Source organism: Isoptericola sp. NPDC019693 (assembly GCF_044389085.1).
Lineage (GTDB): Bacteria > Actinomycetota > Actinomycetes > Actinomycetales > Cellulomonadaceae > Isoptericola.
In genome coordinates this window covers 251,537-307,896 of sequence record NZ_JBIRXP010000003.1, presented here as the reverse complement: position 1 = coordinate 307,896, position 56,360 = coordinate 251,537, and the positions used below count along the sequence as shown (strand labels likewise).

55 protein-coding genes and 1 tRNA gene (2 of these 56 running past the window's edge) are annotated in these 56,360 nt (G+C 72.8%); 15 read left to right on the top strand and 41 right to left on the bottom strand.

Annotated elements, in window-relative coordinates; genetic code table 11:
- The 32 genes from rplE to ACH436_RS10350 form a co-directional block, all read right to left on the bottom strand.
- A protein-coding gene (gene rplE / locus ACH436_RS10505; RefSeq protein WP_380244186.1) for a 50S ribosomal protein L5 crosses the window boundary here: on the bottom strand, window positions 1-84 show its start. It extends 489 nt beyond the left edge of the window; 84 of the gene's 573 nt are visible here — the first part of the coding sequence; it begins with the start codon at window positions 82-84; the stop codon falls past the left edge of the window.
- Window positions 84-425, bottom strand: a complete 342-nt coding sequence (rplX, locus tag ACH436_RS10500) for a 50S ribosomal protein L24 (protein ID WP_429764760.1) — start codon at window positions 423-425, stop codon at window positions 84-86. The genes rplE and rplX overlap by 1 nt, the downstream gene beginning before the upstream one ends.
- A 2-nt stretch (window positions 426-427) precedes the next feature.
- Window positions 428-796: a 50S ribosomal protein L14 gene (rplN, locus tag ACH436_RS10495; RefSeq protein ID WP_079572436.1), complete on the bottom strand. Its 369-nt coding sequence runs from the start codon at window positions 794-796 to the stop codon at window positions 428-430.
- Between the two features lie 145 nt (window positions 797-941).
- On the bottom strand, window positions 942-1,232 hold the full coding sequence (gene rpsQ / locus ACH436_RS10490; RefSeq protein ID WP_429764762.1) for a 30S ribosomal protein S17: 291 nt from the start codon (window positions 1,230-1,232) through the stop codon (window positions 942-944).
- Between the two features lie 7 nt (window positions 1,233-1,239).
- Window positions 1,240-1,479 (bottom strand): 50S ribosomal protein L29, encoded by a 240-nt coding sequence (gene rpmC, locus ACH436_RS10485; protein WP_079572432.1) that lies wholly within the window; start codon window positions 1,477-1,479, stop codon window positions 1,240-1,242.
- Window positions 1,479-1,898, bottom strand: a complete 420-nt coding sequence (rplP, locus tag ACH436_RS10480) for a 50S ribosomal protein L16 (RefSeq protein WP_429727849.1) — start codon at window positions 1,896-1,898, stop codon at window positions 1,479-1,481. The genes rpmC and rplP overlap by 1 nt, the downstream gene beginning before the upstream one ends.
- Window positions 1,899-1,901: 3 nt before the next feature.
- Window positions 1,902-2,735 (bottom strand): 30S ribosomal protein S3, encoded by an 834-nt coding sequence (gene rpsC, locus ACH436_RS10475; protein ID WP_429727848.1) that lies wholly within the window; start codon window positions 2,733-2,735, stop codon window positions 1,902-1,904.
- Entirely contained in the window at window positions 2,735-3,103 is a 369-nt protein-coding gene (rplV, locus tag ACH436_RS10470) for a 50S ribosomal protein L22 (protein ID WP_079572426.1), read from the bottom strand. Before rplV ends, rpsC begins: the two co-directional genes overlap by 1 nt.
- A 58-nt stretch (window positions 3,104-3,161) precedes the next feature.
- Window positions 3,162-3,443, bottom strand: a complete 282-nt coding sequence (gene rpsS, locus ACH436_RS10465; RefSeq protein WP_021479878.1) for a 30S ribosomal protein S19 — start codon at window positions 3,441-3,443, stop codon at window positions 3,162-3,164.
- Between the two features lie 15 nt (window positions 3,444-3,458).
- The gene (rplB, locus tag ACH436_RS10460) at window positions 3,459-4,295 is read right to left on the bottom strand and encodes a 50S ribosomal protein L2 (protein WP_430560132.1); all 837 of its coding nucleotides are present in this window, start codon (window positions 4,293-4,295) and stop codon (window positions 3,459-3,461) included.
- A gap of 29 nt (window positions 4,296-4,324) precedes the next feature.
- Window positions 4,325-4,627 (bottom strand): 50S ribosomal protein L23, encoded by a 303-nt coding sequence (rplW, locus tag ACH436_RS10455; RefSeq protein ID WP_079572420.1) that lies wholly within the window; start codon window positions 4,625-4,627, stop codon window positions 4,325-4,327.
- Entirely contained in the window at window positions 4,624-5,322 is a 699-nt protein-coding gene (gene rplD / locus ACH436_RS10450; RefSeq protein WP_430560131.1) for a 50S ribosomal protein L4, read from the bottom strand. Before rplD ends, rplW begins: the two co-directional genes overlap by 4 nt.
- A gap of 5 nt (window positions 5,323-5,327) precedes the next feature.
- A complete protein-coding gene (gene rplC, locus ACH436_RS10445; protein ID WP_430560130.1) occupies window positions 5,328-5,981 on the bottom strand; it encodes a 50S ribosomal protein L3 in 654 nt (217 codons plus the stop codon).
- A gap of 13 nt (window positions 5,982-5,994) precedes the next feature.
- Window positions 5,995-6,303 (bottom strand): 30S ribosomal protein S10, encoded by a 309-nt coding sequence (gene rpsJ, locus ACH436_RS10440; protein WP_013837837.1) that lies wholly within the window; start codon window positions 6,301-6,303, stop codon window positions 5,995-5,997.
- A 492-nt stretch (window positions 6,304-6,795) separates the two neighbouring features.
- Window positions 6,796-7,992, bottom strand: coding sequence for an elongation factor Tu (gene tuf / locus ACH436_RS10435; RefSeq protein ID WP_430560129.1), 1,197 nt, complete (start codon window positions 7,990-7,992; stop codon window positions 6,796-6,798).
- A 129-nt stretch (window positions 7,993-8,121) separates the two neighbouring features.
- Complete coding sequence (gene fusA / locus ACH436_RS10430) at window positions 8,122-10,224, bottom strand: elongation factor G (protein WP_430560128.1); 2,103 nt, start codon at window positions 10,222-10,224, stop codon at window positions 8,122-8,124.
- A 112-nt stretch (window positions 10,225-10,336) separates the two neighbouring features.
- Window positions 10,337-10,807, bottom strand: coding sequence for a 30S ribosomal protein S7 (rpsG, locus tag ACH436_RS10425; protein ID WP_429764774.1), 471 nt, complete (start codon window positions 10,805-10,807; stop codon window positions 10,337-10,339).
- Window positions 10,807-11,181 carry a 30S ribosomal protein S12 gene (gene rpsL, locus ACH436_RS10420; RefSeq protein ID WP_416342463.1) on the bottom strand — a complete coding sequence of 125 codons (375 nt, stop codon included), beginning with the start codon at window positions 11,179-11,181 and terminating at the stop codon, window positions 10,807-10,809. The genes rpsG and rpsL overlap by 1 nt, the downstream gene beginning before the upstream one ends.
- A gap of 457 nt (window positions 11,182-11,638) precedes the next feature.
- Window positions 11,639-15,520: a DNA-directed RNA polymerase subunit beta' gene (locus ACH436_RS10415; protein WP_430560127.1), complete on the bottom strand. Its 3,882-nt coding sequence runs from the start codon at window positions 15,518-15,520 to the stop codon at window positions 11,639-11,641.
- Window positions 15,521-15,576: 56 nt separating this feature from the next.
- Complete coding sequence (gene rpoB, locus ACH436_RS10410; protein ID WP_430560126.1) at window positions 15,577-19,089, bottom strand: DNA-directed RNA polymerase subunit beta; 3,513 nt, start codon at window positions 19,087-19,089, stop codon at window positions 15,577-15,579.
- Between the two features lie 555 nt (window positions 19,090-19,644).
- Window positions 19,645-20,037: a 50S ribosomal protein L7/L12 gene (gene rplL / locus ACH436_RS10405; protein WP_430560125.1), complete on the bottom strand. Its 393-nt coding sequence runs from the start codon at window positions 20,035-20,037 to the stop codon at window positions 19,645-19,647.
- Window positions 20,038-20,120: 83 nt separating this feature from the next.
- A complete protein-coding gene (rplJ, locus tag ACH436_RS10400; RefSeq protein WP_430560124.1) occupies window positions 20,121-20,651 on the bottom strand; it encodes a 50S ribosomal protein L10 in 531 nt (176 codons plus the stop codon).
- A gap of 283 nt (window positions 20,652-20,934) precedes the next feature.
- On the bottom strand, window positions 20,935-21,057 hold the full coding sequence (locus tag ACH436_RS10395) for a hypothetical protein (protein ID WP_430560123.1): 123 nt from the start codon (window positions 21,055-21,057) through the stop codon (window positions 20,935-20,937).
- Window positions 21,058-21,159: 102 nt separating this feature from the next.
- Window positions 21,160-23,838 carry a CHAT domain-containing protein gene (locus ACH436_RS10390; RefSeq protein WP_430560122.1) on the bottom strand — a complete coding sequence of 893 codons (2,679 nt, stop codon included), beginning with the start codon at window positions 23,836-23,838 and terminating at the stop codon, window positions 21,160-21,162.
- Window positions 23,729-25,687, bottom strand: a complete 1,959-nt coding sequence (locus ACH436_RS10385) for a S8 family serine peptidase (protein WP_430560121.1) — start codon at window positions 25,685-25,687, stop codon at window positions 23,729-23,731. Before ACH436_RS10385 ends, ACH436_RS10390 begins: the two co-directional genes overlap by 110 nt.
- A 76-nt stretch (window positions 25,688-25,763) precedes the next feature.
- Window positions 25,764-26,285 carry a hypothetical protein gene (locus tag ACH436_RS10380; protein WP_430560120.1) on the bottom strand — a complete coding sequence of 174 codons (522 nt, stop codon included), beginning with the start codon at window positions 26,283-26,285 and terminating at the stop codon, window positions 25,764-25,766.
- Window positions 26,282-26,917, bottom strand: coding sequence for an RNA polymerase sigma factor (locus ACH436_RS10375; RefSeq protein WP_430560119.1), 636 nt, complete (start codon window positions 26,915-26,917; stop codon window positions 26,282-26,284). Before ACH436_RS10375 ends, ACH436_RS10380 begins: the two co-directional genes overlap by 4 nt.
- A gap of 324 nt (window positions 26,918-27,241) precedes the next feature.
- Window positions 27,242-27,952: a 50S ribosomal protein L1 gene (gene rplA / locus ACH436_RS10370; RefSeq protein WP_430560118.1), complete on the bottom strand. Its 711-nt coding sequence runs from the start codon at window positions 27,950-27,952 to the stop codon at window positions 27,242-27,244.
- Window positions 27,953-28,083: 131 nt separating this feature from the next.
- The gene (gene rplK, locus ACH436_RS10365; RefSeq protein ID WP_429727829.1) at window positions 28,084-28,515 is read right to left on the bottom strand and encodes a 50S ribosomal protein L11; all 432 of its coding nucleotides are present in this window, start codon (window positions 28,513-28,515) and stop codon (window positions 28,084-28,086) included.
- A gap of 103 nt (window positions 28,516-28,618) precedes the next feature.
- Window positions 28,619-29,452: a transcription termination/antitermination protein NusG gene (gene nusG, locus ACH436_RS10360; RefSeq protein ID WP_430560117.1), complete on the bottom strand. Its 834-nt coding sequence runs from the start codon at window positions 29,450-29,452 to the stop codon at window positions 28,619-28,621.
- A gap of 62 nt (window positions 29,453-29,514) precedes the next feature.
- A complete protein-coding gene (gene secE, locus ACH436_RS10355; RefSeq protein WP_430560116.1) occupies window positions 29,515-29,775 on the bottom strand; it encodes a preprotein translocase subunit SecE in 261 nt (86 codons plus the stop codon).
- A gap of 130 nt (window positions 29,776-29,905) precedes the next feature.
- A tRNA-Trp gene (locus ACH436_RS10350) sits at window positions 29,906-29,981 on the bottom strand.
- Window positions 29,982-30,191: 210 nt separating this feature from the next.
- On the opposite strand from ACH436_RS10350, the gene ACH436_RS10345 reads away from it, so the two are divergent.
- Genes ACH436_RS10345 through ACH436_RS10310 form a run of 8 tightly spaced genes read left to right on the top strand, consistent with a single transcriptional unit; the run spans window position 30,192 to window position 37,705 of the window.
- Window positions 30,192-31,154 (top strand): ABC transporter ATP-binding protein, encoded by a 963-nt coding sequence (locus ACH436_RS10345; RefSeq protein WP_430560115.1) that lies wholly within the window; start codon window positions 30,192-30,194, stop codon window positions 31,152-31,154.
- Window positions 31,151-32,014 (top strand): ABC transporter permease, encoded by an 864-nt coding sequence (locus ACH436_RS10340; RefSeq protein WP_430560114.1) that lies wholly within the window; start codon window positions 31,151-31,153, stop codon window positions 32,012-32,014. Before ACH436_RS10345 ends, ACH436_RS10340 begins: the two co-directional genes overlap by 4 nt.
- A complete protein-coding gene (locus ACH436_RS10335; RefSeq protein WP_430560113.1) occupies window positions 32,001-33,290 on the top strand; it encodes a sensor histidine kinase in 1,290 nt (429 codons plus the stop codon). Before ACH436_RS10340 ends, ACH436_RS10335 begins: the two co-directional genes overlap by 14 nt.
- The gene (locus ACH436_RS10330) at window positions 33,287-33,931 is read left to right on the top strand and encodes a response regulator (RefSeq protein ID WP_430560112.1); all 645 of its coding nucleotides are present in this window, start codon (window positions 33,287-33,289) and stop codon (window positions 33,929-33,931) included. The genes ACH436_RS10335 and ACH436_RS10330 overlap by 4 nt, the downstream gene beginning before the upstream one ends.
- A 37-nt stretch (window positions 33,932-33,968) precedes the next feature.
- Entirely contained in the window at window positions 33,969-35,072 is a 1,104-nt protein-coding gene (locus ACH436_RS10325) for an adenosine deaminase (RefSeq protein WP_430560111.1), read from the top strand.
- A gap of 7 nt (window positions 35,073-35,079) precedes the next feature.
- The gene (locus tag ACH436_RS10320; protein ID WP_430560110.1) at window positions 35,080-35,460 is read left to right on the top strand and encodes a hypothetical protein; all 381 of its coding nucleotides are present in this window, start codon (window positions 35,080-35,082) and stop codon (window positions 35,458-35,460) included.
- Window positions 35,460-37,052 (top strand): sensor histidine kinase, encoded by a 1,593-nt coding sequence (locus ACH436_RS10315; protein ID WP_430560109.1) that lies wholly within the window; start codon window positions 35,460-35,462, stop codon window positions 37,050-37,052. The genes ACH436_RS10320 and ACH436_RS10315 overlap by 1 nt, the downstream gene beginning before the upstream one ends.
- Window positions 37,049-37,705, top strand: a complete 657-nt coding sequence (locus ACH436_RS10310) for a response regulator transcription factor (protein WP_430560108.1) — start codon at window positions 37,049-37,051, stop codon at window positions 37,703-37,705. Before ACH436_RS10315 ends, ACH436_RS10310 begins: the two co-directional genes overlap by 4 nt.
- A gap of 130 nt (window positions 37,706-37,835) precedes the next feature.
- Here ACH436_RS10310 and ACH436_RS10305 read toward each other — a convergent pair whose 3' ends face one another.
- From ACH436_RS10305 to ACH436_RS10295, 3 genes are all read right to left on the bottom strand, one after another.
- Window positions 37,836-38,267: a hypothetical protein gene (locus ACH436_RS10305; protein ID WP_430560107.1), complete on the bottom strand. Its 432-nt coding sequence runs from the start codon at window positions 38,265-38,267 to the stop codon at window positions 37,836-37,838.
- 107 nt (window positions 38,268-38,374) lie between these two features.
- Window positions 38,375-39,718: a phosphotransferase family protein gene (locus ACH436_RS10300; protein WP_430560106.1), complete on the bottom strand. Its 1,344-nt coding sequence runs from the start codon at window positions 39,716-39,718 to the stop codon at window positions 38,375-38,377.
- A gap of 144 nt (window positions 39,719-39,862) precedes the next feature.
- Window positions 39,863-40,756 carry a LysR family transcriptional regulator gene (locus ACH436_RS10295; protein ID WP_430560105.1) on the bottom strand — a complete coding sequence of 298 codons (894 nt, stop codon included), beginning with the start codon at window positions 40,754-40,756 and terminating at the stop codon, window positions 39,863-39,865.
- A gap of 70 nt (window positions 40,757-40,826) precedes the next feature.
- On the opposite strand from ACH436_RS10295, the gene ACH436_RS10290 reads away from it, so the two are divergent.
- The 5 genes from ACH436_RS10290 (at window position 40,827) to ACH436_RS10270 (ending at window position 45,672) form a co-directional block, all read left to right on the top strand.
- The gene (locus tag ACH436_RS10290) at window positions 40,827-41,879 is read left to right on the top strand and encodes a DMT family transporter (protein ID WP_430560104.1); all 1,053 of its coding nucleotides are present in this window, start codon (window positions 40,827-40,829) and stop codon (window positions 41,877-41,879) included.
- A gap of 10 nt (window positions 41,880-41,889) precedes the next feature.
- Window positions 41,890-43,215: a sensor histidine kinase gene (locus ACH436_RS10285; RefSeq protein WP_430560103.1), complete on the top strand. Its 1,326-nt coding sequence runs from the start codon at window positions 41,890-41,892 to the stop codon at window positions 43,213-43,215.
- Entirely contained in the window at window positions 43,212-43,877 is a 666-nt protein-coding gene (locus tag ACH436_RS10280) for a response regulator (protein WP_430560102.1), read from the top strand. The genes ACH436_RS10285 and ACH436_RS10280 overlap by 4 nt, the downstream gene beginning before the upstream one ends.
- Before the next feature lie 204 nt (window positions 43,878-44,081).
- Window positions 44,082-44,378 (top strand): SHOCT domain-containing protein, encoded by a 297-nt coding sequence (locus ACH436_RS10275; protein WP_430560101.1) that lies wholly within the window; start codon window positions 44,082-44,084, stop codon window positions 44,376-44,378.
- Between the two features lie 268 nt (window positions 44,379-44,646).
- Window positions 44,647-45,672 carry a L,D-transpeptidase family protein gene (locus ACH436_RS10270; RefSeq protein WP_430560100.1) on the top strand — a complete coding sequence of 342 codons (1,026 nt, stop codon included), beginning with the start codon at window positions 44,647-44,649 and terminating at the stop codon, window positions 45,670-45,672.
- Window positions 45,673-45,754: 82 nt separating this feature from the next.
- On the opposite strand, the gene ACH436_RS10265 is transcribed toward ACH436_RS10270, so the two are convergent.
- The gene (locus tag ACH436_RS10265) at window positions 45,755-46,999 is read right to left on the bottom strand and encodes a UDP-N-acetylmuramate dehydrogenase (RefSeq protein WP_430560099.1); all 1,245 of its coding nucleotides are present in this window, start codon (window positions 46,997-46,999) and stop codon (window positions 45,755-45,757) included.
- Entirely contained in the window at window positions 46,996-48,285 is a 1,290-nt protein-coding gene (locus ACH436_RS10260; protein WP_430560098.1) for an MFS transporter, read from the bottom strand. The genes ACH436_RS10265 and ACH436_RS10260 overlap by 4 nt, the downstream gene beginning before the upstream one ends.
- A 101-nt stretch (window positions 48,286-48,386) precedes the next feature.
- Between ACH436_RS10260 and ACH436_RS10255 the strand changes: the two genes are divergently transcribed.
- Window positions 48,387-49,523: a LacI family DNA-binding transcriptional regulator gene (locus tag ACH436_RS10255; RefSeq protein ID WP_430560097.1), complete on the top strand. Its 1,137-nt coding sequence runs from the start codon at window positions 48,387-48,389 to the stop codon at window positions 49,521-49,523.
- A 132-nt stretch (window positions 49,524-49,655) separates the two neighbouring features.
- Window positions 49,656-50,090, top strand: a complete 435-nt coding sequence (locus ACH436_RS10250) for a hypothetical protein (protein ID WP_430560096.1) — start codon at window positions 49,656-49,658, stop codon at window positions 50,088-50,090.
- Between the two features lie 33 nt (window positions 50,091-50,123).
- Here the strand turns inward: ACH436_RS10250 and ACH436_RS10245 are convergent, their stop codons facing one another.
- The 4 genes in view from ACH436_RS10245 to ACH436_RS10230 are tightly spaced (each overlapping or abutting the next) and all read right to left on the bottom strand, a layout consistent with a single transcriptional unit that may run on beyond the window.
- A complete protein-coding gene (locus ACH436_RS10245) occupies window positions 50,124-50,810 on the bottom strand; it encodes a GNAT family N-acetyltransferase (RefSeq protein ID WP_430560095.1) in 687 nt (228 codons plus the stop codon).
- Window positions 50,807-53,020, bottom strand: coding sequence for a penicillin acylase family protein (locus tag ACH436_RS10240; RefSeq protein WP_430560094.1), 2,214 nt, complete (start codon window positions 53,018-53,020; stop codon window positions 50,807-50,809). Before ACH436_RS10240 ends, ACH436_RS10245 begins: the two co-directional genes overlap by 4 nt.
- On the bottom strand, window positions 53,017-55,503 hold the full coding sequence (locus ACH436_RS10235) for a GNAT family N-acetyltransferase (protein WP_430560093.1): 2,487 nt from the start codon (window positions 55,501-55,503) through the stop codon (window positions 53,017-53,019). The genes ACH436_RS10240 and ACH436_RS10235 overlap by 4 nt, the downstream gene beginning before the upstream one ends.
- Window positions 55,500-56,360: the 3' portion of a lysine N(6)-hydroxylase/L-ornithine N(5)-oxygenase family protein gene (locus ACH436_RS10230; protein ID WP_430560092.1), read on the bottom strand. 534 nt of this gene lie beyond the right edge of the window; only the last 861 of its 1,395 coding nucleotides appear in the window; its start codon lies off the right edge, out of view — the gene reads right to left on this strand; its stop codon occupies window positions 55,500-55,502. The genes ACH436_RS10235 and ACH436_RS10230 overlap by 4 nt, the downstream gene beginning before the upstream one ends.

The following is a 56,360-nucleotide window of genomic DNA, read 5'->3' as shown; positions in this document are numbered from 1 at the left end:
CTCGCGCAGCGCCGCGATGATGTCCTCGCGGTACTTCTGCTTGAGGCGCGGGGTGGCCGGGGCCTCGAGAGTGGTCTCGGTCATCAGATGTCCTTCCCGGAACGCTTGGCGACGCGCACGCGGACGGTGCGGGTACGGCCGTCGCGCTCGACCTGCTCGGTACGGAACCCGACGCGCGTGCCCTTCTTGGTCTCCGGGTCGACGACCATCACGTTCGAGACGTGGATCGGCGCCTCGACGGTCTCGATGCCACCCGTGCGGGTGCCGCGAGCCGTCTGGCCGGCCTTGACGTGCTTGGTGACGCGCTGCACGCCCTCGACCACGATGCGGTCGGAGTCCTTGAGGACCTCGAGCACGCGGCCCGTCTTGCCCTTGTCGCGACCGGCGATGACGATCACCTGGTCGCCCTTCTTGATCTTCGCCATGGTCAGAGCACCTCCGGCGCCAGCGAGATGATCTTCATGAACCGCTTGTCGCGCAGCTCGCGCCCGACCGGGCCGAAGATGCGGGTGCCACGGGGCTCACCGTCGTTCTTGAGGATCACGGCGGCGTTCTCGTCGAACTTGATGTAGGAACCGTCGGGACGACGGCGCTCCTTGGCGGTCCGGACGATGACGGCCTTGACCACGTCGCCCTTCTTCACGTTGCCGCCGGGGATCGCGTCCTTGACGGTGGCGACGATCGTGTCGCCGATACCGGCGTAGCGACGGCCGGATCCACCGAGAACACGGATGCAGAGGATCTCCTTGGCACCCGTGTTGTCGGCGACCCGAAGTCGCGACTCCTGCTGGATCATCGATTGATCTCCTGTCGTCGAGCCGGTTCTCGTCCCAGGCTGTCCCGGGCGAGCCTTGCCGAACGGATAGTTGCTGTGGTGGCCGGGGCGGGCCGCATACGTGTGTCACGGCCTGCCCCGGCCGAAGGTCAGAAGACCTTCTGGATCACTTGGCCTTCTCGAGGATCTCCGTCAGGCGCCACCGCTTGGTCGCGGACAGCGGACGGGTCTCCATGATCTCGACCAGGTCGCCGATACCGGCGGAGTTCTGCTCGTCGTGCGCCTTCACCTTGGTGGTGGTGCGCAGGACCTTGCCGTACAGAGGGTGCTTCTTGCGGTCCTCGACCTCGACGACGATGGTCTTCTCCATCTTGTCGCTGACGACGTAGCCACGACGGACCTTGCGCGTGCTGCGCTCGGTCGTCTCAGCGGCCACCGCGTTGGTGTTCTCGCTCATCGATGCCTCACTCACTCACGCTCGGGGCCGTGCGGATACCGAGCTCGCGCTCGTGCAGGACCGTGTAGATCCGCGCGATGTCGCGCTTGACGGCCTTGATCCGACCGTGGGACTCCAGCTGGCCGGTGGCCGACTGGAAACGGAGGTTGAAGAGCTCCTCCTTGGCCTTCTTCAGCTCGGCGACCAGCTTCTCGTCGTCGAACCCGTCGAGGTCAGCGGGGGCCATGCCCTTGGTTCCGACTGCCATCAGTTCGCACCACCCTCGCGCACCACGAAACGGCACTTCATCGGGAGCTTGTGGATCGCGCGGCGCATGGCCTCACGGGCCAGCTCCTCGTCGACACCGGCCAGCTCGAAGACGATGCGGCCGGGCTTGACGTTGGCGACCCACCACTCGGGCGAGCCCTTGCCGGAACCCATGCGGGTCTCGGCGGGCTTCTTGGTCAGGGGACGGTCCGGGTAGATGTTGATCCAGACCTTGCCGCCACGCTTGATGTGGCGGGTCATCGCGATACGAGCAGCCTCGATCTGACGGTTGGTGACGTAGGCGGGCTCGAGGGCCTGGATGCCGTAGTCGCCGAACGCGATCGTGGTGCCACCCTTGGCCGCGCCGGAGCGCTTCGGGTGGTGCTGCTTGCGGTGCTTGAGCCTGCGGGGGATCAGCATGACTCAGGCCTCCGTTCCGGACTCGGGGGCCGCAGCCTGCTCCGGCGCCGGGGCCGCGTCGGACGCGGGGGCGCTCTCGGCGGCCGGCTGGGCCTGACGCTCGGGGCGACGACCGCCACCGCGGCGCTCCCCACGCTCGCCACCACGGCCACGACCCTGACGGGGCGCGGCAGCGGCCTGCTGCGCGGCGAACTCCTTCTCGGTGATGTCGCCCTTGTAGATCCACACCTTCACGCCGATGCGGCCGAAGGTGGTGCGGGCCTCGAAGAAGCCGTAGTCGATGTTCGCGCGCAGCGTGTGCAGCGGCACACGACCCTCGCGGTAGAACTCCGACCGGCTCATCTCGGCGCCGCCGAGACGGCCCGAGACCTGCACGCGGATGCCCTTGGCGCCGGCGCGCTGCGCGGACTGGATGCCCTTGCGCATGGCGCGGCGGAACGAGACGCGGCTCGCGAGCTGCTCGGCGATGCCCTGCGCGACCAGCTGCGCGTCGATCTCCGCGTTCTTGACCTCGAGGATGTTGAGCTGGACCTGCTTGCCCGTGAGCTTCTCGAGCTCGCCGCGGATGCGGTCGGCCTCGGCACCCCGGCGACCGATGACGATGCCCGGACGCGCCGTGTGGATGTCCACGCGGACGCGGTCGCGGGTGCGCTCGACCTCGACCTTGGAGATGCCGGCCCGCTCGAGACCGGTGCTCATGAGCTTGCGGATCGCCACGTCCTCGCGGACGTAGTCGCGGTACCGCTGACCAGGCTTGGTGCTGTCGGCGAACCAGCGCGACCGGTGGTCGGTGGTGATGCCGAGGCGGTACCCGTGCGGGTGAACCTTCTGCCCCACTATCGGGCCCCTTCCTTCTGCTCACGCGGTGCGACGACCACGGTGATGTGGCTGGTGCGCTTGAGGATCTGGCTCGCACGCCCCTGCGCCCGCGGACGGAACCGCTTGAGCGTCGGCCCCTCGTCGACGAACGCCGCCGAGACGAAGAGCTCCGTCTCGTCGAAGCGCTCGCTGGCGCGGTCGGCCTTCACCCGGGCGTTCGCGACGGCGCTCTCCACAACCTTGCGGATGGGCTCGCTCGCTGCCTGCGGCGCGAACTTCAGCACCGCGACGGCCTCGGCGGCCTGCTTGCCACGGATGAGGTCCACGACGCGCCGGGCCTTCTGGGGCGTGACACGGACGAACCGCGCCTGCGCCTTGGCTTCCATTGCTGTCCTGCTTCCTTTTCTCAGACCGTCGGGGCCTGTCGTCCGGCTGACCCGGGGGTCAGCGGCGACGGCCCTTCTTGTCGTCCTTCACGTGGCCGCGGAAGGTTCGCGTGGGAGCGAACTCGCCGAGCTTGTGGCCGACCATCGACTCGGTGACGAAGACCGGGGTGTGCTTCCGGCCGTCGTGCACGGCGAAGGTGTGACCGAGGAAGTCGGGCGTGATGACCGACCGGCGGGACCAGGTCTTGATGACGTTCTTGGTCCCCTTCTCGTTCTGAGCGTCCACCTTCTTCTGCAGGTGGTCGTCGACGAAGGGGCCCTTCTTCAGGCTACGAGGCATCTGTCAGGCTCCTTATCAGCGCTTCTTGCCGGTGCGGCGACGGCGGACGATCAGCTTGTCGCTCGGCTTGTTCGGGCGGCGGGTCCGGCCCTCGGGCTGGCCCCACGGGCTGACCGGGTGGCGACCACCGGAGGTCTTGCCCTCACCACCACCGTGCGGGTGGTCGACCGGGTTCATGACCACGCCACGGACGGTCGGGCGAACGCCCTTCCACCGCTTGCGGCCGGCCTTGCCCCAGTTGATGTTCGACTGCTCGGCGTTGCCCACCTCGCCGACCGTGGCGCGGCAGCGCAGGTCGACGTTGCGGATCTCGCCGGACGGCATGCGCAGCTGCGCGTACGGGCCGTCCTTCGCGACGAGCTGCACGGAGGCACCCGCGGAGCGGGCGATCTTCGCGCCGCCACCGGGGCGGAGCTCGACGGCGTGGATGACCGTACCGGTCGGGATGTTGCGCAGCGGCAGGTTGTTGCCGGGCTTGATGTCGGCGCCGGCACCGGCCTCGACGACGTCGCCCTGCGACAGCTTGTTCGGCGCGACGATGTAGCGCTTCGTGCCGTCCGCGTAGTGCAGGAGCGCGATCCGAGCCGTGCGGTTCGGGTCGTACTCGATGTGCGCGACCTTGGCGGGCACGCCGTCCTTGTCGTGGCGACGGAAGTCGATCACACGGTAGGCACGCTTGTGGCCACCGCCCTTGTGACGGGTCGTGATGCGACCGGAGTTGTTGCGCCCACCCGTCTTGGACAGCGGACGGACCAGAGACTTCTCCGGCTCGGAGCGCGTGATCTCGACGAAGTCGGCGACGCTGGAGCCGCGGCGGCCGGGCGTCGTCGGCTTGTACTTACGGATTCCCATGGGTTAGTCCTCGATCTGCTCTCTGCGCCTCAGGAAGCCGGACCGCCGAAGATGTCGATCGTGCCCTCACGGAGGGTCACGATCGCGCGCTTCGTGTCCTTGCGCTTGCCCAGGCCGAAGCGCGTGCGACGCGCCTTGCCCTTGCGGTTGATCGTGTTGACCGAGTCGACCTTGACACCGAAGACCTGCTCGACCGCGATCTTGATCTCGGTCTTGTTGGCCCGCGGGTCCACGACGAAGGTGTACTTGCCCTCGTCGAGGAGGTTGTAGGACTTCTCGGAGACGACCGGCGCGATCAGGATGTCGCGCGGGTCCTTCGTCACGGCGGTCACTTCGTGGCCTCCTCGGTCTCGGCCGCCTCGGACTCCGTGGCGACGGCCTTCACGCTCTTGCCCGTGGCCGGGCCGGCGAGGAACGCGGCGAGCGCGCCCTCGGTGAAGACGACGTCGTCGGAGACGAGCACGTCGTAGGTGTTGAGCTGGTCCGCGGTCAGCAGGTGGACCTGCTCGACGTTGCGGAGCGACAGGATCGTCAGCTCGTCCGAGCGCTCCGTGACCACGAGGACGTGCTCGCGCCCGGTGAGCGCGGCGATCGTCTTGACGGCGGTCCGCGTCGAGGGCGCACCCTCGAGGCCGAAGCCGGCGACCACGTGGACGCGGCCGGCGCGAGCCCGGTCGGAGAGGGCGCCACGCAGGGCGGCGGCCTTCATCTTCTTCGGGGTCCGCTGGTCGTACTTGCGCGGCTGCGGGCCGTGGACGGTGCCACCGCCGGCGAACTGCGGGGCGCGGGTCGAACCCTGACGGGCGCGGCCGGTGCCCTTCTGCTTGTACGGCTTCCTGCCACCACCGCGGACCTCGCCGCGGGTCTTGGTGGCGTGCGTCCCCTGGCGGGCGGCGGCGCGCTGCGCCACGACCACCTGGTGGATCAGCGGGACGTTGGTGGCGACGTCGAACACCTCAGCGGGGAGCTCGGCCGTGCCGGCCTTCTTGCCCTGGGCGTCGAGCACGTCGACGGTCTGGTTGGCCATGGAGGTCACGCACCCTTCGCGGCGGTACGCACGACGACGACGCCACCCTTGGGGCCGGGAACCGCGCCCTTGACGAGCAGCAGACCCTTCTCGGCGTCGACCGCGTGGACGGTCAGGTTCTGGACGGTCATGCGGGCGTGGCCCATGCGACCGGCCATCCGCAGGCCCTTGAACACGCGCGACGGCGTCGAGGCGCCGCCGATCGAGCCGGCCTTGCGGTGGTTGCGGTGGGCACCGTGAGAGGCGCCGACGCCGGAGAAGCCGTGGCGCTTCATGACACCGGCGGTGCCCTTGCCCTTGGTGGTGCCGACGACGTCGACCACGGCACCGGCCTCGAAGGCCTCGGCGGTGATCTCCTGGCCGAGCGTGAACTCGGCGGCGTCCTCGGTGCGGACCTCGGCGACGTGACGGCGCGGCGTGACGCCGGCCTTCTCGAAGTGGCCCTTGAGCGGCTTGGTGACCTTGCGCGGGTCGATCTGGCCGGCGGCGAGCTGCACGGCCGCGTAGCCGTCGGCGTCCGCGGAGCGGACCTGCGTCACGACGTTGGTCGGGACGGCCACGACGGTGACGGGGACCAGACGACCGGCGTCGTCCCACAGCTGCGTCATGCCGAGCTTGGTGCCGAGCACCGCGGTCACGTTCTTCTGCTGGTTGGTCATATCTATCCCAGCCTCAGAGCTTGATCTCGATGTTCACGTCGGCAGGCAGGTCGATCCGCATGAGCGAGTCGACGGCCTTCGGCGTGGGATCGATGATGTCGATGAGCCGCTTGTGCGTGCGCATCTCGAAGTGCTCGCGGCTGTCCTTGTACTTGTGAGGCGACCGGATGACGGTGAAGACGTTCTTCTCCGTCGGCAGCGGCACCGGACCCACGACCGTCGCACCAGCGCGCGTCACCGTGTCGACGATCTTGCGCGCCGAGCTGTCGATGACCTCGTGGTCGTAGGACTTGAGCCGGATGCGGATCTTCTGTCCCGCCATGGCGTCGTCTGACTCTCTCTCTCGAACCGCTACTGTCCGACCCCCGCGCTCGGGCGTGTCGCCTGTGTTGTCACACTGGTGCGGCACACCCGGGCACACACCTGATCGGCGTGGGGCCGTTGATTGTGGTCCGCGAGGCGGACCACGACGTTTGTCTGGCCTGTCGAGACATGTGTCCCGCGGGGCGCTCACGCGCGTCGACAGCCGGCAACCCCGCGACTCCTCCGAGAGGAGAACCGCTCCAGGCGGGTGGACCGCTCCGGGAGACCGGAGCGGTGCACGCACCGTGGTGCTACACACTGTTCGACACGAGAAAGAACGCGCCCGTGACAGGCAACCTGAACATCTTGCCACAGGGAACCCCGCGATTCCAAGCCGGAACGGGGTTCGACCGCTGTGACGCCGGACGCACCGACCCCCCGAGCATGCGGGAGGCCCGGGCCCTACCGGGCCCGGGCCTCCTGCTCAGGTGATCAGCCGAGGATCAGCAGGTCACTTGTTGATCTTGGTGACACGGCCGGAGCCGACGGTGCGGCCACCCTCACGGATGGCGAAGCCGAGGCCCTCCTCCATGGCGATGGGCTGGATCAGCTCCACCGACATCTCGGTGTTGTCGCCGGGCATGACCATCTCGGTGCCCTCGGGCAGCGTGATGACGCCGGTGACGTCCGTGGTCCGGAAGTAGAACTGCGGACGGTAGTTCGAGTAGAACGGGTTGTGACGGCCGCCCTCGTCCTTGCCCAGGATGTAGACCTGCGCCTCGAAGTTCGTGTGCGGGGTGATCGAACCCGGCTTCACGACGACCTGGCCACGCTCGACGTCCTCGCGCTTGATGCCGCGCAGGAGCAGACCGGTGTTGTCGCCGGCCTGGGCCTGGTCCATCTGCTTGTGGAACGTCTCGATACCGGTGACCGTGGTCTTCTGGGGCGCACGGATACCGACGATCTCGACCTCGGAGTTGACGTCGAGCGCACCGCGCTCCACCTTGCCGGTCACGACGGTGCCGCGGCCGGTGATGGTGAAGACGTCCTCGATCGGCATGAGGAACGGCTTGTCGAGCTCGCGGACCGGGTCCGGGACGTTCTCGTCCACGGCCTCCATGAGCTCCAGGACCTTCTTGGTCCACTCGGGGTCACCCTCGAGGGCCTTGAGGCCGGAGACGCGGACGACGGGCGCGTTGTCGCCGTCGAACTCCTGCGACGACAGCAGCTCGCGGACCTCCATCTCGACGAGCTCGAGGATCTCCTCGTCGTCGACCATGTCGGCCTTGTTCAGCGCGACCAGCAGGTAGGGGACGCCCACCTGGCGGGCCAGCAGCACGTGCTCGCGCGTCTGGGCCATCGGACCGTCGGTCGCCGCGACCACCAGGATCGCGCCGTCCATCTGGGCGGCACCGGTGATCATGTTCTTGATGTAGTCGGCGTGACCCGGAGCATCGACGTGCGCGTAGTGACGCTTGGGCGTCTCGTACTCGATGTGCGCGATGTTGATCGTGATACCGCGCTGCTTCTCCTCCGGCGCGGCGTCGATCTCGTCGAAGTTGCGCTGCGTGTTCGCCGGCAGGTCGGGGTACGTGTCCGCAAGCGTCTTCGAGATCGCGGCGGTCAGCGTCGTCTTGCCGTGGTCGACGTGCCCGATCGTGCCGATGTTGACGTGCGGCTTGGTCCGCTCGAACTTGGCCTTAGCCACTGGGGTCCTCCTGGGACTTGGGTAGATGTTCCCGAACGTTGCGAGACTCGGCGAGAGAGCCTACATCCCGCGGGGCGACGGGGGTTTCCTACAGGTTGATGGTTGTGCTGGTCGTCGACCTGTGGGGACTCACTCGCCCCGGGTCTTCTTGATGATCTCGTCAGCAACGTTGCGAGGAACCTCGGCGTAGCTGTCGAACTGCATCGAGTACACGGCGCGGCCCTGCGTCTTGGAACGCAGGTCACCGATGTACCCGAACATCTCGCTCAACGGTACCTGGGCACGCACGACCTTGACACCGGTCGCGTCCTCCATGGACTGGATCATCCCACGACGCGAGTTGATGTCACCGATCACGTCGCCCATGTACTCCTCGGGCGTCCGGACCTCGACGGCCATGACGGGCTCGAGGATGACCGGGTCGGCCCGCTTGATGCCCTCCTTGAAGACCATCGAGCCGGCGATCTTGAACGCCATCTCCGAGGAGTCGACGTCGTGGTAGGCGCCGTCGAGCAGCGTGGCCTTGACCCCCACCACGGGGAACCCGGCCAGCACGCCCTGCTGCATCGCCGACTGGATACCGGCGTCGACGGACGGGATGTACTCACGCGGGATGCGACCACCGGTGACGGCGTTGGCGAACTCGTAGAGCTCGCCCTCGGTCGTCTCGAGCGGCTCGAAGGTCACCTGGACCTTGGCGAACTGGCCCGAACCACCGGTCTGCTTCTTGTGCGTGTAGTCGATCTTCTCCGCGGTACGGCGGATCGTCTCGCGGTACGCGACCTGCGGCTTGCCGACGTTCGCCTCGACCTTGAACTCGCGACGCATACGGTCGACGAGGATGTCGAGGTGGAGCTCGCCCATGCCGCCGATGACGGTCTGGCCGGTCTCCTCGTCCAGCTTGACGCGGAAGGTCGGGTCCTCCTGGGCGAGCTTCTGGATCGCCGTGGAGAGCTTCTCCTGGTCGGCCTTCGTCTTCGGCTCGATGGCCACGTCGATGACCGGCTCGGGGAAGGTCATCGACTCGAGGATGACCGGGTTCGCCGGGTCGCAGAGCGTGTCACCGGTGGTGACGTCCTTGAGCCCGATGAAGGCGTAGATGTGCCCGGCGTGGGCCTCCTCGACCGGGTTCTCCTTGTTGGAGTGCATCTGGAAGAGCTTCCCGATGCGCTCCTTCTTGCCCTTGGTCGAGTTCTGGACCTGAGCGCCCTGCGCGACCTTGCCCGAGTAGACGCGGACGTAGGTGAGCTTGCCGAAGAACGGGTGCGTGGCGACCTTGAACGCGAGGGCCGAGAACGGCTCCGTCTCGTCCGGACGACGCTCGATGATCTTCTCCGCGTCCTTGACGTCGTGGCCCTGGACGGCCGGGACGTCGAGCGGGGTCGGCAGGTAGTCGATCACGGCGTCGAGCATGGGCTGCACGCCCTTGTTCTTGAACGCCGAGCCGCACAGCACCGGGAAGGCCTCGGAGCGGATGACGAGCTTGCGGATGCCGGACTTGATCTCGGCGACCGTGAGCTCCTCGCCACCGAGGAACTTCTCGAGCAGCTCGTCGTCCGCCTCGGCGACGGCCTCGACGAGCTCGGCCCGGTACTGCTCGGCCTTCTCGACGAGGTCGGCCGGGATCTCCTCGACCGCGTACTCCTCGCCCATCTTGGTGTCGCCGCGCCAGGTCAGCGCCTTCATCTCGAGAAGGTCGACGACGCCCTCGAAGTCGTTCTCGGCGCCGATCGGCAGCTGGATGACCAGCGGCTTCGCCTTGAGGCGGTTGACGATGGTGTCGACCGTGAAGTAGAAGTCCGCGCCGAGCTTGTCCATCTTGTTGACGAAGCAGATGCGCGGGACGTCGTACTTGTCGGCCTGGCGCCACACGGTCTCCGACTGGGGCTCCACGCCCTCCTTGCCGTCGAACACCGCGACGGCACCGTCGAGCACGCGCAGGGAGCGCTCGACCTCGACGGTGAAGTCCACGTGACCCGGGGTGTCGATGATGTTGATCTGGTTGTTCTTCCAGTAGCAGGTCGTCGCGGCGGACGTGATCGTGATGCCGCGCTCCTGCTCCTGCTCCATCCAGTCCATCGTCGACGCACCGTCGTGCGTCTCACCGATCTTGTAGTTCACACCGGTGTAGAACAGGATGCGCTCGGTGGTGGTGGTCTTGCCGGCATCGATGTGGGCCATGATGCCGATGTTGCGGACCTTGTTCAGGTCGGTCAGCACGTCGAGTGCCACGGTGTCTTACCCCTTGTCGGTGGAAGGTCGGAAGCCGGGCCGGAGGGCCGGCTGCCGGCCGGTTCCGGATCCTCGGACGGCCCCGGGGATCACCCGGGGCCGTCCGTGCGCATCACCAGCGGTAGTGCGCGAAGGCCTTGTTCGAGTCGGCCATCTTGTGCATGTCCTCGCGGCGCTTCACGGCGGCACCGAGGCCGTTGGAGGCGTCGAGGATCTCGTTCATGAGGCGCTCGGTCATCGTCTTCTCGCGGCGGGCGCGCGAGAAGTCCGTGAGCCAGCGCAGCGCGAGCGTCGTGGAACGCACGGGGCGCACCTCGACCGGCACCTGGTAGGTGGCGCCACCGACACGGCGGGAGCGGACCTCGAGGGCCGGGCGGACGTTCTCCAGCGCGCGCTTGAGCACGACGACCGGGTCCTGGTCCGTCTTGGCACGGACGCCCTCGAGGGCGCCGTAGACGATCGCCTCGGCGGTGGACTTCTTGCCGTCGAGCAGGACCTTGTTGATCAGCTGCGTGACGACGGGCGACCCGTAGACGGGGTCGACGATGAGCGGCCGCTTGGGGGCCGGACCCTTGCGAGGCATCAGGCCTTCTCCTTCTTCGCGCCGTACTTGCTGCGGGCCTGCTTGCGGTTCTTCACGCCCTGCGTGTCGAGCGCGCCGCGCACGATCTTGTAGCGGACACCCGGGAGGTCCTTCACACGGCCGCCGCGGACGAGCACGATCGAGTGCTCCTGCAGGTTGTGGCCGACACCGGGGATGTACGCGGTGACCTCGGTACCCGAGGACAGCTTGACGCGCGCGACCTTGCGGAGCGCGGAGTTCGGCTTCTTGGGGGTGGTGGTGTACACGCGGGTGCACACGCCGCGCCGCTGGGGCGAGTCCTTGAGGGCCGGCGTCTTCGACGCCACGGCCTTCGTGGACCGGCCCTTGCGGACGAGCTGCTGGATCGTAGGCACTACGTCTCCGTCGTCTTCTCGAGCTCACGAGGGCCGGCCGGCCCTCGACGGTGGTCTGTCTGGCTTGTGCGTGCCGATCGCATGCGGCACCCGCGGCCCTCACGGACCGCAACGCCACTTACCACCGGCTCGATGGCCCGGATCAGCTCAGCTCCCCCGCCCTCACGGACGGTCCGAGCGATCTTCCCGGGGTACCTGTGCGCTCAGGTCGGCGACGCCTCCGGCAGCCGGCCCGAGCCGGAAGGCTCTGGGCTGACAGCGGGATGCGCGCGCGACGGCACGGGCACGGCTTCCAAGATTACCCGCGGAAGCAAGCGGGGTCAAAGGTGCAGGAAGGACGCACGCTGTGACGTGCGCCCCGCCTCGCCGAGGTAGTACGGAGTACGCCGCGCCCGCTCGATGAGCGGACGCGGCGTACTACCTCGCCGAGGCTCGGACTACCTCGGCACTGGCGGGATCAGCGGAAGTCGCCGAAGTCCAGGTCCTCCAGCGGGATCGCCTCGCCCGAGCCCATGCCGAGCGTCGGGAAGTCGATCTCGTCGTAGCCGAAGCTCGGGTAGAGCTCGGCCTTGGCCTGCTCGGTCGGCTCGACCTCGATGTTCCGGTAGCGGGGCAGGCCCGTACCGGCGGGGATGAGCTTACCGAGGATGACGTTCTCCTTGAGGCCCAGCAGCGGGTCACGACGGCCGCTCATCGACGCCTCGGTGAGCACGCGGGTGGTCTCCTGGAAGGAGGCCGCCGAGAGCCACGAGTCGGTGGCGAGCGAGGCCTTCGTGATGCCCATGAGCTCGGGACGGCCGGAGGCCGGCTGGCCACCCTCCGCCACCGCGCGACGGTTCGCGTCCTCGAAGCGGACGCGCTCCGCGAGCTCGCCCGGCAGCAGGTGCGAGTCACCCGAGTCGAGCACGGTCACGCGACGCAGCATCTGCCGCACGATGACCTCGATGTGCTTGTCGTGGATGTCCACGCCCTGCGAGCGGTAGGTCTCCTGGACCTCGTCCACCAGGTGCTTCTGGGTGGCACGCGGGCCGAGGATGCGCAGCACCTTCTTCGGGTCGACGGCGCCCTGGACCAGCTGGGTGCCGACCTGGACCTGCTCGCCGTCGGCGATCAGGAGGCGGGCACGCTTGGTCACCGGGTAGCGGATCTCCTCGCCGCCGTCGGCCGGCGTGAGGACCAGGTGGCGCGTGCGCTCCGTGTCCTCGATCGCCACGGTGCCGGTGTACTCCGCGATCGGGGCCTCACCCTTGGGGGTGCGGGCCTCGAACAGCTCGGTGACACGGGGCAGACCCTGCGTGATGTCCTCCGCGGAGGCGACACCACCGGTGTGGAAGGTACGCATCGTCAGCTGCGTGCCCGGCTCACCGATGGACTGCGCCGCGATGATGCCGACGGCCTCGCCGATGTCCACCAGCTTGCCGGTGGCCAGGGAGCGGCCGTAGCACTTGGCGCAGGTGCCGACGCGCGACTCGCAGGTCAGCACGGAGCGGACCTTGACGTTCTCGATGCCGGCGGCGATCACCTTGTCGATGATCACGTCGCCCGCGTCCGAGCCCGCCTCGGCCACGACGTTGCCGTCCGCGTCCACGACGTCCGTCGCGAACGTGCGCGAGTAGATGCTCGTCTCGACGCGCGGGTGCGGCACCAGCACGTCGCCGATGCGCTCGGCGACGGGCAGCGTGAGGCCGCGCTCGGTGCCGCAGTCCTCCTCGCGGATGATGACGTCCTGCGACACGTCGACCAGACGACGGGTCAGGTAGCCGGAGTCCGCGGTACGCAGCGCCGTGTCGGCCAGACCCTTGCGGGCACCGTGCGAGGCGATGAAGTACTCGAGGACGGACAGGCCCTCGCGGTAGTTGGACTTGATCGGGCGCGGGATGATCTCGCCCTTCGGGTTCGCCACGAGGCCGCGCATACCGGCGATCTGACGGACCTGCATCCAGTTACCACGGGCGCCCGAGGACACCATGCGGTACAGCGTGTTCCGCGAGTTGCTCTCGAGGTTCTCGCGCATGACCGACGCGATCTTGTCGGTGGCCTGGGTCCAGATCTCGATGAGCTCCTGACGGCGCTCGTCGTCGGTGATCAGACCCTTGTCGAACTGGTCCTGGACCTTCAGCGCACGCTGCTCGTGCTCGTCCAGGATGTCGTTCTTGACCTCCGGCATCGCGACGTCGGAGATCGCGATCGTGACGCCCGAGCGCGTGGCCCAGCGGTAGCCGGCGTCCTTCAGCGCGTCGAGCGACGTCGCGACGTCGACCTTCGGGTAGCGCTCCGCCAGGTCGTTGACGATCGTCGAGAGCTCCTTCTTGCCGACGACCCCGTTCTGGAACGGGTAGTCGATCGGGAGCGCTTCGTTGAAGATCGTGCGGCCCAGCGTGGTCTCGAACAGCAGCGGCTGCCCGGGCTCCCAGCCCTCGGGGGCCTCGAAGCCCTTGGTCGGCGGAACGAGGTCCGACATCCGCAGCTTGATCGTGGCGTTGAGGTCCAGCTCGCCGCGGTCGAGCGCCATGATCGCCTCGGCCTGCGAGGAGAACACGCGCCCCTCCCCCGTCGCGCCGGGGCGGTCCGAGGTGAGGTGGTGCAGACCGATGATCATGTCCTGCGAGGGCATGGTCACCGGACGGCCGTCCGACGGCTTGAGGATGTTGTTGCTCGAGAGCATGAGGATGCGGGCCTCGGCCTGCGCCTCGGCGCTCAGGGGCAGGTGGACCGCCATCTGGTCGCCGTCGAAGTCCGCGTTGAACGCGGCGCACACGAGCGGGTGCAGGTGGATGGCCTTGCCCTCGACGAGCTGCGGCTCGAACGCCTGGATGCCCAGGCGGTGCAGGGTGGGGGCACGGTTCAGCAGCACCGGGTGCTCCTGGATGACCTCCTCCAGCACGTCCCACACCTCGCCGCGGGTCCGCTCGACCATGCGCTTGGCGCTCTTGATGTTCTGCGCGTGGTTGAGCTCGACGAGCCGCTTCATGACGAACGGCTTGAACAGCTCGAGCGCCATCTGCTTGGGCAGGCCGCACTGGTGCAGCTTGAGCTGCGGGCCGACCACGATGACCGAACGGCCCGAGTAGTCGACGCGCTTGCCGAGCAGGTTCTGGCGGAACCGGCCCTGCTTGCCCTTGAGCATGTCGGAGATCGACTTCAGCGGGCGGTTGCCCGGCCCGGTGACCGGACGGCCGCGGCGACCGTTGTCGAACAGCGAGTCCACGGCCTCCTGGAGCATCCGCTTCTCGTTGTTGACGATGATCTCCGGCGCACCCAGGTCGAGCAGGCGCTTGAGCCGGTTGTTGCGGTTGATCACGCGGCGGTACAGGTCGTTGAGGTCCGACGTCGCGAACCGGCCACCGTCGAGCTGCACCATCGGGCGCAGGTCCGGCGGGATGACCGGGACGGCGTCGAGCACCATCGCCGTGGGCGAGTTGGTCGTCGTCAGGAACGCGTTGACGACCTTGAGGCGCTTGAGCGCACGCGTCTTGCGCTGCCCCTTGCCGGTGCGGATGGTCTCGCGCAGCGACTCGGCCTCGGCCTCCAGGTCGAAGCTCTCGAGGCGCTTCTGGATCGCCGCGGCGCCCATCGAGCCCTCGAAGTACGTGCCGTACCGGTCGACGAGCTGGCGGTACAGCATCTCGTCGCCCTCGAGGTCCGCGACCTTGAGGTTCTTGAACCGGTCCCAGACCTGCTCGAGGCGGTCCAGCTCCTGGTCGGCACGCTTGCGCAGCTGCGCCATCTCGCGCTCGGCGGAGTCGCGCACCTTGCGGCGCGCGTCAGCCTTGGCGCCCTCGGCCTCCAGCTCGGCCAGGTCGGCCTCGAGCTTGGCGGCGCGGGTGTTGATGTCGTTGTCGCGGCGGTCCGAGATCTCCTTCTTCTCCAGGTCGATCTCGTTCTGGAGGTTCGGGAGGTCCTCGTGGCGGGCCTCGTCGTCGACCCACGTGACCATGTAGGCCGCGAAGTAGATGACCTTCTCCAGGTCCTTCGGGGCCAGGTCGAGCAGGTAGCCGAGGCGCGACGGCACACCCTTGAAGAACCAGATGTGCGTGACCGGGGCGGCGAGCTCGATGTGCCCCATGCGCTCACGGCGCACCTTCGAGCGCGTCACCTCGACGCCGCAGCGCTCGCAGATGATGCCCTTGAAGCGCACGCGCTTGTACTTGCCGCAGTAGCACTCCCAGTCCCGGGTGGGGCCGAAGATCTTCTCGCAGAAGAGCCCGTCCTTCTCCGGCTTCAGGGTGCGGTAGTTGATGGTCTCGGGCTTCTTGACCTCTCCGTGCGACCAGGCACGGATGTCGTCGGCCGTGGCCAGGCCGATACGCAGCTCGTCGAAGACGTTGACGTCGAGCAAGATGTCCTACTTCCTCAAAGCTTTCGAATGTCCGTGGAGTTCAGCTGGTCGCTGGATCAGATCTCGTCGACCGTGGCGGCCGAGTTGGGGCGTCGGGACAGATCGATGCCCAGCTCCTCCGCGGCGCGGTACACCTCGTCGTCGGACTCCTTCATCTCGATGGAGGTCCCGTCGCTCGAGAGCACCTCGACGTTCAGGCACAGCGACTGCATCTCCTTGAGGAGCACCTTGAAGGACTCCGGGATGCCCGAGTCGGGGATGTTCTCGCCCTTGACGATCGCCTCGTAGACCTTCACGCGGCCCGGGACGTCGTCGGACTTGATGGTGAGCAGCTCCTGCAGCGTGTAGGCCGCGCCGTACGCCTCGAGGGCCCACACCTCCATCTCGCCGAAGCGCTGGCCGCCGAACTGCGCCTTACCACCCAGCGGCTGCTGCGTGATCATCGAGTACGGGCCGGTCGAGCGCGCGTGGATCTTGTCGTCGACCAGGTGGTGGAGCTTGAGGATGTACATGTAGCCCACCGACACCGGGTCCGGGAACGGCTCGCCGGAGCGGCCGTCGAACAGCCGGGCCTTGCCGTCGGTCGCGACCATGCGGTCGCCGTCGCGGTTCGGCAGCGTCGTGGAGAGCAGGCCGCGCAGGCCCGACTCCTCGAGCCCGTCGAACACCGGCGTCGCCACCGGCGTCCCCGGCTCCGACTTCGACGCGACCTCGGGCAGGGTCTCCTTCCAGGAGAGGTCCTCGCCCTCGGCCAGCTCGATGTCCCAGCCGCGGCTCGCGACCCACCCGAGGTGCGTCTCGAGGACCTGACCGACGTTCATACGACCGGGCACGCCCAGCGGGTTGAGGATGACGTCGACCGGCGTGCCGTCGGGCAGGAACGGCATGTCCTCCTGCGGCAGGATCTTCGAGATGACGCCCTTGTTGCCGTGGCGGCCGGCGAGCTTGTCACCGACGGTGATCTTGCGGCGCTGGGCGATGTAGACGCGGACCAGCTGGTTCACGCCGGCGGGCAGCTCGTCGCCGTCCTCGCGGTTGAACTCGCGGACGCCGATGACGGTGCCCTGCTCGCCGTGGGGCACCTTGAGGGAGGTGTCGCGCACCTCGCGGGCCTTCTCGCCGAAGATGGCGCGCAGCAGGCGCTCCTCCGGGGTCAGCTCGGTCTCGCCCTTCGGGGTGACCTTGCCGACCAGCACGTCGCCGGCGCCGACCTCGGCACCGATGCGGATGACGCCGCGCTCGTCGAGGTCCGCCAGGACGTCCTCGGAGACGTTCGGGATGTCCCGCGTGATCTCCTCGGGCCCGAGCTTCGTGTCGCGGGCGTCGACCTCGTGCTCCTCGATGTGGATCGAGGACAGGACGTCGTCCTCCACGAGGCGCTGCGACAGGATGATCGCGTCCTCGTAGTTGTGGCCCTCCCACGACATGAACGCCACGAGCAGGTTGCGGCCGAGCGCGAGGTCGCCCTCGTCGGTCGCCGGGCCGTCGGCCAGCACGGAGCCGACCTCGACCCGCTGGCCCTCGTCCACGAGCACGCGCTGGTTGTAGCTGGTGCCCTGGTTCGAGCGGCGGAACTTGGCCGCGCGGTACGAGCCGGTGGTGCCGTCGTCGTTCGCGACGAGGACCAGGTCGGCCGAGACCTCGGTGACCACACCGGGCTTGGTCGCCACGATGACGTCGCCGGCGTCGACCGCCGCACGACGCTCCATGCCGGTGCCGACCAGCGGCGCCTCGGAGCGCACCAGCGGCACGGCCTGGCGCTGCATGTTCGCGCCCATGAGCGCGCGGTTCGCGTCGTCGTGCTCGAGGAACGGGATGAGCGCCGTCGCGACGGACACCATCTGGCGCGGCGAGACGTCCATGTAGTCGACCTCGGCCGGCGGCAGGTCGTCGGTCTCGCCGCCCTTGGTGCGCACCAGGACACGGTCGTTGAGGAACGTGCCGTCCACGGCGAGCTCGGTGTTCGCCTGGGCGATGATGTGCCGGTCCTCGTCGTCGGCGGTCAGGTAGACGATCTCGTCCGTGACCTTGCCGTCGACGACCTTGCGGTACGGCGTCTCGATGAAGCCGAACGGGTTGATGCGACCGAACGACGCGAGCGAGCCGATCAGACCGATGTTCGGGCCCTCAGGGGTCTCGATCGGGCACATGCGGCCGTAGTGCGACGGGTGGACGTCACGGACCTCCATGCCGGCACGGTCGCGGGACAGACCACCCGGGCCGAGGGCGTTCAGACGACGCTTGTGCGTCAGGCCCGCCAGCGGGTTGTTCTGGTCCATGAACTGCGACAGCTGCGAGGTGCCGAAGAACTCGCGGATCGACGCCACCACGGGGCGGATGTTGATCAGCGTCTGCGGCGTGATCGCCTCGACGTCCTGCGTCGTCATGCGCTCGCGGACCACGCGCTCCATGCGGGACAGGCCCGTGCGCACCTGGTTCTGGATGAGCTCGCCGACGGCGCGGATGCGGCGGTTGCCGAAGTGGTCGATGTCGTCGGTCTCGACGCGGACCTCGGTCGGCTGGCCGTCGCGGGTGCCCGGGATGGTCTCCAGGTCGGCGTGCAGCGCGGCGAGGTACTTGATCGTCGCGACGACGTCGGTCACCGAGAGCGTCGAGTCCGCCAGCGGCGCGTCGACGCCGAGCTTCTTGCTGATCTTGTAGCGGCCGACCTTCGCCAGGTCGTAGCGCTTCGGGTTGAAGTAGAAGTTCTCGAGCAGCGCGCGACCGGCCTCGACCGTGGGCGGCTCGCCCGGACGGATCTTGCGGTACAGGTCGACGAGGGCCTCGTCCTGCGTGTGGACGTGGTCCTTCTCGAGGGTGTCGAGCACCGACGGGAAGCTGGCGAACTCCTCGCGGATCTCCGCCTCCGTGAGGCCCAGGGCCTTGAGGAGGACGGTGACGGGCTGCTTGCGCTTGCGGTCGACGCGCACGCCGACGGCGTCGCGCTTGTCGATCTCGAACTCGAGCCAGGCGCCGCGCGACGGGATGACCTTCGCCGAGAAGACGTCCTTGTCGCTCGTCTTGTCGGGCGTGCGCTCGAAGTAGACGCCCGGGGAACGCACCAGCTGCGAGACGACGACGCGCTCGGTGCCGTTGATGATGAACGTGCCGCGCGCGGTCATGAGCGGGAAGTCGCCCATGAAGACCGTCTGGCTCTTGATCTCACCGGTCGTGTAGTTGACGAACTCGGCCGTCACGAACAGCGGGGCGGCGAAGGTGAAGTCCTTCTCCTTGCACTCCTCCGCCGTGTACTTCGGCGGCTCGAAGCGGTGGTTCGAGAAGGAGAGGGACATCGACTGGCCGAAGTCCTCGATCGGCGAGATCTCCTCGAAGATCTCCTCGAGGCCCGACGTCGCCGGGACGTCGGAGCGGCCGGCGGCGGTGGCCGCCTCGACCCGGGCCTGCCAGGCGGGGCTGCCGAGGAGCCAGTCGAAGCTCTCGGTCTGCAGCCCGAGGAGGTCGGGGACCTCGAGCGGCTCGTAGATCTTGGCGAAGGAGACGCGGCGGGAAGCGGTGCGGTTCGCGATGGCGTCGGCGGACGGAACAGAAGGGGTGCGCGAGGCAGCCAAGAGGGGTCCTTCCCTGCAGTTCGATGGCACGCTGTACGCTCAGCGAGGCTGCAGGCGCCGGACCGCGGCGGGAGGAACCGGCCCAGGGGTCACGAAGAGGTGATCACGGGGGGCGGGACTTCGTCAGCGGGGAGGCGTCGGGGCACAAGCGAGCGCAAAGCGCTAGCGTAGCCAGAACTTCGTCGTTTGTCCAACTCGCGCGGGCACACGAGCGGACGCCCTCGGTTCTGGGTCTTGAGGACGTTGTCTCGGTGGCCGCCATATGCCGCCCAAGAAACGGTTGTCGGACCAGCCTAACCCGTGCTAGGGAGCCGGGGCCAGGTTCGGGGGCGCGACGTCGGTCACGACACCACACCTCCACAACCGCGGACCGGCGGGCTCGTCGTCGGCCGGTGCCGCAGTTTCGGCTCGGCGCGGCAGTTCGGACTGCCGCGCCGAGCCGAAACTGCCGCGCCGAGCGATGACGTCGCCCGTCCCCGTCCCCGACGCAGCGAGGCCCGCACCCCCGAAGGGATGCGGGCCTCGCGGAAGCGATGCGCGGCTAGGCCGCGACGATCACTTGAGGGTGACGGTGGCGCCGGCGCCCTCGAGGGCAGCCTTGGCCTTCTCGGCCGTCTCCTTGTTCGCGGCCTCCAGGACCGGCTTCGGGGCGCCGTCCACGAGGTCCTTGGCCTCCTTCAGGCCGAGGGACGTGAGCGCGCGCACCTCCTTGATGACCTGGATCTTCTTGTCGCCGGCGGCCTCGAGGATGACGTCGAACTCGTCCTTCTCCTCGGCGGCCTCGGCGCCACCGGCACCACCGGCGGCGGGGGCGGCAACCGCGACGGCGGCGGGAGCAGCGGCGGTGACCTCGAACTTCTCCTCGAAGGCCTTCACGAAGTCGTTGAGCTCGATGAGCGTGAGCTCCTCGAAGGCGGCCAGGAGCTCGTCGGTGCTGAGCTTCGCCATGATGGCGTTCCTTTCGGTTGGTGCGTCCTGGGGCCTGGGGCCCCGCAGAAGCAAGGGAGGGGGTTGTGCTTGCCGTACCGCCGTCAGGCGGCAGCGGCCTCCGATTCCTGCTTCTGACGCAGGGCATCGATGACGCGAGCGGCCTGGGCCGGCTTCGCGCTGAAGGCGTAGGCAGCCTGGAAGAGCTTGGCCTTCATCGCGCCGGCCGTCTTGGCCAGCAGGACCTCGCGGGACTCGAGGTCCGCGAGCTTGGTGATCTCTGCAGCGGTCAGCGGCTTCCCGTCAAGGACACCGCCCTTGATGACCAGTGCAGGGTTCGCCTTGGCGAAGTCACGCAGACCCTTGGCGGCCTCGACCGGGTCGCCGGTCACGAACGCGATCGCGGAGGGACCCTTGAGGTCGGCCTCGAACGCGTCGATCCCGGCCTCCTTGGCCGCGATGGACGTCAGCGTGTTCTTCACCACGGCGTAGGTTGCGTTGCCGCTGAGCGACCGACGCAGCTCCTTGAGCTGTGCGACGGTGAGCCCGCGGTACTCGGTCAGCACGGCCGCGTTCGAGTCACGGAACTTGTCCGCGACCTCCGCGACAGCGGCTGCCTTGTCCGGCCTCGCCATGGCAATCCTTCCGGTGGTGGTGCCACCGGTACCTGAAAGAGAAAGAGCCCCGGCGCAGGTGCGCACGGGGCTCGGAGCTCACAGCGGACTGTGTGATCGTCGTCGTGTCACCTACGCAGGCCCCCGCTCTCACGGGACTTCGGTCTTCTGCTTCCTGGGCGAGCCCGGGCAGCGTCGGACGACCGGCGGTCTTGGGTTACCTGAGAACTGTACACGACGGCAGGCGGCGGTCGGCACGCTCGACGCCGACCGCCGCCCTCTCGTCGACGGCGCTCGGTGGCCGTCAGTGGGTGGTGAACGGGTGCTGCGGGCCCGGAGGCTCCGCCGACGCGGTGGCGGCGGCGCCGACCACGGCGGTGGCGGCGAGCAGCAGACCTGCGATGACGCGGGTGGCACGTGTCTTCATCGAACGTCCTTCCGTCGATCGTCCCCGCCCTCGGGCGGGTGCCGAGGCTCGGCGCACCCATCCCAGCGGTCACCGGGGGGGGAGCACAAGGTGTCGTCCACATCACAAGACGAGCGGCCCGAAGCACACCAGGGGCACCGGCTCCGGCTCGTCCGCGACGGCGCGCGCGAGCGCCTCCCCCGGCCGCAGCCCCTCACGAAGACCTCGGTGGAGCGCCGGCATGACGCGCACCGCGACCTCGTCGCGCAGAGGCGCGACACTGGCGATCACGGCCCGTGCGCCCATGCGCAGCAGCACGCTCGTCAGCCCCAGAGGCTCACCTCCGTGCTTGATGCTGACGGACCCGACGTCGCACGCCGAGAGGACCATGACGCAGCGGGCGAGATCCGTCCCGTCGAGCTCGTGCGCGAACATCGGCCCGTCCGCGAGCCGGACGCTCGAGAAGACCGGATTGTCAGGTTCGTGCTGTCCATGGGCGGCCAGGTGGACGATCGCGTGGCCGTCGAGCTCACCGGCCACGGCATCGCACGTGGCGCTCTCCCCGGTGAGGACGGTCGTCCCGGCACCCCACACCGTCGCGACGGCGTCTGCCTCCGCCGGGGCGTGCCGCAGTTCCGGACCCGCCACCACGAGCGCCGTCCCAGGGCTCCATTCTGCCGTCCCGCGTGCCACCCACGAGTTCACGACCGTCGACGTCCCCCGGCGCGACGGGAGCGACGCCCACGGCAGGGAGACCAGCCGACCACGCGCTGCGACGTAGAGCGGTTCCCCGGGATCGACGCCGCGCAGCAGCGTCGTGTCCAGCCACGCAAGGTCGCGCTCGAGGGACCTCAGGGCGGCCGCCCGCATCGGCTCGGGGATCAACGGGTTGGCCAGGACGTACTGGTCGGCCCGTACCCGCCGTGCCCGCTCGACGACCTCCGCGACGTGGCCCAGCTCCATGACCTGGGCTCCGAACCGGTCGACACGGACTGCAAGGACCCTCCCCTGGTAGAGCGCCAGGTTGAGCACCACGCGATCCGACGCTGCCGCGCGCAGCTCGGCCCGGATCGCGCGCACGGTCGCTGCACGCGGCACCTCCGCCTCGCCGCCGACCTGCCACGAGCGTTCGCGTGCCCGATCCTGGAGGCGCCGTGCTTCACGCCGAAGCTGCGACGCTTCGTGCGACGAGTCCGGCTTCTCTGCCTCCAGCATGCGAGCGCGGTCCAGCAGGCGTCGTGCGGCGGACACCAGCGCCGCCGTCTCACGATCCGCCGACGGCCTGACCCTGCCGGATCCTGCAAACGTCGCGCGCCCCCGTTCGAGCGCATCGAAAAGGGCGTCCGCCCTGCCGTCGTCCAACGCCGCGACGATGTCGACCGCCTGGAGCCGGACACCGTGGGCTGCCGCTGCGGTGACGGCCTCGACCGCGCCGAGTCGCTGTCGCTGCTGCGCCAGGAGCTCCTGCCCGCGCCGGATCGCCGCAACACCGGCGCGGCGGTCACCCTGCCCGAAGGCGACGAGGGCACGGACGGCCTCGGCGCGCAGCCGCGTCCCCAGGGCGAGACCGGAGCGCGTCGGCAGATGGCGCAGGTGGTCCACCGCAGCATCGAAGTCGCCCGCGCGTGCGAGGGCGTCGGCCGCGACGAGGGAGACGTCCGCGGCGAGCCGCGCCCCTCCGGGCACCACGCCCGCCGCGTCCAGCACCTGCTCCGCCGTTCTCGCGAGCCGACGGACGCGCGCGGGCGGCGATCCGTCGTCGATGAGCTGTCCGTGCCTGGCGTCCAGACCGATCAGGTCCGCACGCAGCTCCAGGAGTCGGTCGCCGGTGCGACGCGCAGAAGCGCGAACGCTGCGTGCGAGCGCCAACGCCTCCTGGTGGCGCTCGAGCCCGACGAGGCATCGGGCCCGGGCGAGCCGGGCGTCCAGGAGGTCGCGCCGGGCCGCGGTCGACGAGAGCAGCTGTCCGGCTTGCCGCAGCGACTCCTCGGCGTCGGTCAGGAGACCGGCCTCGTAGAGGACCGCCGCCTTGTCCATGAGGCCCACGCCCGCGTGCTCTGGCGGCGCGCCCCGTGCCGCGTCCGCCATCGAACGCAGCGCGGCCGGAAGCTCCCCCCGGAGGAAGAGCGCATAGCCGAGGTTGTGGGCCGCCATCGCGTGCAGCGCCGGTTCGACCCCCGCGCCGGTCATCGAGACGCAACGCTCGAAGTCTCGCGCCGCCAGCTCTGTCTCGCCTCGCTCGAGACGGAGCGAGCCGCGATTGAGGTAGACCGCACCGAGGTCGGGACCGTCCGGGAGGCCCTTCTCCGCGCTGGAGAGATCGGTCAGGGCCTCGTCGAGCTGCCCACGTCTCAGCCGCAGCAACCCGCGACGGCCGTCGACCAAGGCCACGAGGGCGACCTCGCCGCTCATCTCTGCCCACCAGCGGGCCTCGGCCAGCAAAGCCAGGCAGGCCTCCGTGGCGGCACCCTGCTCGGACATGCACCGGGACTCACCCACCAGAGCCCGAACGTGCAGCTCCGCCACCTGCTCCGGCACGACGGGGTCGAGACGCCCGAGATCGCGGCGCACCGCTCGGTACTGGCGCACTGCCAGACCGAACCGGCGCCGGACACGATCGTTGTCGAGTGCTCGGTCGAGCGCCCCGCGCAGCGCAACGACGGGATCGTCGCCCAAGGCCTCGCCTCCCCGATCACTCCATCGCAGCGCTCCCCGGAGGAGTGAGCCCCGTGTGCTCCGTGACGGCCGTCCAGGCATCGTCCAGGCGGAACCCCTGTACCTGCGAAACGCTACCGCCCCCACCCGACGACAGGACGCCCCGCACCCGCTCCGCACGCCGCTCGACCAACGTGGAGGCGATCTCGCCCGCCAGGACCGGCGCAGCGAACGACGTGCCGCTCCACGTCGCGAACCCTCCCTGGAAACCCTCGATGTCGAGGGTAGCCCTGTGCCCTGCGCCGAATCGGTTCTCGATCCGCAGCGAGGGCGTGATCGGACCGTCCAGCGTGGTCGGGATCGTGCTCACCACCGCGGCCCCGCACCGGGTCGTCGTGACCCAGCGGCCGTCGTTGCTGAACAACGCTGTCGTCCCGTCGGGGTTCTCGGCACCGACGGCGAGCACAGGCGGCGCCTCGTCCGTCGGTGACGGCCCGATCGCTTTCGCGCGCACACGCCCGTCGCGCGGATCGCGCGTCCGCTCGACGAGAGGCGCTAGGGCCGCGGGAAAGCTCGGACGCGTCGTACCGTCGTTCCCCGCCGCCGTCACGACCACCACACCGCTCGACCGCAGCTCGTCGATGACGGCGCGCAGCGCGTCCGTCACGCCGAGCTCCTCAGCCTCCTCGTGGTAGTAGCCGAGGGAGAGCACCACGACGTCGACGGGGGCACCGGCGTCGCCGGGAGCATCGCCGGCGGCCAGGCCGAGCTGGTGGAACTCCAGCAGTCGGCTGAGAGTCATCACCAGGTCCGACTCCGCCCCGACACCGTCGCCGCCGACCACTCTGACCGGCAGGATCGCCGCGTCGGGGCACTTCTGGTGGACGATGCCGGCGATAAAGGTCCCATGGCCGGCCACGGGGTCGAGCGGACCGGTCAGCGCGGCGGCGCTGGCCCCTCCGATCTCGGCGTCCTCGCTCCGTCGTGCGGGCACGGGTTGTGTCCCGATCGGGCGGCCGTCGGGCAGGACGGCGTGCCGCACGACGACGCCGTTGCCGTCGACGTCGGCGGCAGGGTCGTCTCGTTCCGCGATGTCATAGGTCCCGAACCAAGGATGGGTGCCCAGCCCCGTGTCGACGATCGCCACCAGTGGTCGGACCATGCCGCCCTCGGTGACGTACGGCGACGGCCCGTCCGGATACCGGCGCGCGGGCCGCCCGCCCAACCAGGCGACGGGAGCACGGCCGCCCCACCCCGGGACCGCGTACTCCGCCATGCCGCGCATGGGGGACGAGGCGAAGGGCGAGCTGGTGAACGGCGAACTGGTGAACGGCGAACTGGTGAACGGCGAACTGGTGAACGGCGACGACGTGAAGGGCGAACTGGTGAACGGCGACGATGTGAAGGGCGAAGACGTAAACGGTGAGCTCGTGAACGGCGACGACGTGAACGGCGAGCTCGTGAACGGACGCGCCAGCATCACATGGTCGAGGCTCACGCGCCGGCACCCGTGACCACCGCCGAGCTCGAGCCGGCCGCCAAGCGCCTCCACGATCTCCCACGCGTCCGGCTCGTCCCCGTCCCTGTCGGGGACCAGGCGAAGAGCGAACGCGAAGTCGTCGTCGCAGTCGTCAGCCGCGGGCCCACCGTCCGGGCGACGGCTGCGTCGTCGTCCCGCGGACTCCAGGGCAAGGGTGCAGCCGCGGTCACGTGCGAGTCGCTCGATCTCCGTGACCTCGGCGTCCTCGGCCTGCTCCCCATCGCTGGCGAGCGGGGTCACGCCCTGCACGTCCACAGGGCCGTTCGGCCCGTCGACGAATCGACGAGGGGGCGGACCCTGCACGATCACTCTGTCGGCCACGTACCAGGTGGGGCGCACGGCAGGCACGCCGGGACGGCGCCTCACCAGCGACGGGTCCAGGAAGCGCACCGGCCGGTAGTCGTGGTTCGGGTCCGGCACCGCCGCTCCTGCGGCCTGGTCTGGGGTCTCGCTCACCTGCTCCTCCTCGAGTGGGCACGCCTACGGGCGTGCAAGAGCCCGCGTCCGTAGGCCGCGCGGGTGGGTCGTGTGTTCAGAGCTCGATGACCGGCGTGGCGACGGTGACGTCGCCGCCGTCGGGCAGGTGCACGAGCAGGCTGGTCGGGCCGCGGTCGACGCCGGTGAAGGCGAAGCGCCCGTCGTCGTCGGCGGTCGTGGTGCGCTCGCCGTCGGGCTGGCGCAGCTCGACGACGAGCGTCGCGGCGGGGGCGACCCAGCCGTCGAGGCGCACGTGGGTGCCGTCGTCGTCGGTGGACAGCGCGATCATCACGGTGAGGCGCTCGTGCGTGAACGTGATGGTGCGCGCCTCGAGCGGCGGGGCGTCGCCGCGCACGGACCCGACCGGGGCCTCGATCTGCTGCAGCTCCATCACCTCGGCCTCGAGGCGGGCGAGCGTCATCGCGAACAGCGACCGCTCGACCAAACCGGATGGCACAGGGTCGACCGCCTCGACGGCGCTGGCGAGCCGGCCCAGGACGGCGACGTCGTGCGCGTCCAGGGGCTCGTCCTCGCCGGGCACGGGCGCGCCCCACGCGTTCTCGTGCTTCTCGCTCATGTCCACGAGGCCTCCCCTTGTTCCGTGAGGACGGCGCGCAGCTTGGCCAGGCACCGTCCCCGAGTGGCGCCGATGCTTCCCACCGGCATGCCGATCGACGCCGAGATCGCCTTGTAGTCCGGGCGGTCGGCGAGCGAGACGAGTCGCAGCAGCTCCTGGCAGCGCGCCGGGAGCCTCCGGAGCGACGACCAGAGGATCCGGTCGCGCTCGTCGGTCAGCACCTCGGCCTCCGGGCCCGGGCGGGCGTCCGGCAGGGCCGCGGCACCCTCGGTCACGTCGTCCGGCAGCTCGGTGCGGCGGCGCAGGTCCGCGCGCCCCTTGCGCACCGTCTCCCAGGCGGCCCGGCGGGCCGTCACGAGGAGCCACTTCAGCACGGCCTTCGGCTCCGCGATCGTGTCCGCGTGCCGCACGAGCGCCGCCCACGTGGACTGCACCACGTCGTCGGCGACGTCCCGGTCGACACCCTGGGCGCGCACCGTGTGCCACAGCAACGGCGTCGCCTCCCGGACCAGGTCCGACAGGGCGTCGGTGCGCCCCTCCCGGAACTCCAGGACCGCCCGTGCGGCCCGGTCGCCCAGGCTCTCGTCGGCGTCGGGTGTCCCGCCGAGCGGTTCCTCCGTGGCTCGTGTCATGGCTGTTCGCACCTCGTGAGGGCTCGTCGAGAAGACGGGGCGGCCGCGCCCCGGAGCCATTGAGCCTACGGCGCGAGGCGAGACGGCAGAAGGATGACTTTGCATCGTGGGTGCCATCGCCTCTCGCCGGGCGACGCCGTCCCCGGCGCCGCTCTCTCGTCGTCATCGGTGAGGGAGGGCGGCCCGCCGGTCCTGATACACGCCCGCGCCAACCCGTGCGGAGTCGGTCGGGGAACGACGACGGCCCGGCCCCCTTGCGGGTGCCGGGCCGTCGTCATGGGCTCAGCGCGTCCCTCGCGGGACCTGCTGCGCGCCTGCGGTGGATCAGGCCTCGTCGAGCAGCTTCGAGGTGCGCGACTGGTCGAGCGGGATGCCCGGGCCCATCGTCGTCGTCATCGTGGCCTTGGTGATGTACCGGCCCTTGGAGGACGTCGGCTTGAGACGCAGGACCTCGTCGAGCGCGGCGGCGTAGTTCTCCACCAGCGCCTTCTCGTCGAAGGACGCCTTGCCGATGATGAAGTGCAGGTTCGAGTGCTTGTCGACGCGGAACTCGATCTTGCCGCCCTTGATGTCGGTCACGGCCTTGGTGACGTCCATCGTGACCGTGCCGGTCTTCGGGTTCGGCATGAGACCACGGGGGCCCAGCACCTTGCCCAGGCGACCGACCTTGCCCATGAGGTCCGGCGTCGCCACGGCGGCGTCGAAGTCGGTGTAACCCGCCGCGACCTTGGCGATCAGGTCGTCGCCGCCGACCTCGTCGGCGCCGGCCGCCACGGCCTCCTCGGCCTTGGCGGCGTTCGCGAAGACGATCACGCGGGCCGTCTTACCGGTGCCGTGCGGCAGGTTGACCGTGCCGCGGACCATCTGGTCGGCCTTGCGGGGGTCGACGCCCAGGCGGAACACGACCTCGACGGTCGCGTCGTACTTGACCGTCGCGGTCTCCTTGGCGAGGCGGACCGCCTCGAGGGGGCTGTACAGGTTCTCGCGGTCGATCTTCTCGGCCGCGGCGCGGTACGCCTTGCTGCGCGTTGCCATCTGCTTCTCCTTCTGCAGTCGTGGTGAGCGGGTCCGCGCGGACCCTGCCACGTGCCCGACGTCGATCGCCGGGACTTGGTCCGGACCGCCCGGGCCGTGATCACTCACGGCCCGGGCGGCCCGGTCGCGGATCACTCCGCGACGGTGATGCCCATCGAACGAGCGGTGCCGGCGACGATCTTCATCGCGGCGTCGATGTCGTTCGCGTTGAGGTCCTGGAGCTTGGTCTGCGCGATCTCGCGGACCTGGTCCTGGGACAGCTGCGCGACCTTGACGGTGTGCGGGGTCGCGGAGCCCTTGGCCACACCGGCGGCCTTCTTGATGAGCTCGGCGGCCGGCGGCGTCTTCGTGATGAACGTGAACGAGCGGTCCTCGTACACGGTGATCTCGACGGGGACGACGTTGCCGCGCTGCGACTCCGTGGCCGCGTTGTAGGCCTTGCAGAACTCCATGATGTTCACGCCGTGCTGACCGAGCGCGGGGCCGATCGGCGGGGCGGGCGTGGCCGCACCGGCGTTGATCTGGAGCTTGATGAGGCCGGCGACCTTCTTCTTGGGAGGCATGGTGCTCCCCCTTTCCTGTTCGTGGGCCGACGCCATGGGCGATGACCCGGTTGCATGCCGAAGCCCGCAGCGGGTGCTGCGGGCGACCGGCGCCGTCGTCAGGTCAGATCTTGGCGACCTGGTTGAACGACAGCTCGACCGGGGTCTCCCGGCCGAAGATGGAGACGAGGACCTGGAGCTTCTGGGCCTCGGCGTTGATCTCGGAGATCGTGGCGGGCAGCGTGTCGAACGGGCCGTCGGTGACGGTGACCGACTCGCCGACCTCGAAGTCGACCTCGACCGGGGCCTTCGCCAACGCGCCCGACGACGCCGCGGCGGCCTTGCCGGCCTCCGGGGCGGCCTCGACGAACACCGGCGCCAGCATCGAGTAGACCTCGTCCAGCGTCAGCGGCACGGGCTGGTGCGTGTGCCCGACGAAGCCGGTGACGCCCGGCGTGTGGCGCACGGCGCCCCACGACTCGTCCGTGAGGTCCATGCGCACGAGGACGTAACCGGGGATGCGGACGCGGCGGACGGTCTTCTTCTGCGCGTTCTTGATCTCGGTCACCTCCTCCATGGGGACCTCGATCTGGAAGATGTAGTCCTCCATGTTCAGGCTCTGGATGCGGTTCTCCAGGTTGGCCTTCACACGGTTCTCGTACCCCGCGTAGGAGTGGATGACGTACCAGTCGCCGAACTGCGCGCGCAGGGTGCGGCGGAACTCCTCGGCCGGGTCCTCGACGACGTCGCCGTCGGCGTCCGCCGGGCGCTCGTCCTCGGCGTCGGTCCCCTCGGCCGCGTCCTCGACGTCCTCGGCGTTCTCGACCTCGTCGGCGGCCTCCTCGGGCGCCGCGTCCGTGGCGGGGTCCGCGGGCACGTCGAGGTCAGCCGCGGCGCCGTCGGCGTCGGGCTGGGTGGGGTCGACGTTCTCCGTCTGGTCCAGCGGATCCTGGGACACGAACGAACCTGCTTTCTGGAATCTGCTTGCTTCGGGGGCGGGCGTCCGGCGGCCTGCTGCGGTCAGTCGCCGAAGAGGGCGAGGACGCCCAGTCCGATGACCCAGTCGAGGGCCACCACGAACAGCATGACCACGGTGACGAACACCAGCACGACGATCGTGTAGTTCACCAGCTCCGAGCGGGTCGGGGTCACGACCTTGCGGAGCTCCGCCACGACCTGGCGCACGAAGAGCGCGATGCGCGCGAACAGGTTCGGGCGCTTGCCGGTGGCCGACTTGCCCCCGCCGGGCGTCCCCACGGCCTCAGCCGGTGACTCGCTCACTCGCTCTACCCCGTTTCGCGTTCCCGCCGCGGCCGCGCCACCTGCCGGCGACGCACCCACGGCACTGACTCCTGGCGTTCCGGGGTCATGCGGATGGCCCCGCTGCGCGCGGCCCCGCGGGGGATCACGCTGGCAGGGTAGACAGGACTCGAACCTGCAACCTGCGGTTTTGGAGACCGCTGCGCTACCAATTGCGCCACTACCCTTCGTGCTCGACGCCCCTGTCGCCACGCTCGAACCACCCCGGAAGGGCGCGTTCGATCTTGGCGGGCATCAACCACCGAGGGACAACTGTACGCGACGCGAGGGCGTGGGTCGAACCACGCCCGAGCCGCCCGCCGTCCACCGATCGGTGGACGCGCGGTCCCGCCGTCCGAGGCTCCCGCGGCGGCCGCCCCGGGCGCGAGGCTCGAACCATGACCTCGACGACGACACCCTCCCCGGCTCCCCCGCCGCCCACCCCGCGCGGGCGCCGCGACGGCTCCCCCGGCGCCGCCGGTCCGCCCCGCTCCCCTGGCTACCCCGGCGCCGCCGTCCGCGTCCGCGGCCTCACCAAGCGCTACGGGGCCAAGCAGGCGGTCGACGGCCTGGACCTGGACCTCGCGGCGGGCGAGATCGTCGCCGTGCTCGGCCCCAACGGCGCCGGCAAGACGACGACGATCGAGATCCTCGAGGGGTTCCGCGACCGCGACGGCGGCGAGGTGCGGGTGCTCGGCGAGGACCCCGCCCGGGCCGGTCGCGCCTGGCGGGCGCGGCTCGGCGTCGTCGCGCAGGACTCGCGCGACCAGGCAGACCTGAGCGTCGCGGAGGCCGTGCGCTCCACCGCCCGGTACTACCCGGCGCCGCGCGACCCCGACGAGGTCGTCGAGGCCGTGGGCCTCGCCGCGAAGGCGGGTGCGCGGGTGCGTTCCCTGTCCGGCGGGCAGCGGCGCCGGCTCGACGTCGCGCTCGGCGTCGTCGGCCGTCCCGAGCTGCTCTTCCTCGACGAGCCGACCACGGGCTTCGACCCGCAGGCCCGGCGCACGTTCTGGGACCTCGTCCTGCGCCTGCGGGACACCGGCACGACCATCCTGCTCACCACGCACGACCTGGCCGAGGCCTCCCACCTGGCCGACCGCGTCGCCGTCGTGCGCGACGGGCACGTCGTGGCGGAAGGGACGCCCGAGACGCTCGGCGGCCCCGACGCCCGCACGCCGCTGGTGACGTGGACCGCCGACGGCGTCCCGCACGCGGAGCGCACCGACGCGCCGACCGCGCTCGCCGCGCACCTCATGGCGACCGTCGCCGGCACCGACGGCGAGGTCGCCGACCTCTGCATCACCCGACCCAGCCTCGAGGACGTCTACCTGGGGCTGCTCGCGAAGGAGGACCACGCATGAGCGCCACCGTCGACACCCGGGTCTCCGCCGGACGGGACCGGCGGGACGGGCGGCTGCCCGGCTTCGCGTACCTCGCGCTGGTGCGCGCGGGCCTGGAGCTGCGCCAGTTCTGGCGCGAGCGCGACGCCGTGATCTTCGTGTTCGCCTACCCGATCCTCATGCTCGCCATCTTCTCCAGCGTCTTCGGCAACGACGACCAGGGCACCGACGTCACCCAGATCGGTTTCGCCCAGTACTTCCTGCCGGGCATGGTCGCGACCGGCATCGTGCTCACGAGCTTCCAGTCGCTGGCCGTGTCGATCGCGATGGAGCGCGACGACGGCACGCTGCGCCGGCTGCGGGCGACCCCGCTCCCCGCGGCCGCGTACGTCGGCGGGAAGGTGCTGCTGACCCTCGTCACCTCCGTGGTGCAGACCGCGCTGCTGCTGGCGGTCGCGGCCCTGGCCTTCGACGTGCCGCTGCCCACCGACGCCGGGCGCTGGGCGACCTTCGCCTGGGTGTTCGTGCTCGGGTCGGCGACCGGCACGATCTGCGGCGTCGGGTTCTCGTCCCTGCCGCGGTCCGGCCGGTCCGCGAGCGCCGTCGTGACGCCGGTCGTGCTGGTGCTGCAGTTCATCTCGGGCGTGTTCTTCGCCTTCTTCGCGCTCCCGGGATGGATGCAGACCGTGGCCTCGGTGTTCCCCCTCAAGTGGATCGCGCAGGGGATGCGGTCCGTCTTCCTGCCCGAGGACATGGCGGCGCTGGAGACGAGCGGGTCCTGGCAGCACCCCGCCACCGCTGCTGTACTGGTCGCATGGCTGATCGTGGGGCTGGTCGTCGGGGTGCGCACCTTCCGGTGGCGGCGCCGTGACGACGGCTGACGCCGGGTCCGGCTCGTCGTCCGCACCGGCCGGCACCGGCGCGGACGACGAGCTGACCCGTGTGACCTCCGACCCCTGGGAGCGCCAGGTCGTGTGGTGGGACGTCGGGTTCGTCCTCATCGTGCTGCTGACGGCCACGGCGATGGCGCTCGGCGGCGTCGACGGCGGCCGGCTGTGGACGGCGTACGCGGCGATGGCGGTGATGCTCCTGGCGTACGCGGTGTGGGGGGCTCGCGCGGCCCGCACCCGCGACCAGCGCCGGGCGGCCGCCTACGTCGTCGTGCTGATCGCGGGGACGGCCGTCGCCATCGCGCAGGGCGGGCTCGCGACGTTCCTGCTCTTCGCGTCGTTCACGCAGCTGTGGATGCTGCTGGAACCGCCGCGGCGGGCGGTGGTGGCGAGCGTCGCCCTCGGGGTCGCGACCACGTTCGCGATCGCCGCCCAGCAGGGCTTCGACCTCCCCACGCTCCTCGAGGCCGCGCCGCAGATGGGTGTCGCGATCGCGTTCTCGGTGCTGCTCGGGCTGTGGTTCGCCACGACGATGCGGCGCTCGGACGAGCGGGCACGGCTGCTGCACGAGCTGCGGCGGGCGCAGGCGGAGCTCGCCGAGTCGCACCACGCGGCGGGGGTGACCTCGGAGCGCGAGCGCATCGCCCGGGAGATCCACGACACGCTGGCACAGGGGTTCACGAGCGTGGTGACGCAGGCGCAGGCGGCGACGGCGGCCCTCGACCGGGGCGAGCAGGGCCGCGCGCGCGAGCGCCTGCTGGTCGTGGAGCAGACGGCCAGGGACAACCTGGCGGAGGCGCGCGCGCTGGTGGCCGCGTTCGCGCCCGTGCCGCTCCAGGGCTCGACGCTCGCCGAGGCCCTCCGGCGCCTGGCCGAGCGGTTCACGGCCGAGACGGGGACGCCGGTGATGCTCGACGTGGCGGGCGTGACCGGGGCTGTCGGCGGCGGGGCCACCGGCCACGCGGCCGCCGACGTGGTGCTGCTGCGCGCGGCGCAGGAGGCCCTGGCCAACGTGCGCAGGCATGCGGGCGCCCACGCCGTGACGATCCGGCTGACGCGCGACGGCGACGACGGGGACGCACCCGACGTCCGGCTCGAGGTGACCGACGACGGACGCGGCCTGCCGCCCGGCCAGGTCGACGGGCTCGGGCTGGCCGGGATGCGCGAACGCGTCTCGGCGGTGGGCGGCACCCTCGCCGTCGAGCCCGGCGCGGAGGGCGGTACGCGCGTCGAGGTGCACGTGCCGTCCTCGGGAGGTGCCGCGTGAGCGGGGCGGGCGCCGGGACGGTGCGCGTGCTGGTCGCCGACGACCACCCGGTGGTGCGCTCGGGGATCATCGGGATGCTCGACGGCGAGCCCGACGTGGAGGTCGTCGGCGAGGCCCCGGACGGCGAGGCCGCGGTGGCGCTGGCCCGCGAGCTGGCGCCCGACGTCGTGCTCATGGACCTGCGCATGCCGCGCCTCGACGGGGTGGGCGCGACCGCACGCATCGTGGGGGCGCGCCGCGGCCGCGGGCCGAGCGTCGTCGTCCTCACGACGTACGACACTGACGCCGACATCCTGCGCGCGGTCGAGGCGGGGGCCACGGGCTACCTGCTCAAGGACACCCCGCGCGACCAGCTCGTGGCGGGCGTGCGCGCCGCCGCGCGCGGCGAGACGGTGCTTGCGCCGGGCGTCGCGACCCGCCTGGTGACGAGCGTGCGGACCGCGGCGGAGCGTCTCACGGCGCGCGAGGCCGAGGTGCTCGGCCTGGTCGCGCGCGGCCTGTCGAACGCCGCCGTCGGCCGGGAGCTGTTCATCGCGGAGGCCACGGTGAAGACGCACCTGCTGCGGGCGTTCGCGAAGCTCGGCGTCGACGACCGCACGGCCGCCGTCACCGTGGCCCGTGAGCGCGGCTGGCTGCCCTGACCGGCCCCGGGCGGGCAGATCGGGGCAGACTGGCGCCGTGCGCGATCTGGCAAAGCTCCCCAAGGCCCACCTGCACCTGCACTTCACGGGCTCGATGCGGGTGGACACCCTGCGCGACATGGCGGCCGGGCACGGCGTGCGGCTGCCCGGCGCCCTGCTGGACGGGGACCCGCTGCGGGTCCCGGCCGACGAGCGCGGCTGGTTCCGGTTCCAGCGGCTGTACGACGCCGCCCGGGCGTGCGTGCGCTCCGAGGCGGACATGCGCCGCCTGGTCGACGAGGCCGCGGCCGACGACGCCGCCGAGGGGTCGGGGCGGCTGGAGATCCAGGTGGACCCGACGTCGTACGCCCCGTTCGTCGGCGGCATCACGCCGGCGGTCGAGATCGTGCTGGACGCGGCGAGGGCCGCGAGCGCCGCGCACGACGTCGAGGTCGCGGTGGTCGTGGCGGCGTCCCGGATGCGGCACCCGCTCGACGCCCGCACGCTCGCCCGCCTCGCCGCCCGGTACGCGGGCGAGGGGCAGGGCGAGGTGGTGGGCTTCGGCCTGAGCAACGACGAGCGGCGCGGGGACACGGCCGAGTTCGCCGCCGCGTTCCGCATCGCCCGCCGTGCCGGCCTGGCGTCGGTGCCGCACGGCGGCGAGCTGCTCGGACCTTCGCACGTGCGCGACGTCGTCGACGCCCTGCACCCCGACCGCCTCGGCCACGGGGTGCGGGCCGGGGAGGACCCGGCGCTGCTGGCCGAGCTCGTGGAGCGCGAGGTGGCCCTGGAGGTCTGCCCGGCGTCGAACGTCGGCCTCGGCGTGTACGCCGACACGTCCCAGGTGCCGCTGCGGCCCCTGGTCGACGCCGGGGCGCGGGTCGCCCTCGGCGCGGACGACCCGCTGCTGTTCTCGTCCCGGCTGCTCGACCAGTACGTCGCCGCCCGCGAGGTGCACGGCTTCGACGACGCCGAGCTGGCCGACCTGGCACGGTCGTCCGTCCGGGCGAGCCGGGCGTCGGACGCGACGAAGCGCCGGATGCTGACGGGTGTCGACGCGTGGCTCGCGACTCCCGACGACGCTCCGGACGACGCCCCGGAGGCCCGCCCGGGCGCCGCCCCCGCGCCGCTCTCATCTGCGTCTCATCCGCCCGCGGGATGATCCCGGCATGGCTGAACGGTCCGGACGTCGCTGGCGCGCGGCGGTGCCCTGGGTCCTCGCGGTCGCGCTGATCGCGGTGCTCGGTGGCGCCCTCGTCGCCGCCACGTCCGCGGAGCCCGAGGACCGCGACGTGGGCGGGGTGGTCGTCATCTCCCCCACGCCCGACCCCGCGTCGCCCGCGCCGTCCGGCGAGCCGTCGCCGTCGCGCGGCCCGTCGTCGAGCGGCAGCCCGTCGCCCACGCCGACCAGGACCTCCGACGACGGTGGGGTGGCGCCCGTCCCGCCCACCGACGGCGACGATGACGATGACGACGGCGACAGCGACGATGACGACGACGATGACGACGGCCCGGATGACGACGACGGCCCTGACGACGAGGACGACTGATGGTGCGAGCCCCTGGACCCCGCGGCGGGCCCACCGTCCGCACGCGCATCCTCACCGCCCTGCTCGCGCTCACCGCCCTCGCGCTCGGGTTCGCCGGAGCCACGGCCTACCTGCTCACCTACGAGCAGGTCGACCACCGCATCGACGCCGACCTCACCGAGAGCGCCGACGAGCTGCGCACCCTCGCCGCGTCCGGCGTCGACCCGGTGACCGGCGACCCGTTCTCGTCCGCGGAGGAGGTGGTGGTGACCGCCATCCAGCTCGACGTCCCCGCACGCCACGAGGGAGTCATCGGGCTGCGCGCCGGGAACAGCCCGCTGGTGTCGCAGCAGGCCGTCGAGGTGCACCTCCAGGACGACGCCGAGTTCGTCGCCGCGGTCACGCCACTGCTGGACTCCGACCAGGTCGTGCTGCGCACGATCCGCACCGCGACGACCACCTACCGCACGCTCGTCGCCCCGGTCGCCGCGCTGCCGGGGGCGAGCGGTGCCGCGCCCGCGGCGAGCGAGCCGGCGGCCCTCGTCCTCGCGTACGACCGGGCCGCCGAGCACGCCGAGACGCAGGCCGTCTTCCGCAGCTACGCCCTGGTGGCGCTCGGCGCGCTGGTCGTGACGGGCGTGGTCGGGTGGCTGCTCGCCGGGCGGCTCCTGCGGCCGATCCGGATGCTCGCGCGCACCGCGCAGCAGATCGGCGAGTCCGACCTCTCGGCCCGGATCCCGGAGTCGGGCAACGACGACCTCACCCACCTGACCCGGGCCTTCAACGGGATGCTCGACCGGCTGGAGGGCTCGTTCGAGTCGCAGCGCCGTCTGCTCGACGACGTCGGGCACGAGCTGCGCACCCCGCTGACCATCGTACGGGGCCACCTCGAGCTCATGGACACGGCCGACCCGGCCGACGCCGCGGAGACGCGGGTCCTCGCGCTCGACGAGCTCGACCGGATGCACCGCCTCGTCGACGACCTGGTCACCCTCGCGACCGTCGGGCAGCCCGACTTCGTGCGCCCCGCTCCTGTCGAGCTCGGGCGGCTCACGGACGACGTGCTCGACAAGGCCCGCACGCTGGGCGACCGCACCTGGCTGGTCGACTCCCGCACCGACGCCCGCACCATGGCGGACGCGCAGCGCCTCACCCAGGCGTGGCTGCAGCTCGCCGCCAACGCCGTGAAGTTCTCCGCGCCGGGCAGCGTGGTCGCCATCGGGTCCCGCACGACGCCGGACGGCGCGCACGTGCGCCTGTGGGTGCGCGACGAGGGCGTCGGCATCGCGCCCGACGACCTCGAGCGCATCTTCGACCGCTTCGCGCGCGGCGAGCACGACGGCGAGCGCCGGGAGGGCTCCGGTCTCGGCCTCGCCATCGTCGCCGCCATCGCGCAGGGGCACGGGGGCGAGGCCACCGTGGAGTCCGTGCCCGGCCAGGGGTCGACGTTCACCGTCGTCGTGCCCGTGCTGCCCGTGCCCGACGCGGGACCGGACCCGACCCCCGGGCGCGCCGTGCCCCCCGTCGCCCGGACGACGCCCAGCCCGCGCTCCGCCCCCACCCCCGAGCTGCCCCCGCGCACCGCCCCCGACCGGGAAGGACCCGCCACGTGAGCCAGATCCTGATCGCCGAGGACGAGACCCGGATCGCGTCGTTCGTCGCGAAGGGGCTGCGCGCCTCCGGCTACGCGAGCACGACGGTCGCGACCGCGCGGGAGGCGTTCGACCTCGCGTCGTCGGGCGACTTCGACCTGTTGGTGCTCGACCTCGGGCTGCCCGACCAGGACGGCTTCACCGTGCTGCGCCGCCTGCGCGAGGCGAAGGTGACCCTGCCGGTCATCATCCTCACCGCGCGCACCTCCGTGGCGGACACGGTGGCCGGGCTCGAGGGCGGGGCCGACGACTACATGCCCAAGCCGTTCCGCTTCGAGGAGCTGCTGGCCCGCATCCGGCTGCGCCTGCGGGCCGAGCCGGCGGGCGAGGTCACCGTGCTCAGCCACGGCGACCTCAGCCTCGACCTGCGCACCCGCCGGGCCACCGCCGCGGGCGTCGAGGTGGACCTGTCCGCGCGGGAGTTCGCGCTCGCCGAGGCGTTCCTGCGCAACGCCGGACAGGTGCTCAGCCGGGAACAGCTGCTCTCGCGCGTGTGGGGGTACGACTTCGACCCCGGGTCCAACGTGGTGGACGTTTACGTGCGCTACCTGCGCAACAAGCTCGGCGCCGAGCGGTTCGTCACCGTGCGCGGCATGGGGTACCGCCTGGCCTGACCCGGCCGCCCGCGGTGGTGACTCCGCCGGCGCCCACGACGCCACCGCCGACGACAACGAGCGTGCTGAGTCGTCCCTCCGAGGCCCGCCCGGAGGAACGACTCAGCACGCTCGGTGCGCGCCCCGGAGGTCAGTCGGCCGACGCGGCGGTCGGCGCGGACTGCGCGGACTGCGGGGTGACCGGCGTGACGGGGGTCGACGGCGACGCCGGGCTGGCGGCGGTCTGCACGGTCGGCGCGGTGTTCGCCGTCTGGGCCGTCTGGGCCGTCTGGGCGGACGGCGCCGTGTCCGCGGTCTGCGTCGTCGGAGCGGTACCGGGCGTGGCGACCGAGCCGGCCGTCACCGTGGTGATCGACGTGCCGTTCTGCACCGACGCGGGCGACGGGTCCGCCGGCGCCGCGCCCGCCGCCGGGGCGGTGGCGTCGTCGCCGAGCCGGACGGCGTCGGCCACGACGGCGTCCGACGGGGTGCGGTCGAACGTGCCCTGGGCCGCGGCGACGCCGGCGCCCAGGCCGACCGCGCCCAGCGCGCCCGTGACGATCCATGCGCTGCGTGCCTTCATCGTGCTGCTCCTTCGTCCGGGGTGTTCCTGGCGGGTCCTTCCCGCCGACTGGTTCCCAGCCTGCGCGGCCCCCGTGAGAGGGCCGGGAGGCGTGGATGAGAGGTCTCTCAGACTGCGGACGCCTCGGCGGCGAGGCGCTCGGCGACGTGGAGGAACCCCTCGACGGCCGCGTCGCTCTCCGCTCCCGTCGCGAGGGAGACGACGACGGCCGCGGCCCGCGCCCGCAGCAGGGCGGGGCCCACGGCCCGCCCGAGGACGTCGAGCCAGCGCTCCACCAGACCGTCGACGCCCGCGTACGCGCCCGGGTCGAGGTGGGGCAGCACGGCCAGGTGCGCGACGGCGCACGCCAGGTCGTCGACCAGGTGCCCCGGTCCGAGCGTGTCGACGTCCAGCACGGCGCCGACGCGCGGCGGCGTCCGGTCGCCCTCGTCGGTCCGGCCGCTCCCGGGCTCCAGCAGGAGGTTGGCGGCGTGCAGGTCGCCGTGCGTCACGACGAGCGGGCCGAGGTCGCCGGCGTTCACGACGGCGACGATCGCCTCGCGCAGCCGGGCGAGGCGGTCGCCGTCCACCCCGCGCACGCCGGCGAGCGCGCCGAGGTAGTGGTCGAGGCGGTCCGCCCACGCCGGACGGCGCGGCAGGGCCAGGCCCGCGCGCGGCAGCGCCGCCACGACCCGCAGCAGCTCCGCCGGGTCGACGCAGGCGGGCTGGTCGGCGGCCGGCGTGCGCGCGACGTGCTCGGCGACGGACTCCCCCGGCACCTCGTCGAGCAGGAGGACGCCGTCGGCGGACCAGGACCGCACGCGCGGCGCGGCCACGCCGCCCGGCCGTGCGGCGAAGAGTGCGTGCCTGCGCACGAGGTCGTCGACGCGCGCCGGGCGCACCACCTTGACGTACGTGGCCCCGTCGGCCGTGCGGGCCCGCAGCACGGCCCGGCGCAGCGGCCGGTAGGTGACGGTCTCCAGCGACAGCGTCGGCGACGCGACGCCCGCCGCCTGCATCCGTTCCGCGACCCGGTCGGGCGTGCTGCCGGCCGCGAGCCCGGGCAGGGCCGGGTCGTGCGGGTGCCGCCACACGTGCACCGCGCGCTCGCCGTCGTCGAGCCGGACGACGCCGGGCCCCAGGGTCGCGTCCCCGCCGCCCCGCGCGCGGCGGAACGCGGACGCGCCGGCGCTCGTCGCGAACAGGTGCTCCGGCCCGCGGACCGTGCTCCCGCCGACCTCGCGGCGGGCGACGACGTCGTACGCCACGGTCACCTCGGCGCCGGGCCGCGCGTGCACCTGCCGCACCGACCACGTCTCCAGCTCGGCGCCGTCGGCCGCGAGGGCCGCCCCCAGCACGTCCGCGGCCGCGTCGCCGGTGAGCAGGTCGAGCCACGGGCCGTGGTCCCCGAGCGACGTCGGGGCGGGGACGGACGGGGACGATCGGGTCGGGGCGGGGCTCTGGGGCAGCACGCCACCATCGGACCGGGCGCGCACCGGCCCAGGGTGAGACGTGGATGAGAGGACTCTCATCCACGTCGCGCCGTCCACGTCGCGCCGTCGCGCACCAGACGCTCCAGGGGCTCACCAGCACCCGCCAGGTCGGAGGCCGCGCCGTCAGGCCGCCGCGGCAGCGAGCAGGTGGTCGAGCACCGCCAGCGTGACCGGGCCGGGCGCGCCGCCGGTCGTGCGGTGCCGGGCGACGACCTGCCGCGTCCCCAGCCCGGGCAGCGCGACGACCTGCACCGTGCCGGGCAGCGGGTCCGCCGCCGCGAGCGCCGGCACGACGGCCACGCCGAGGTCGGCGGCGACCATCGCCAGGGCGACCGCGTAGTCGTCGTAGCGGTGCGTCAGCGGCGTCGTCGCCCCCGACGCGGCGTGCGCACGCTGGACCACACGGTCCGCCGCGTGCCCGGGCTCGGCACCGAGCCAGACGGCGTGGCGCAGGTCGGTCAGCCGCTCGGGCGTCGGCCGGTCGGCGGGGAGCACGACCAGCCACGGCTCGTCGAGGACGGGCACGTCGCGCATGCCGCCCGGGGTGGTCCGGCCGATGGCGCTCTCGGTCTCGGTGAGGATCAGGTCGAGCTCCCCGCGGCGCAGGTCGCGCTGCGCGGCCTCGCCCTCGGTCTGGCACAGGTGGACGTCGAGGCCGGGGGCGGTGCGCGCGAGGCGCCCGGCCAGCGGCGCGAGCAGCCCGGCGACCAGGGTGGGCGACGCCCCGACGACGACCGTGCCGCTCGGCTCGTCCCCGAGCTCGGCGAGCGCCCGACGCGTGTCGGTGAGCTCCGCCTCGATGCGCTCGGCGGCCTCCACGACCCGCCGGCCGGCCGGGGTGAGCACCGCCCCGGCGGGCTGCCGGTCCACGAGCCGCTGGCCGGACTCGGCCTCGAGGCGCGCCACCTGCTGCGAGACCGCCGACGGCGAGACGCCGAGCGCCTGCCCGGCGGCCACGATGCCGCCGTACCGGTGCACGGCGAGGAGGGTGGCGAGCCGGCGCGGGTCCAGGTGCATCACCAAATCTTAAGCCTGGCTGTCCAGAACTTCGATTGATCTGAAGTGCTGCGGGCCCCACGATGGTCCGGTGCCGACGTCCTCGTCCCCGTCCCGCCGCCCGAGCCGCCGCCCGAGCCGCGACGCGCCGGCGCGTGGCGGCGCCGTCCTGGTCGCGGCCGGTGCGCTGCTGTGGGGCACCGGCGGGGTCGCGGCCGCCACGATCACCGCCCACAGCGCGATGTCGCCGACCGCGGTCTCCGCGCTGCGCCTGCTCGGGGGCGGGCTCGCCGTCCTCGCCGTCACCGCCGCCACCGGGCAGCTCCGGCGGATCCCCCGGACGGCCGCGAGCGCCCGCCACGTCGCCGTCACGGCCGTGCTCACCGCCGTCTTCGGCGCCGCCTACTTCCAGTCGGTCGCGCACGTGGGCGTCGCGGTCGCGACGGTCGTCGCGCTGGGCGCCGCCCCTCTGGTCGTGACGGCACGGGCCGCCGTGCGGGCCCGGCGGCTGCCTCGCGTGCCGGTGCTCGTGGCCCTCGTGACGTCCGTCGTCGGCCTCGCGCTGGTCAGCGGGGTACGCCCCGTGGACGGCACGCCCGCCGAGCTCGCGTGGGGTCTCGTCCTGGCCCTCGTGGCCGCGGTCGCGTTCGCCGCCACCACCGTGGTCAACCGTCGCGTGCTGCCCGGCCTGGGCCCCGCGCCCCTCCTCGGGACGTCGTTCACGCTGGCGGGCCTCGTGTCCCTGGTGCCGGCCGCGGGGTCGGGCCTCGCGCTCGGCTCCCTCGACTCCACGGCCTGGTGGACCCTCGCCTTCCTCGCCCTCGTGCAGACCGCCGTCGGCTACCTGGCGTTCTACGCGGGGCTGCAGCGCGGGGTCGGCTCCACGTCCGCCGCGCTGCTCTCGCTGCTCGAGCCCGTGGGGGCGGCCGTCCTGGCGGTCCTCGTGCTCGGCGAGGACGTCACCCCGACCGCGGTGCTGGGGATCGCGCTCGTGCTGGGAGCGGTGCTCCTCGCCCGGGACCGGCCCGCCGCGCCCGCGCCCCGGGTCGCGCCCGCGCCCCGGGTCGCGCCCGTGCGGCGTGGTCCCCGGGGACGACGGCGCACGGCACTACGGGCGGACGCGCAGGATCCTGCCGCGGCGTAGCGTGCCGGGCATGGACCGCGGCCCGCTCGACCGGTGGCGCCCCCGGCTGTTCCTCGCGGTGGCGCTCGCCGTCGTCGTGACGTTCGGGACGCTGGGGGCGTCGCACTGGCAGCCAGGCGCGCGGGACGTCGACGCCCTGGGGCTCCTGCTCGCCCTCGCCGGGCCGGTCGTGCTGCTCACGCTCCCCCGCCGCCCCGTCCTCGCGGTGCTGCTCGCGGTGGGTGCCGTCGGCGCGTACCTCGCGCTCGGCTATGCGTGGGGCCCCGCGCTGGGCGGCACGGTCGGTGTGCTGGTCATGGTGCTGCTCACCGGGCCCGCCGGCCGGGCGCGGGTGCTGGCCTGGTCCGGGGCGGCGCTGATGTGGGGCGTCGTCGTGGGCGCGGCCGCCGTGCGGGACGACGGTCCGCGCGTCGGCGGGCTGCTCGCGGGCGCCGCGTGGACCACCGTCGCGCTGCTCGTGGCGACCGCCGTGCGCGAGCGGCTCGCCCGGGCCGCCGCCTGGCGAGCGGCCCGCGAGGACCGCGAGCGGACCGCCGTCGCCACCGAACGCCTCCGCATCGCGCGCGAGCTGCACGACGTCCTCGCGCACTCCCTGTCGGCGATCAACGTCCAGGCGGGCGTCGGCCTGCACCTGCTGGACCGGGACGTCGAGCAGGCCCGCTCCGCGCTCTCCTCCATCAAGGCGACGAGCCGCGACGCGCTCGACGAGGTGCGCGCCGTCCTCGGCGTCGTCCGCGGCGAGGGCGACGCCGACGGGGGCGACGCCGACGGCGCCCTCGCGGCGTCGTCCGACGCCCCCGAGCCGCGCACGCCCACCTGGGACCTCGCCGCCCTCCCCCGCCTCGCCGAACCGCTGGCCGCCCGTGGCGCGACCGTCCGCGTCGACGTCGACCCCGCCCTCCTCGCGCCGGGCGCGGTGCCCCCGCACCTCGCCGGCGTGGCGTACCGCGTGGTGCAGGAGGCGGTCACCAACGTGGGCCGTCACGCGCCGAGGGCGCGGACCGTCGTCGTGCGCGTGGCGCGCGAGGAGGGCGGGCTGCGCGTCGTCGTGGAGGACGACGGCGGGCGCACCGGACCGCGCGCCGAGGCCGTGCCCGGCTACGGCCTGCGGGGCATGCGGGAGCGCGTCGAGGGTGCGGGCGGCACGCTCGACGCCGGCCCCGGCGCCGCCGGGTTCGCCGTCGTCGCCACCATCCCGCTGCCCGCCGACCTGTCAGGCGCTCAGACCGCTCCGATGTCACCAGCGCCTGACAACTCGACACCGGCCACGGACGTGTCAGGCGCACAGACCGCCCGGGCGCCCCAGGCGTCTGACGACGCGCAGGAGGACGCATGATCCGGGTGCTGCTGGCCGACGACCAGGCGCTGGTGCGCGGCGGCTTCCGCGCGCTGCTGGACGCCGAGCCCGACATGACCGTGGTGGGCGAGGCCGCGACCGGCGACGAGGCCGTGCGCCTCGCGCTGCAGCTGCGGCCCGACGTCGTGCTCATGGACGTGCGCATGCCCGGCGCCGACGGGCTGGAGGCGACCCGGCGCATCGTCGCCGACCCGGGCGCCGTCGGGGTGCACGTGGTGGTGGTGACGACGTTCGAGCTGGACGAGTACGTGGCCGAGGCGATCCGCGGCGGGGCCAGCGGCTTCCTCGTCAAGGACACCGAGCCCGCCGAGCTCGTGCGGGCGGTGCGCGTGGCGGCGGCCGGCGACGGGCTGCTGTCCCCCGGCGTCACCCGCCGCCTGCTGGCCCGGGTCGCCGACGCCACGCGCGACGTCCCGCCCCCGCCCGGCCTCGACGACCTCACCGCCCGGGAGCGGGAGGTGCTCGTCGAGGTCGCGGGCGGCCTGTCCAACGACGAGATCGCGCGCGCCCTCTACCTGTCCGAGTCGACCGTCAAGACGCACGTCTCCCGGGTGATGGCGAAGCTGGGTGCCCGCGACCGCGCGCAGCTCGTCGTCGCGGCGTACGAGGGCGGCGTCGTGCGGCCGGGCTGGAACGGCTGACCCGACCGCCGAGCAGGCGGTTGACACCGTTATCGCGCCCCGCAACCGTCGATAACGGTGTCAACCGCCTGTTCGGCGCACCGGGGACGGCACGAGGGGACCACCCAGGTCGGTACGGCGGGCTGACGACGCGGCGGGGCCGCCGGGCGACGGTGGAGGCGAAGGGTTCGCACCGGGCGTGCCCACCGTCACGAGGAGTCCACGATGCTCACCACCGCCACCGCGATCACCGCCCCCGCGGTCGCCGCCGCAGCCGAGACGGGGTACCCGTACGCCGCCGGCGGCGGCCCGGGCTGGTGGATCGTCTTCCCGATCCTGTGGTTCCTGCTCTTCGCCACCGTCGTGTTCCTCATCGCCCGCCGGGCGCGCCGGTACGGCCCGCCGTGGGCCCGCGGCGGCGCGGGCGGCGTCGACGTCCTGGGTGAGCGGTACGCCCGCGGCGAGATCGACGAGGCCGAGTACCGGCAGCGGCTCGCCGTCCTCAAGGAGGACCGCCGCTGACCGCACGCTGCCTTCCAGCACGCGATCTGTCGCGTCATCGGGTCCGATGACGCGACAGATCGCGTGCTGGAAGGCCTCGGCCGGTCGTGGTGAGCAACACAACGATTTCGCCGCGTCGTGCGTCCGGGCAGGTGAAGGGCAGACGACAGGTCACGACACGGTGACGATCACGACACGACCGGAGCGCTGCGGTCGCGTTCTGGGCACCCGCAGGGCACGGTGGTACCCCGCGGCGCGCCTGGTGCGCCGACGGCGCGGAAGGGGCTCCATGCGTACGGTTCCCAGCCTGAGGCGACGCCTGGCGGCGTCGCTCGTCGGCGTCCCCGTGGTGCTCGCCCTGGCCCTGTCCGGGTGCGCGCCGCTGTCCGGCGAGACGGAGCCCGAGCCGGGCGCCGCCCCGACGGCGTCCGCTCCCCCGTCGTCGGACGCCGGTGCCGCGTCCGACGGCGCCCAGGGCCGCGCCGACCAGGACGCCCAGGAGCAGGCGGACCGGGAGGCCGCCGAGAAGGAGGCCGCGGACAAGGCCGCCGAGAAGGAGCAGGCCGAGCAGGAGGCCGCGGAGAAGAAGGCCGCCGAGAAGGCGAAGAAGGCCGCGGAGAAGAAGGCTGCCGAGGAGGCCGCCGCCCAGGAGCAGGCCGAGCGCGAGAAGGCCGAGCAGGAGGCGGCGGAGAAGAAGGCCGCCGAGGAGCGCGACAAGATGCTCGAGTACGGCGACTCGGGCGAGCGGGTCCTCGCGCTGCAGGAACGGCTGCAGGAGCTGGGCTACTTCCTCCAGGACGCCGACGGGAGCTTCGGGCCGGCCACCCAGCAGGCCGTGTGGGCGTTGCAGAAGGCCGCCGGGCAGTACCGCGACGGTGTCGTGGGCCCCAAGACGCAGGCAGCGCTGGACGACGGCGTCCGGCCGCAGGCGCAGTCGTCGTCCGGCAAGGCGATCGAGATCGACCTGGACCGCCAGCTGCTCATGACCGTCGAGGGCGGCAAGGTCACCCGGATCATCAACGCGTCGTCGGGCAACGGGGAGACGTACGAGGCCAAGGGCCGCACCTATCACGCGACGACGCCGCGCGGCTCCTACGCCGTGTACATGGAGCGCAACGGCATGCACGAGTCCACGCTCGAGCTGGGGTCGATGTACCGGCCGAAGTACTTCTCGGGCGGGTACGCGGTGCACGGCTCGGGGTCCATCCCGCCGTACCCCGCGTCGCACGGCTGCGTGCGCGTGTCCAACGCCGCGATGAACTGGCTCTGGGACTCCTGGGGCCTGCCGAAGGGCACCCCCGTCATCCTCTACTGACCCTCGGCCCTCCCGGTCGTTGTGAGCGCGATTTCGGGGACTATCCGCGTGCGGATAGTCCCCGAAATCGCGCTCACAACGGTCAGAGGGTGGTGCCGACCAGGACGGGCTCGGGCTCGAGCTCGATGCCGAACGTGTCGCGGACGCCGTCGCGCACGGCGCGGGCGAGGGCCACGACGTCGGCCGCGGTCGCGCCGCCGCGGTTGGTCAGCGCGAGGGTGTGCCGCGTCGACAGGCGCGCCGGGCTGTGCTCGCCCGCCAGGCCGAACCCCTTGGTGAACCCGGCGTGCTCGATGAGCCAGGCCGCGCTGGTCTTCACCAGCGCCGGGTCGACGACGCCGAGGCTCGGGCTCACGGTCGACGCGGGCGTCGCGGAGCGCACGGCGAAGCGCGGGGCGTCCGCGGGCAGGTCGTCCGCCGCGTCGGCGGGCAGCACCGGGTTGGTGAAGAACGACCCCGCCGACCAGCGGTCGTGGTCCGGCCCGTTCTCGGACCCCGGCGCGACGCCGACGCCGTCGAGCAGCATGCCCTTGCCGCCGCGCAGCTCCAGCACGGCCTCGCGCACCTCGGCCGACGGCGCCCGCTGCCCCACCTCGACGCCGAGACGCCGCGCGAGCTCGCCGTAGCCGACCGGCGCGGACAGGCTGCCGAGCCGCATCTGCAGGTTGACCTCGAGCACCACGTACCGCGGCGTCGGGTACCAGGGGGCGCCCTCGCCGCCGTCGGCGCGCATGGTCCGCTTCAGCAGCGACGTGCGGTAGCCGAAGCCCAGGCCGCTGAGCGGGAAGGTCCTGCGGCTGCCGGTGGCCCGGTCCCACGTGACGACCGAGGCGACGACGCCGGCCACCTCCTGGCCGTACGCACCGATGTTCTGCACGGGGGCCGCCCCGACCGTGCCGGGGATTCCCGACAGCGCCTCGACGCCCACCCACTCGTTCGCCACGGCCTCGGCCACGAACGCGTCCCAGTCCTGCCCGGCGGGCAGGCGCAGGCTCGCGCCGCCGCACGCTCCGTCGGTGCCGCAGGAGTCCTCGAGGTCGGCGGCGAGGCCCTGGCGCACGTCGCGCACGACGACCCCGGCGAACCCCTCGTCCGCGACCAGCAGGTTCGAGCCGCCGCCGATCACGAGCAGCGGCCGGCCGGCGTCGTCCGCGGCGCGCACCGCGTCGATCAGCTCGGCCTCGGACTCCGCCTCGACGTACTCGTCCACCGGCCCGCCGACGCGCAGCGTCGTGAGCTCGGAGAGCGCCGGGGCGGCCGTCCCGCGCCCGGCACGCTCACGGGCGGGCTCGTCGGCGGACGGCGTGTTCAGGGTCGGCAGGCTCACGCGTCCAGCGTACGCGTCGGGCCGGAGGCGCCCGTCAGCGGCTTCGCGGCCCCGGCGACCAGCAGGCCCACCGCCACGGGCACGGCCAGCACCAGCAGGGCGTCGCGGTAGCCGACGTGCTCGGCGAGGAAGCCGATGAGGGCGGGGCCGACGAAGAACGCCGAGTACCCGATGGTCGAGACGACGGACACGCGCAGGGCGGCCCTGCGCGGGTCGTCCGAGGCGGCGGACATGCCCAGCGGGAAGCCGAGCGACGCGCCCGCGCCCCAGACCGCGACGCCCACCAGGGCCACCCACAGCGACGGCACGAGCGCGAAGACGACGACGCCCACCAGGGCGGCCGCGCCGCACACGCGCAGCATGGTCACCCGGCCGTACCGGTCGATGAGCGACGTCCCGGCCAGCCGGGTGAGCGTCATCGCGCACAGGAAGACCGCCAGACCGATCGCCCCGACGGAGTCGTCGGTGCCGAAGCCGTCCACGACCGCGAGGCTCACCCAGTCGTTGGCGGCGCCCTCGGTGAGCGCGGCCGCGAGGACGACCAGCCCGACGAGCAGGGTGCGCGACTCGCGCCAGGTGGCCAAGGTGTCGCGCAGCGTGTGGCCGGTGCCCGTGTCGACGGCGGTGGCCGGGTCGGCTCGCGTGTCCGCCGCGGCGCCGGCCGCGGCCTGCGCCGCGGCGTGGGCGGTGGGCTCGAAGAAGCGCACGCAGGCCACGACGACCAGCAGGTCGATCACCATCACGGTGATGACGTGCGCCGGCAGCGAGACCCCGGCGTGCGCGGCGAGGGCGCCGGCCCCCGCGCCCGCGACCGTGCCGAGCGAGAAGCCGGCGTGGAACCGCGGCATGACGGACCGCCCCAGGCGCTGCTCGACGACGGCGCCCTCGAGGTTCATCGCCGCGTCCCAGATGCCCACGCCCATGCCGCCGAGGAAGAGCCCGACGCGGACCAGCAGCGGGTGGTCGCCGTCGACGGCGAGGGTCGCGACGGCGAAGCCCGCGGCCGCCAGCGCGGCGAACGACACGCACGTGCGACCGGCGCCGATGCGCGACGCGATCATCCCGGACAGCGGCAGCGCGACGAGCGAGCCGATCGCGCCGGTGAGCAGCAGCACGCCCATCTCCGCCTCGGAGAAGCCGAGGCCGTCGCGGACCGCCGGGATGCGCGAGGCCCACGTGGCCATGCCGATCCCGGCGACGACGAAGACGACGAAGACGGCCCAGGCCGCGCGGACGGCGTGCGCCGTCGGCGCGTCCTGGCGCTCGGGCGGGAGGTCGGTGCTCACGATCCGACGCTTCCGGAATCCGCCCCGCCGGTCAAATCGATTCGAGCGTTCGCCTCGCGCCGCAGGTAGGCTTCGCCCCGGACCTCGCCGGAAGGAGCCCCATGGGCCGCAGCAACGCCCGACCGACCCTCGCACGGGTGGCCGAGCTCGCGGGAGTCTCGGTCTCGACCGCGTCCCTGGCGTTCTCCGGCGCCGGACCGATCACCGCCGAGACCCGCGACCGGGTGCTCGCCGCCGCGTCCGAGCTGGGCTACTCCGGCCCCAACCCGCTCGGCCGGCAGCTGCGCTCGGGCCGCTCCGGCATCGTGGGCGTCGTCCTCGGCGACCAGCCGGGCCGCGCGTTCCGCGACCCGGTCGCCGTCAAGGTGCTCGACGGCCTCGTCGACGTGCTCGGCGCCGAGGGCCTGGGCGTCCTGCTCATCCCCGGCGTGCGCACGGCCGCGGGCCCGCGCGGCGAGGGCGACGAGACGCCGCCCGTGCCCGTCGTCGACCCCCTCCTGGAGACCGCCGCCGTGGACGTGGCCGTGCTCGTGTGGGGCGTGCTGACCGACGACGCGACGCTCGCGGCCCTCCGCCGCCGCGACGTCCCCGTCGTCGTCGGGGAGGGCGGGCGGGTCGAGGGCGCACCGCTGGTCGCCCTGGACGACCGGCGGGGCACCGCCCTGGCCGTGCGCCACCTGCAGGAGCTGGGGCACACCCGCATCGCCGAGATCACGCTGCCGCTCGACGCCGCGGAGCGGTCCGGCCCGATCGACGCCGCCCGCCTCGCGCAGGCGGACCGCACGTCGACCCGGCACCGCCTCGCCGGGGTGCGCGACGCCGCGGAGCCCGTGATCTCGTGGGAGACGCCGGCGTCGCTCGTGGAGCACGGACGCGACGCCGCCACGGAGATCCTCGGCGCGTGGGTGCCCGAGACGGAGCGCCCGACGGGGATCGTCGCGCACTCGGACCTCCTCGCCGCGGGGGCCGTCATCGCGGCCCGGGAGCTCGGCCTGCGCGTGCCCGAGGATGTCTCGGTCGCGGGATTCGACGGGATCGACCTGCCGTGGCTCTCCCCGGACGTGCTCACCAGCGTCCACCAGCCCTTGCAGGCGAAGGGCGCCGCGCTCGGCCGCGCCGTCCTGGGCGTGCTGGCCGGCGAGGAGCCGACCTGCACCACGCTCCCCGTCGAGCTCGTGCCCGGCACCACCACCGGGCCCGTGCCCGACGTCGTGCGCCCCGCCGACGCGCAGGCCTGACCCTCCCCCGCTTCACTTCGACACCATCGAGCCTTGTTGAAGCAAACTCATACTTGGTTCGAGAAGAGGCGCACAGGTCGCGTCGTCCTCCAGGCCGTCCTGCGCCAGCGCGGCGTCATCCAGGCGACCACCGTGCCCGTGTCCGCCGGGCTCCTGCGCGCCCCCGATCGGTACTTCCGGGCGTTGACCGCTTACCGCGAGGGCGCTCCCGAACACATCGTCGGGCAGGTCGCCGAAGCGGCCCTCGCGGCGACGGCGAACGGACGCCAGCTTGCCGCCTCCATCGTCGAGATCCGGACGCGATGGCGCGACCAGATCACGGCTCGCTCGAACTCCTCGGCCTGGCCGTTGTCCGACACGCTCTTCGCCCGGCCAGTGGTCACCGCCGACCATGTGGCTGGTGTTCTCGGCCTGTCCGACCGTGGCGCCCGCAACACGATCGACGTCCTCGTCCGCGACGGAGTGCTGACCTCGGCGACGACCGCGCGACGCCGCCAGTACTGGCAGGCACCGGAGGTGCTCGCCGCGATGGACGAGTTCTCACGGCGGGCCGGCCGACGCGGCTGAGCGGCTCGACGCAGCCGCCCGGCAGGCCGGGGCTCAGCTCCCGGGGGCGCGAATCAGCCCCGCGAAGATCGCCTCCGCGCGCTCGCGCGGGCAGAACGCCAGCACCGCCTCCTTCGGCCCCTGCGGCGACTCGAAGCGCACGGTGCCCGCCGCCTCGAACCCGAACGCCGCCATCCGGGTGACCGCGGACCGGTTGCGGGCGTCCGGCTCGCCGACCAGGCGGCCCGTGCCCGGCCGGGCGAACGCGAACGCGAGCACCGCCGGCCCGATGACGGCCCACGGCGGCACGCCGTAGCGTGCGGCCGGCCCGTCGCCTCCCTTGAAGAAGTGCAGGCCGAGGTCGCCGGGCTGCACGTCGTAGGCGGTCGAGACCGGGTCGTCCTCCGGGTGGTACAGCTGCACCAGGACGACGGGCTCGCCGTCCCAGCGCACCAGGTAGGCGTGGTGGGTGGGCAGGGAGTCGACGAACGTGTACGTGGCGCTCAGGTCGTCGCGGCTCAGGCCCGCCAGGCCCCAGAACCCGGCGTGCGGGCGGTTGACCCACTCGTGCAGCACATCGACGTCGCCCACCGGGTCCAGCACGTGCGCCGTGACGGTGCCCGCGCCCGGGACGTCGGCGCGCCACACCTCCGCGCCGCGCGCGCCGGGGAGCAGCCGGTCGGACGGCGCGGGCTCGTCCGGTCGGGCTGTCGGCTGTTCGGTCGGCTGGTCGGTCGTCATCGGTCCTCCGGGGGTCGTCGGGTCGACAGGGGCTCCGGGCGCAGCCGCGCCCAGTCGGTCTCGATCGGGACGGTGCGGGCCTCGGCCCACGCGGGGTGCTGGTCGGCGAAGTGCGGCGAGCGCGGGTCGCCGGAGGCGCCGAACGGTACGCCCCAGCGGCTGCGGCGCCGGTCCCCCAGGTCCCACACCCAGCGGGCCACCGACCCGTGCAGGACGGCGTGCGTCCGGCCCTGCACCCCGGCCGTGCAGCGCACGGCGTCGACCGCGCCGCCCAGCGGCCGCGCGTGCCGGGCGGGGACCGCGGGAGCCGTCGCGCCCGGCACCAGGTCCAGCGCGTGCAGCGGGGCCAGGCGGTGCAGGTCGCCCCACGTCGCGCGCGCGCCGTCCGCGCGGTCGCCGAGGTCGTCGAGGCCGCCGCGGTCGTCGAGGTCGCCGAGGTCGCCGAGCGCGGCGGCGGCCAGCCGCCGCCCGTCGACGACGCCGGACGCGAGGATCGCCGCGAGCGCGTCCCCGACCCGCGCGACGGTGTCGAGCCACGGCGCGAAGACGGCGGGCAGGGCGTGGGGCGCGTGCAGCGGGGCGAGGGCCGGGTCGGCCGCGACGCGGCGCACGAGCGCGCGCCGCCAGCGGGCGAACAGCGCGGCGTCCTCGTCGTCCGCGTCCATCGCCGCGCCCGCGGCCGCCCAGGCGCGCAGCCGCTCCGCCGGTCCGGCGTCGCCCGCGACCGGCGGCACGGCACCGGAGGACGGGCCCGGGCCGAGCCACGCGACGAGCTCCGCCGCGCCGCCGTCGTGCGTGTCGGCGAGCACGCGGTCCTGCGCCTGTGCCGTCTCGCCTCCCGGGGGCGGCGCGGCGAGCACCGTCCGGATCCGGTCCGCGCGGTGCGGGGCGTAGGCGTGGCCCAGGTCGTGCTCCGGACGCGCGGGGCGGTGGTTGGCGTCCACGGCGACGCCGGTCACGACGGTCGGCGGGGGCAGCCGGCGCCACCCCGGCTCGGCGCGGCGGGTCGTCGGGACGACGCGGTCCGACGGCGGCACCTCGGGCACGACGCCGGCCGTCAGACGCAGCACCTCGCCGGTCGAGTCGGCGACGAGCACCCGGTCGACGGGGTCGACCCACCGGCCGAACGCCGCGGCGACGTCGCGGGCCGTGCGTGCGCGCTGGAGCGCGCGCCAGGCGGCCACGCCGGCGTCCGCCACGACGCGCACCGGCCAGCGCAGGCTGTGCCGGTCCGTGACGAGCGGGCCGCGGGGCGTCTCGGCCCAGCGCACGACGACCGCCTCGCCTCCGCGGACGGGCACGACCTCGGAGCCCTGCGCGACCACGCGGGCCCCCGCCGCCGCGGCGTCGGAACCCTCCGCGTACAGCTCGACGTGGTGCGCCATGGCGTTGGTGACGCCCCAGGCCACGGACGTCTCTCCCGGTCCGCCGGGCACCCGACCGGCCGACGACACCGCGTGCCCGAAGTGCAGCACCCCGGGCACGCCGGGGAACGCCAGCCCGACGACGTCGTGCCCGGGGCGGGCGAGCCGGACCTGCTGGTACACGCCCGGCAGCTCGAGCAGGCGGTGGGGGTCGCCGGCGAGCAGCGGCGCGCCGGACACCGTCCGCGACCCGTGCAGCGCCCACGCGTTGGATCCCGACGACGGCCCGCCCGCGCCGCCGTCCCGCGCGCCCCACCACCCGACGGCCGCCGCGCCCAGGGTGGGTCCGAGCGTGCGCGCCACGTGCTCGCGCCACAGCAGGTGCGGGAACCCGCTGAACAGCACGTGGTGCACGAGGAACGTGCCGATCGGCGTCCACGGCCGCCACGGCTCGTCGTCGGGCAGCGGGGCCGCGCCGAGGGCGCGGACGAGCTCCGCCCGTTCGGGCGTGTCCCGGCCGCCCGCGTCCAGCCCGGCACGCACGCCGTCGGCATAGGCGGCGAGCCACTCCCGCTCGGGCGCGTCGAGCGCCTCCCAGACCCGGCGCGTCGTGTCGGCGAGCCGCACCCGGACGGCGAACGTGTCCCACTCGAGCCCGGCCGGGCCGACGCGCGCGGCGAGGCGTCCCTCGCCGTACCACCGGTCGACCTCGAGCTGCCAGCCGCGGTCGCGGGCGGTGACGAAGCCCTGCCCGTACGCCAGGTCGGTCTCGCCGCACGCCCGCACGTGGGGCACGCCCAGGTCGTCGCGGAACAGCTCGAACCGGGGCGCCGGCCCAGCGGTCACCGCGCCACCGGGTTGGCCATCGTGCCCGCGTACAGCAGGGAGGCGGACTGGTCGGTGAGGTCGACCATCTGCAGCGTGTTCCGCAGCTGGAGCCGGTTGAGGCACGAGTGCGCGAACTGCGCCCCGCGCAGCTCGACCCGCCCGGCGAGCTCCGGGTGCTCGTCCTCGTGCCGGTCGAGCACGCCGGACACGACCGCCCAGAAGCGGTCCTCGGGGAGCACGCCGTCGACGGCGAGGATGCCGGCGAGGTGGCGCAGCACGCCGTCGAACACGTCGGTGAAGATCGCCAGCGCCTTCTCGTCGCCGTCCACGACGGACTGCACGCGCTCCACCCCGGGGGGCAGGGCGCGCTCGCCGAGCACCGCGATCTCCTCGCCGATGTCCTTCATGAACACCCGCCGCACCACGCCGTCGCGCAGCACCAGCACGAGGTTCTCGCCGTGCGGCATGAACGCCAGGTCGTGGGCGCGCAGGCAGTGCACCAGCGGGTAGAGGTACGCGTCGAGGTAGGCCCGCAGCCACGCCTCGGGGTCGAGGCCCGACTCCCGCACGAGCGCGGCGGCGAGGGACCGTCCGGAGGCGTCGCGGTGCAGCAGGCTCGCCATCGTGGCCAGCCGCTCCCCCGGCGCGGTGCGCGGCAGGGGCGACTCGCGCCACAGCGCCGCGAGCATCTTGCGGTGCGCGCTGGGGCGGGCGGTGCGGTGGTAGACGTCGCCCGTGTACCCGACGGACGCGCGCTCGCGCAGCACGCCGAACCCGGCGTCGCGCAGCGTGGCGTCGCCCTCGACGACGCCCGCCACCCAGTCGTTGATCGCCGGGGTGTCGCGCATGTACGCGGGCGACAGGCCACGCAGGAAACCCATGTTCTGGATCGCGAGCGCCACCTTCACGTAGTGCCGCTCGGGGCGGGTGCGGTTGAACATCGTGCGGATCGACTGCTGCGGCTGGTACTCGTCCGCCCCGACGCCGACGGGCACGAGGTCGCCCCGCGCCACGTCGGCCGCGAACGTGATCGGCACCCGGTGCTGCCACTGCCACGGGTGCACGGGCAGGTACAGGTACTCCGCCGGGTCGAGGTTGCGGGCGCGCAGACGGTCGGCGAACGCCGCCCGCTCGGCGCCGGAGAGCTCGTCGCGGTACAGCCCCTCCTCGGTCAGGCCGTCGCCCACGGCCAGGTGGGCGTGCTCACGACGCGCGGCCAGCCACACCAGGCGCAGCCGCTCGCCCCGCTCGGGCGCGTACGCGCGGTAGTCGTCGAGCGAGAAGCCGATGCGGCCGTTGTTCGCGAGGAAGCCGGGGTGCCCCTCGGTCATCGCCGCCTCGGCGGCCTGGAACGCGTCGGCCCGACGCCGGTCGTCGTCGGCCTCGTCGGTGCCGTCGCCGACCCGCGCGGGGACGAGGGCGGACCGGAGCTCGGGGACCTGCGGCGCCGCGCCGCTCAGCTCGCGGTCGCGCTTGGCGCACGCCGCGGCGAGGGTCGAGGACAGCTCCTCCAGGTAGGTCGCCACGAGATCGTCGGGGATCTGCAGCAGGGGCTGCAGCTCGGCCACCAGCTCGAGGGCGTCCACGGGCAGGTCGGTCCCGCCCGGGGCCGTCCGGGTGATCGACGCCGGGTCCACCACCCAGTGCTCCAGCGCGAACGTGCGCGCCGCGAACCGGTACGTCGCGCCGTCGAGCGCCAGCACGAACCGCGGCGGGGCACCCGACCCCTCGTCGTGAGCGAGGGCGGGCTCGGGGTCGGGCTCGGGGCGGAAGAGGCGCTCGTGCGCGAGCTCCGCGAGCGCCTTGGCGGCGAGGTGCCGGTGGGCGTGCTCGGCGAGGTCCGGGCGCAGGTGCGGCGCGAGACCCGGGTCGGCGGCGCGGCCCGCTCCGGCGAGGGCGCCGAGCGGGGAGGCCGCGAAGTCCGCCCGCGTGCACACGCTCAGTGCCGCGCGCTTGGTGTGCCCGCCCTCGTCGATCTCGACGTCGCGCAGCACGCGGAACCCGGCGGCCGCGTTCTTCGCGGCGATGGCGCGGTTGCGCACGTCCGGCTCGACGACGACGCGCGCGCCCGCGCGGCCCTCCGGTGCCAGGCAGAACCGCACGACGGCGGCCATCACCGCGTCGGTGAGCCCGGGGGTGCGGTCGGCCGGGTCCTCGGGCGGGGGCGCCACGAGCAGGTGCATGCCGACGTCGCCGGGCGCCGCGTCGTGCACGCCGACGAGCAGCACCCGGGCCGGGTCGTACGTCTCGGCGTAGAAGGCGGGGACACCGTCCACGCGGCCGAGCCAGCCGTCCTGGTGCGGGTGGTCGGCGACGTCGGCGAGGTAGTCGCGTACGCCGGCGACGTCCAGGTGCCCCATCTGCCAGAACGCCGACGCGGGGTGCGCCAGCCAGGCCTGGACGGTCGCGGCGTCACGCGCGGCGTCCACCGCCTCGATCGTCACGGCGTCCGGGACCACGCGCGTGGCCCGGTCGCCCAGGGTCTCGACCGTCGCCGTCATCGCGCCACCTCCTGCACCGCGCCGGTCGCGGACCCGGCGGCGGGCACACCCCCCGGCAGCCCGAACGTCTGGAAGGCGATCCGTCGTTCGACGGGATAGGGCTCACGGCCGGTGACCTGCGCCAGGATCACGGAGTTGCGCCATGCGGCGAAGCCCAGGTCCGGCGCGGTGACGCCGTGGGTGTGCGCCTCCGTGCCGCCCACGTGGAGGCGGCCGCCCGCGCCGGCGGTGTAGTCGCGGGCCACGTCCACCCGGCCCAGCTCGTCGAGGTCCACCAGGCCGGGCGCCACGAAGCCCGGCACGCCCGACCCGTAGCCCGTCGCCGCGACGACGGCGCGCGTGCGGTGCTCCGCCGTCGTCCCGAGCTGGCCGTGCCGCAGGGTCAGGACGTACTCCCCCGCGCCGGCGGCGCCCTCGGCGTCGAACCGGGCGGCGACCACCTCGGTGTCCGACAGGAGCGTGGTCGGGACCTCCCGGCCCAGGGCGGACTTGCGGTACAGGGTGTCGTAGATGTCGTCCACGAGGTCGCCGCTGATCCCCTTGTACAGCGCGCGCTGCTCGCGGCCGAGGAGCTCGCGCAGCTCGGTGGGCAGCGCGCGGTAGTGGTCGGTGTACTCCGGCGACGTCATCTCGAGCGTGAGCTTCGTGTACTCCATCGGGAAGAACCGCGGCGAGCGCGTCACCCAGTCCACGCGGTGGGCGCCCGGTGCGGCGTCCTCGAGCAGGTCGCGGTAGACCTCGGCGGCCGACTGCCCCGACCCGACGACGGTGACGGCACCCGTCGCGGCGAGCGCGTCGCGGTGCGGCAGGTAGTCGGCGCTGTGCACGACCGGGCCGGCGCCCGGGTGCCGGGCGGC

Coding starts and splice junctions, on each gene's coding strand:
- ACH436_RS10395 (WP_430560123.1), bottom strand. CDS start 21,057: ATGAAGACACGTGCCACCCGCGTCATCGCAGGTCTGCTGCTCGCCGCC.
- rplX (WP_429764760.1), bottom strand. CDS start 425: ATGGCGAAGATCAAGAAGGGCGACCAGGTGATCGTCATCGCCGGTCGC.
- ACH436_RS10285 (WP_430560103.1), top strand. CDS start 41,890: ATGGACCGCGGCCCGCTCGACCGGTGGCGCCCCCGGCTGTTCCTCGCG.
- rplB (WP_430560132.1), bottom strand. CDS start 4,295: ATGGGAATCCGTAAGTACAAGCCGACGACGCCCGGCCGCCGCGGCTCC.
- ACH436_RS10340 (WP_430560114.1), top strand. CDS start 31,151: ATGAGCGCCACCGTCGACACCCGGGTCTCCGCCGGACGGGACCGGCGG.
- rplC (WP_430560130.1), bottom strand. CDS start 5,981: ATGACCAACCAGCAGAAGAACGTGACCGCGGTGCTCGGCACCAAGCTC.
- ACH436_RS10380 (WP_430560120.1), bottom strand. CDS start 26,285: ATGAGCGAGAAGCACGAGAACGCGTGGGGCGCGCCCGTGCCCGGCGAG.
- rplA (WP_430560118.1), bottom strand. CDS start 27,952: ATGGCAACGCGCAGCAAGGCGTACCGCGCCGCGGCCGAGAAGATCGAC.
- ACH436_RS10275 (WP_430560101.1), top strand. CDS start 44,082: ATGCTCACCACCGCCACCGCGATCACCGCCCCCGCGGTCGCCGCCGCA.
- ACH436_RS10245 (WP_430560095.1), bottom strand. CDS start 50,810: ATGACGACCGACCAGCCGACCGAACAGCCGACAGCCCGACCGGACGAG.
- rplJ (WP_430560124.1), bottom strand. CDS start 20,651: ATGGCGAGGCCGGACAAGGCAGCCGCTGTCGCGGAGGTCGCGGACAAG.
- ACH436_RS10255 (WP_430560097.1), top strand. CDS start 48,387: ATGGGCCGCAGCAACGCCCGACCGACCCTCGCACGGGTGGCCGAGCTC.
- ACH436_RS10280 (WP_430560102.1), top strand. CDS start 43,212: ATGATCCGGGTGCTGCTGGCCGACGACCAGGCGCTGGTGCGCGGCGGC.
- rpsQ (WP_429764762.1), bottom strand. CDS start 1,232: ATGAGCGAGAACACCAACGCGGTGGCCGCTGAGACGACCGAGCGCAGC.
- ACH436_RS10345 (WP_430560115.1), top strand. CDS start 30,192: ATGACCTCGACGACGACACCCTCCCCGGCTCCCCCGCCGCCCACCCCG.
- ACH436_RS10320 (WP_430560110.1), top strand. CDS start 35,080: ATGGCTGAACGGTCCGGACGTCGCTGGCGCGCGGCGGTGCCCTGGGTC.
- ACH436_RS10315 (WP_430560109.1), top strand. CDS start 35,460: ATGGTGCGAGCCCCTGGACCCCGCGGCGGGCCCACCGTCCGCACGCGC.
- rplP (WP_429727849.1), bottom strand. CDS start 1,898: ATGCTGATCCCCCGCAGGCTCAAGCACCGCAAGCAGCACCACCCGAAG.
- rplL (WP_430560125.1), bottom strand. CDS start 20,037: ATGGCGAAGCTCAGCACCGACGAGCTCCTGGCCGCCTTCGAGGAGCTC.
- ACH436_RS10270 (WP_430560100.1), top strand. CDS start 44,647: ATGCGTACGGTTCCCAGCCTGAGGCGACGCCTGGCGGCGTCGCTCGTC.
- rpsJ (WP_013837837.1), bottom strand. CDS start 6,303: ATGGCGGGACAGAAGATCCGCATCCGGCTCAAGTCCTACGACCACGAG.
- rplD (WP_430560131.1), bottom strand. CDS start 5,322: ATGGCCAACCAGACCGTCGACGTGCTCGACGCCCAGGGCAAGAAGGCC.
- rplN (WP_079572436.1), bottom strand. CDS start 796: ATGATCCAGCAGGAGTCGCGACTTCGGGTCGCCGACAACACGGGTGCC.
- ACH436_RS10235 (WP_430560093.1), bottom strand. CDS start 55,503: ATGACGGCGACGGTCGAGACCCTGGGCGACCGGGCCACGCGCGTGGTC.
- rpmC (WP_079572432.1), bottom strand. CDS start 1,479: ATGGCAGTCGGAACCAAGGGCATGGCCCCCGCTGACCTCGACGGGTTC.
- ACH436_RS10305 (WP_430560107.1), bottom strand. CDS start 38,267: ATGAAGGCACGCAGCGCATGGATCGTCACGGGCGCGCTGGGCGCGGTC.
- rplV (WP_079572426.1), bottom strand. CDS start 3,103: ATGGAAGCCAAGGCGCAGGCGCGGTTCGTCCGTGTCACGCCCCAGAAG.
- ACH436_RS10295 (WP_430560105.1), bottom strand. CDS start 40,756: ATGCACCTGGACCCGCGCCGGCTCGCCACCCTCCTCGCCGTGCACCGG.
- rplK (WP_429727829.1), bottom strand. CDS start 28,515: ATGCCTCCCAAGAAGAAGGTCGCCGGCCTCATCAAGCTCCAGATCAAC.
- rpsG (WP_429764774.1), bottom strand. CDS start 10,807: ATGCCTCGCAAGGGTCCGGCCCCCAAGCGGCCGCTCATCGTCGACCCC.
- ACH436_RS10375 (WP_430560119.1), bottom strand. CDS start 26,917: ATGACACGAGCCACGGAGGAACCGCTCGGCGGGACACCCGACGCCGAC.
- rpsS (WP_021479878.1), bottom strand. CDS start 3,443: ATGCCTCGTAGCCTGAAGAAGGGCCCCTTCGTCGACGACCACCTGCAG.